Annotated in this window: 57 protein-coding genes (2 of these 57 only partly in view); 36 read left to right on the top strand and 21 right to left on the bottom strand. The window is 33.1% G+C overall.

Going from position 1 to position 57,671, the window contains the following annotated elements:
* From AAFU52_RS01000 to AAFU52_RS00990, 3 genes are all read left to right on the top strand, one after another.
* Nucleotides 1–873: the 3' portion of an OmpA family protein gene (locus tag AAFU52_RS01000; protein WP_084050528.1), read on the top strand. Its footprint begins 213 nt before the window's first position; only the last 873 of its 1,086 coding nucleotides appear in the window; the start codon falls outside the window, past its left edge; its stop codon occupies nt 871–873.
* A 74-nt stretch (nt 874–947) separates the two neighbouring features.
* Nucleotides 948–1,175: a hypothetical protein gene (locus AAFU52_RS00995; RefSeq protein ID WP_024772165.1), complete on the top strand. Its 228-nt coding sequence runs from the start codon at nt 948–950 to the stop codon at nt 1,173–1,175.
* Nucleotides 1,176–1,198: 23 nt separating this feature from the next.
* The gene (locus tag AAFU52_RS00990) at nt 1,199–1,771 is read left to right on the top strand and encodes a phosphatase PAP2 family protein (RefSeq protein WP_024772166.1); all 573 of its coding nucleotides are present in this window, start codon (nt 1,199–1,201) and stop codon (nt 1,769–1,771) included.
* A gap of 24 nt (nt 1,772–1,795) precedes the next feature.
* Here the strand turns inward: AAFU52_RS00990 and AAFU52_RS00985 are convergent, their stop codons facing one another.
* Nucleotides 1,796–4,000, bottom strand: a complete 2,205-nt coding sequence (locus tag AAFU52_RS00985) for a transglycosylase domain-containing protein (protein ID WP_438424784.1) — start codon at nt 3,998–4,000, stop codon at nt 1,796–1,798.
* A gap of 754 nt (nt 4,001–4,754) precedes the next feature.
* Between AAFU52_RS00985 and AAFU52_RS00980 the strand changes: the two genes are divergently transcribed.
* Nucleotides 4,755–5,051, top strand: a complete 297-nt coding sequence (locus AAFU52_RS00980; protein ID WP_024772168.1) for a hypothetical protein — start codon at nt 4,755–4,757, stop codon at nt 5,049–5,051.
* 3 nt (nt 5,052–5,054) lie between these two features.
* On the opposite strand, the gene AAFU52_RS00975 is transcribed toward AAFU52_RS00980, so the two are convergent.
* Nucleotides 5,055–5,966 carry an AraC family transcriptional regulator gene (locus AAFU52_RS00975; protein ID WP_024772169.1) on the bottom strand — a complete coding sequence of 304 codons (912 nt, stop codon included), beginning with the start codon at nt 5,964–5,966 and terminating at the stop codon, nt 5,055–5,057.
* Nucleotides 5,967–6,090: 124 nt separating this feature from the next.
* Here AAFU52_RS00975 and hpaH point away from each other — a divergent pair, with 124 nt between their 5' ends.
* The 12 genes from hpaH to AAFU52_RS00915 all read left to right on the top strand — a co-directional run bounded on the left by hpaH (nt 6,091) and on the right by AAFU52_RS00915 (nt 18,660).
* Nucleotides 6,091–6,894 (top strand): 2-oxo-hept-4-ene-1,7-dioate hydratase, encoded by an 804-nt coding sequence (gene hpaH, locus AAFU52_RS00970; RefSeq protein WP_438424781.1) that lies wholly within the window; start codon nt 6,091–6,093, stop codon nt 6,892–6,894.
* Between the two features lie 4 nt (nt 6,895–6,898).
* Nucleotides 6,899–7,699 (top strand): aldolase/citrate lyase family protein, encoded by an 801-nt coding sequence (locus AAFU52_RS00965; RefSeq protein ID WP_024772171.1) that lies wholly within the window; start codon nt 6,899–6,901, stop codon nt 7,697–7,699.
* A 60-nt stretch (nt 7,700–7,759) separates the two neighbouring features.
* A complete protein-coding gene (locus AAFU52_RS00960; protein WP_438424777.1) occupies nt 7,760–8,503 on the top strand; it encodes a fumarylacetoacetate hydrolase family protein in 744 nt (247 codons plus the stop codon).
* Complete coding sequence (gene hpaE / locus AAFU52_RS00955) at nt 8,503–10,017, top strand: 5-carboxymethyl-2-hydroxymuconate semialdehyde dehydrogenase (protein WP_438424775.1); 1,515 nt, start codon at nt 8,503–8,505, stop codon at nt 10,015–10,017. Before AAFU52_RS00960 ends, hpaE begins: the two co-directional genes overlap by 1 nt.
* 10 nt (nt 10,018–10,027) lie before the next feature.
* Nucleotides 10,028–10,882 carry a 3,4-dihydroxyphenylacetate 2,3-dioxygenase gene (gene hpaD / locus AAFU52_RS00950; RefSeq protein ID WP_438424773.1) on the top strand — a complete coding sequence of 285 codons (855 nt, stop codon included), beginning with the start codon at nt 10,028–10,030 and terminating at the stop codon, nt 10,880–10,882.
* Between the two features lie 42 nt (nt 10,883–10,924).
* Nucleotides 10,925–11,287: a 5-carboxymethyl-2-hydroxymuconate Delta-isomerase gene (locus AAFU52_RS00945; protein ID WP_024772175.1), complete on the top strand. Its 363-nt coding sequence runs from the start codon at nt 10,925–10,927 to the stop codon at nt 11,285–11,287.
* Nucleotides 11,288–12,793, top strand: a complete 1,506-nt coding sequence (locus AAFU52_RS00940) for an aldehyde dehydrogenase family protein (protein ID WP_438424771.1) — start codon at nt 11,288–11,290, stop codon at nt 12,791–12,793.
* Nucleotides 12,794–12,796: 3 nt separating this feature from the next.
* Complete coding sequence (locus AAFU52_RS00935) at nt 12,797–14,431, top strand: thiamine pyrophosphate-dependent enzyme (RefSeq protein WP_438424770.1); 1,635 nt, start codon at nt 12,797–12,799, stop codon at nt 14,429–14,431.
* A gap of 19 nt (nt 14,432–14,450) precedes the next feature.
* Nucleotides 14,451–15,044, top strand: coding sequence for a metallophosphoesterase (locus AAFU52_RS00930; RefSeq protein WP_438424768.1), 594 nt, complete (start codon nt 14,451–14,453; stop codon nt 15,042–15,044).
* A 94-nt stretch (nt 15,045–15,138) separates the two neighbouring features.
* A complete protein-coding gene (hisC, locus tag AAFU52_RS00925; protein ID WP_438424766.1) occupies nt 15,139–16,230 on the top strand; it encodes a histidinol-phosphate transaminase in 1,092 nt (363 codons plus the stop codon).
* 18 nt (nt 16,231–16,248) lie between these two features.
* On the top strand, nt 16,249–17,118 hold the full coding sequence (locus tag AAFU52_RS00920; RefSeq protein ID WP_438424764.1) for a hypothetical protein: 870 nt from the start codon (nt 16,249–16,251) through the stop codon (nt 17,116–17,118).
* 273 nt (nt 17,119–17,391) lie between these two features.
* Nucleotides 17,392–18,660, top strand: coding sequence for an acyloxyacyl hydrolase (locus AAFU52_RS00915; protein WP_084050532.1), 1,269 nt, complete (start codon nt 17,392–17,394; stop codon nt 18,658–18,660).
* A gap of 12 nt (nt 18,661–18,672) precedes the next feature.
* Here AAFU52_RS00915 and meaB read toward each other — a convergent pair whose 3' ends face one another.
* Nucleotides 18,673–19,731, bottom strand: a complete 1,059-nt coding sequence (meaB, locus tag AAFU52_RS00910; RefSeq protein WP_024772182.1) for a methylmalonyl Co-A mutase-associated GTPase MeaB — start codon at nt 19,729–19,731, stop codon at nt 18,673–18,675.
* A gap of 131 nt (nt 19,732–19,862) precedes the next feature.
* Entirely contained in the window at nt 19,863–20,417 is a 555-nt protein-coding gene (locus AAFU52_RS00905) for a DUF2911 domain-containing protein (protein WP_438424762.1), read from the bottom strand.
* Nucleotides 20,418–20,788: 371 nt separating this feature from the next.
* Here AAFU52_RS00905 and AAFU52_RS00900 point away from each other — a divergent pair, with 371 nt between their 5' ends.
* The 4 genes from AAFU52_RS00900 (at nt 20,789) to AAFU52_RS00885 (ending at nt 24,358) form a co-directional block, all read left to right on the top strand.
* Nucleotides 20,789–21,280 (top strand): RNA polymerase sigma factor, encoded by a 492-nt coding sequence (locus AAFU52_RS00900; protein ID WP_051473846.1) that lies wholly within the window; start codon nt 20,789–20,791, stop codon nt 21,278–21,280.
* Nucleotides 21,264–21,875: a hypothetical protein gene (locus AAFU52_RS00895; protein WP_438424760.1), complete on the top strand. Its 612-nt coding sequence runs from the start codon at nt 21,264–21,266 to the stop codon at nt 21,873–21,875. Before AAFU52_RS00900 ends, AAFU52_RS00895 begins: the two co-directional genes overlap by 17 nt.
* On the top strand, nt 21,859–23,211 hold the full coding sequence (locus AAFU52_RS00890) for a hypothetical protein (protein WP_024772186.1): 1,353 nt from the start codon (nt 21,859–21,861) through the stop codon (nt 23,209–23,211). Before AAFU52_RS00895 ends, AAFU52_RS00890 begins: the two co-directional genes overlap by 17 nt.
* A gap of 505 nt (nt 23,212–23,716) precedes the next feature.
* Entirely contained in the window at nt 23,717–24,358 is a 642-nt protein-coding gene (locus tag AAFU52_RS00885; protein ID WP_152538643.1) for a hypothetical protein, read from the top strand.
* A 313-nt stretch (nt 24,359–24,671) separates the two neighbouring features.
* Here the strand turns inward: AAFU52_RS00885 and AAFU52_RS00880 are convergent, their stop codons facing one another.
* A complete protein-coding gene (locus AAFU52_RS00880) occupies nt 24,672–25,019 on the bottom strand; it encodes a DUF6249 domain-containing protein (RefSeq protein ID WP_024772188.1) in 348 nt (115 codons plus the stop codon).
* A 151-nt stretch (nt 25,020–25,170) separates the two neighbouring features.
* On the opposite strand from AAFU52_RS00880, the gene AAFU52_RS00875 reads away from it, so the two are divergent.
* Nucleotides 25,171–25,758, top strand: coding sequence for an RNA polymerase sigma factor (locus tag AAFU52_RS00875; RefSeq protein ID WP_024772189.1), 588 nt, complete (start codon nt 25,171–25,173; stop codon nt 25,756–25,758).
* On the top strand, nt 25,742–26,137 hold the full coding sequence (locus AAFU52_RS00870) for a hypothetical protein (protein WP_438424755.1): 396 nt from the start codon (nt 25,742–25,744) through the stop codon (nt 26,135–26,137). The genes AAFU52_RS00875 and AAFU52_RS00870 overlap by 17 nt, the downstream gene beginning before the upstream one ends.
* A 135-nt stretch (nt 26,138–26,272) precedes the next feature.
* Here AAFU52_RS00870 and AAFU52_RS00865 read toward each other — a convergent pair whose 3' ends face one another.
* Nucleotides 26,273–30,175 (bottom strand): M43 family zinc metalloprotease, encoded by a 3,903-nt coding sequence (locus AAFU52_RS00865; RefSeq protein ID WP_438424752.1) that lies wholly within the window; start codon nt 30,173–30,175, stop codon nt 26,273–26,275.
* Nucleotides 30,176–30,749: 574 nt separating this feature from the next.
* Between AAFU52_RS00865 and AAFU52_RS00860 the strand changes: the two genes are divergently transcribed.
* The gene (locus tag AAFU52_RS00860) at nt 30,750–31,622 is read left to right on the top strand and encodes a hypothetical protein (RefSeq protein WP_438424751.1); all 873 of its coding nucleotides are present in this window, start codon (nt 30,750–30,752) and stop codon (nt 31,620–31,622) included.
* Nucleotides 31,623–31,727: 105 nt separating this feature from the next.
* Here the strand turns inward: AAFU52_RS00860 and secA are convergent, their stop codons facing one another.
* From secA to AAFU52_RS00835, 5 genes are all read right to left on the bottom strand, one after another.
* Nucleotides 31,728–35,084: a preprotein translocase subunit SecA gene (gene secA, locus AAFU52_RS00855; protein WP_024771314.1), complete on the bottom strand. Its 3,357-nt coding sequence runs from the start codon at nt 35,082–35,084 to the stop codon at nt 31,728–31,730.
* Between the two features lie 227 nt (nt 35,085–35,311).
* A complete protein-coding gene (locus AAFU52_RS00850) occupies nt 35,312–35,533 on the bottom strand; it encodes a DUF2795 domain-containing protein (protein ID WP_008272287.1) in 222 nt (73 codons plus the stop codon).
* A gap of 138 nt (nt 35,534–35,671) precedes the next feature.
* Complete coding sequence (locus tag AAFU52_RS00845; RefSeq protein WP_024771313.1) at nt 35,672–36,247, bottom strand: cob(I)yrinic acid a,c-diamide adenosyltransferase; 576 nt, start codon at nt 36,245–36,247, stop codon at nt 35,672–35,674.
* 31 nt (nt 36,248–36,278) lie between these two features.
* On the bottom strand, nt 36,279–36,713 hold the full coding sequence (locus AAFU52_RS00840; protein WP_024771312.1) for a GNAT family N-acetyltransferase: 435 nt from the start codon (nt 36,711–36,713) through the stop codon (nt 36,279–36,281).
* 13 nt (nt 36,714–36,726) lie between these two features.
* Nucleotides 36,727–36,894, bottom strand: a complete 168-nt coding sequence (locus AAFU52_RS00835) for a hypothetical protein (protein WP_167549788.1) — start codon at nt 36,892–36,894, stop codon at nt 36,727–36,729.
* A gap of 265 nt (nt 36,895–37,159) precedes the next feature.
* Between AAFU52_RS00835 and recR the strand changes: the two genes are divergently transcribed.
* The 3 genes from recR (at nt 37,160) to AAFU52_RS00820 (ending at nt 40,089) form a co-directional block, all read left to right on the top strand.
* On the top strand, nt 37,160–37,780 hold the full coding sequence (gene recR / locus AAFU52_RS00830; RefSeq protein WP_024771311.1) for a recombination mediator RecR: 621 nt from the start codon (nt 37,160–37,162) through the stop codon (nt 37,778–37,780).
* A 138-nt stretch (nt 37,781–37,918) separates the two neighbouring features.
* Complete coding sequence (locus AAFU52_RS00825) at nt 37,919–39,262, top strand: dihydrolipoamide acetyltransferase family protein (RefSeq protein ID WP_024771310.1); 1,344 nt, start codon at nt 37,919–37,921, stop codon at nt 39,260–39,262.
* A gap of 170 nt (nt 39,263–39,432) precedes the next feature.
* A complete protein-coding gene (locus AAFU52_RS00820; RefSeq protein WP_438424744.1) occupies nt 39,433–40,089 on the top strand; it encodes a porin family protein in 657 nt (218 codons plus the stop codon).
* A 97-nt stretch (nt 40,090–40,186) separates the two neighbouring features.
* On the opposite strand, the gene AAFU52_RS00815 is transcribed toward AAFU52_RS00820, so the two are convergent.
* The 10 genes from AAFU52_RS00815 to AAFU52_RS00770 form a co-directional block, all read right to left on the bottom strand.
* Complete coding sequence (locus AAFU52_RS00815; protein WP_438424742.1) at nt 40,187–41,473, bottom strand: MFS transporter; 1,287 nt, start codon at nt 41,471–41,473, stop codon at nt 40,187–40,189.
* Between the two features lie 179 nt (nt 41,474–41,652).
* Complete coding sequence (locus AAFU52_RS00810; protein WP_438424740.1) at nt 41,653–42,027, bottom strand: hypothetical protein; 375 nt, start codon at nt 42,025–42,027, stop codon at nt 41,653–41,655.
* 29 nt (nt 42,028–42,056) lie between these two features.
* Nucleotides 42,057–43,217, bottom strand: a complete 1,161-nt coding sequence (locus AAFU52_RS00805) for a metal ABC transporter permease (protein WP_024771307.1) — start codon at nt 43,215–43,217, stop codon at nt 42,057–42,059.
* Nucleotides 43,210–44,340, bottom strand: coding sequence for a metal ABC transporter permease (locus AAFU52_RS00800; protein WP_438424738.1), 1,131 nt, complete (start codon nt 44,338–44,340; stop codon nt 43,210–43,212). The genes AAFU52_RS00805 and AAFU52_RS00800 overlap by 8 nt, the downstream gene beginning before the upstream one ends.
* 80 nt (nt 44,341–44,420) lie before the next feature.
* On the bottom strand, nt 44,421–45,161 hold the full coding sequence (locus AAFU52_RS00795) for a metal ABC transporter ATP-binding protein (protein ID WP_438424735.1): 741 nt from the start codon (nt 45,159–45,161) through the stop codon (nt 44,421–44,423).
* A gap of 26 nt (nt 45,162–45,187) precedes the next feature.
* Nucleotides 45,188–45,592 carry a hypothetical protein gene (locus AAFU52_RS00790; RefSeq protein WP_438424732.1) on the bottom strand — a complete coding sequence of 135 codons (405 nt, stop codon included), beginning with the start codon at nt 45,590–45,592 and terminating at the stop codon, nt 45,188–45,190.
* A 57-nt stretch (nt 45,593–45,649) separates the two neighbouring features.
* Nucleotides 45,650–46,936, bottom strand: a complete 1,287-nt coding sequence (locus tag AAFU52_RS00785; protein WP_438424730.1) for a DKNYY domain-containing protein — start codon at nt 46,934–46,936, stop codon at nt 45,650–45,652.
* Between the two features lie 7 nt (nt 46,937–46,943).
* Nucleotides 46,944–47,861, bottom strand: coding sequence for a metal ABC transporter solute-binding protein, Zn/Mn family (locus AAFU52_RS00780; protein ID WP_438424728.1), 918 nt, complete (start codon nt 47,859–47,861; stop codon nt 46,944–46,946).
* The gene (locus AAFU52_RS00775) at nt 47,851–48,330 is read right to left on the bottom strand and encodes a thioredoxin family protein (protein WP_438424726.1); all 480 of its coding nucleotides are present in this window, start codon (nt 48,328–48,330) and stop codon (nt 47,851–47,853) included. The genes AAFU52_RS00780 and AAFU52_RS00775 overlap by 11 nt, the downstream gene beginning before the upstream one ends.
* A 12-nt stretch (nt 48,331–48,342) precedes the next feature.
* Nucleotides 48,343–50,568: a TonB-dependent receptor gene (locus AAFU52_RS00770; RefSeq protein ID WP_438424725.1), complete on the bottom strand. Its 2,226-nt coding sequence runs from the start codon at nt 50,566–50,568 to the stop codon at nt 48,343–48,345.
* Between the two features lie 51 nt (nt 50,569–50,619).
* Between AAFU52_RS00770 and AAFU52_RS00765 the strand changes: the two genes are divergently transcribed.
* From AAFU52_RS00765 to AAFU52_RS00720, 10 genes are all read left to right on the top strand, one after another.
* Nucleotides 50,620–51,306: a metal-dependent transcriptional regulator gene (locus tag AAFU52_RS00765; protein WP_024771301.1), complete on the top strand. Its 687-nt coding sequence runs from the start codon at nt 50,620–50,622 to the stop codon at nt 51,304–51,306.
* Nucleotides 51,307–51,387: 81 nt separating this feature from the next.
* Complete coding sequence (locus tag AAFU52_RS00760; protein ID WP_024771300.1) at nt 51,388–52,167, top strand: 3'-5' exonuclease; 780 nt, start codon at nt 51,388–51,390, stop codon at nt 52,165–52,167.
* 24 nt (nt 52,168–52,191) lie between these two features.
* The gene (locus tag AAFU52_RS00755; RefSeq protein WP_024771299.1) at nt 52,192–52,803 is read left to right on the top strand and encodes a fumarylacetoacetate hydrolase family protein; all 612 of its coding nucleotides are present in this window, start codon (nt 52,192–52,194) and stop codon (nt 52,801–52,803) included.
* A complete protein-coding gene (locus AAFU52_RS00750) occupies nt 52,804–53,142 on the top strand; it encodes an Hpt domain-containing protein (RefSeq protein ID WP_024771298.1) in 339 nt (112 codons plus the stop codon).
* 2 nt (nt 53,143–53,144) lie between these two features.
* Nucleotides 53,145–54,386: a CinA family nicotinamide mononucleotide deamidase-related protein gene (locus tag AAFU52_RS00745; RefSeq protein WP_438424719.1), complete on the top strand. Its 1,242-nt coding sequence runs from the start codon at nt 53,145–53,147 to the stop codon at nt 54,384–54,386.
* A 722-nt stretch (nt 54,387–55,108) separates the two neighbouring features.
* Nucleotides 55,109–55,348, top strand: coding sequence for a 50S ribosomal protein L28 (rpmB, locus tag AAFU52_RS00740; protein ID WP_024771296.1), 240 nt, complete (start codon nt 55,109–55,111; stop codon nt 55,346–55,348).
* Between the two features lie 26 nt (nt 55,349–55,374).
* Nucleotides 55,375–55,557, top strand: a complete 183-nt coding sequence (gene rpmG, locus AAFU52_RS00735) for a 50S ribosomal protein L33 (protein ID WP_024771295.1) — start codon at nt 55,375–55,377, stop codon at nt 55,555–55,557.
* Between the two features lie 6 nt (nt 55,558–55,563).
* Nucleotides 55,564–55,716 (top strand): DUF4295 domain-containing protein, encoded by a 153-nt coding sequence (locus AAFU52_RS00730; protein ID WP_084050429.1) that lies wholly within the window; start codon nt 55,564–55,566, stop codon nt 55,714–55,716.
* Between the two features lie 124 nt (nt 55,717–55,840).
* On the top strand, nt 55,841–56,794 hold the full coding sequence (ftsY, locus tag AAFU52_RS00725; RefSeq protein ID WP_024771294.1) for a signal recognition particle-docking protein FtsY: 954 nt from the start codon (nt 55,841–55,843) through the stop codon (nt 56,792–56,794).
* A 109-nt stretch (nt 56,795–56,903) separates the two neighbouring features.
* A protein-coding gene (locus AAFU52_RS00720) for an amidase family protein (protein ID WP_438424716.1) crosses the window boundary here: on the top strand, nt 56,904–57,671 show its 5' end (the start). The gene runs 906 nt beyond the window's last position; the window shows 768 of its 1,674 coding nt (coding positions 1–768); its start codon is at nt 56,904–56,906; the stop codon falls past the right edge of the window.

Below are 57,671 nucleotides of genomic sequence, written 5' to 3'. Positions count from 1 at the left end.
CCGGATGCTTATCACCCAAGATTAGAGGATATTAGATTTATCCATAAAGCACCTAACTTTTTAAAGCAGTTTGGAGCACAAGAACCCAGAACAGGAGAAGGCAAAGTAGGAATGTATATTGCTGGAGGTCCTTATAAAGAAGGAGTGACGGCCAAATTAAAACAACCATTATCCAAGGGTAAATATTACTATTTTCATATGTATGTTTCTTTAGGAGAAGGAATCTCGAATTCCTGTACTTCATCTATTGGATCATATTTTACTGCCAGGAGACCAAAAATAACCACCACCTCTAGATTTCCTCTAAATATAGAATCTTCAAAAATGGTATGTAATACCAAAGGATGGACTAAAGTTTGTGGTGTATATAGAGCAAAAGGAACAGAAAAATATATTTCGTTGGGATATTTCTCAGATAGCCCAAAAGGAAAATCTGTAAAAGGAGGAGGATTTGATACAGCTTACTATTTTGTAGACGATGTTTTACTAATGGAAATGAGAGATACCAAAAACCTTACATCAAGCCAGGTGTGTGATATGGCTCTTGATTTTTCGCCTGTAGAATTTTTGGTAGGTGAAAGTGAAGCATATAAAGAAATTCAAAAGGCATTGGATTCTTATATCCAATATGTTACTATTTTTAAAGTAAGCACAGTTAAAATTATTGGTCATGCAGATGATGCTGGTTCATCTTTTGAGAATGAAATCATGTCTGCAATGAGAGCAAGTAATGTGAAAAAATATTTTGTTGAACAAGGTATAGACGAATCTTTAATCGAAATAGTAGCGGCTGGAGATACTATGCCTGTTGTTACTGCAGGTTCTAATTTGGATCCAGAATCAAACAATAGAATAGAAATTAAAATTGAATAGTAGTTCCCTAATAATTTTCTGATTTCCTTAAAAAAGATAGTACCTTTGAAACTTTGTAATTTTAAGTATTCATTATGGACTTTCCAAAATTCTTATTAGGCGATAATACTGATTATCCAGATGCCATTTTTGTAATTCATACCGAGTTTCCCAGGTTTATTGTCAACCTGGAGAATGATGAAGTAGAATGGCTTGAAGAGTTTGATAAAGATGATGAAAAAGAATTGTTAGAGGAAGCAGAAAACCTTTTTGTAGCTGCTAACGATTTTTATGATCGTGAAATAGAACGTTACGACGAATAAAAAATAAATAAACAACCATAACAATGGAAGACCTCATACAATTAGATAAAGATCTTTTTTTATATCTCAATAATCTGGGCTCATCTGCATGGGATGGATTTTGGTTATTTATGACAGAGAAGTTATACCAAATTCCTTTGTATTTAGTATTACTGATTTTTTTCTATAAATATTTTGGAATTAGAGGTACCATCATCACTTTGATAGTAGTAGCGTTATTAATTACAGCTACTGATCAGTTATCTAACCTGTTTAAGAATGTGTTGTTTATGCGACCAAGGCCATGTAGAGCAGATGGAGTATCTGAGTTTACACGTTTTATTGCAGAACGCTGTGGGCGTCATGGGTATTTTTCAGGTCATGCAGCAAGTTCTATGGCATTAGCCTTTTTTACTGGATTAGCCCTGAGAAAACACCTAAAATATATTTTCCCATTTATGGTGGTATGGTCAATTGTTGTTAGTTATAGTAGAATTTATATAGGAGTGCATTATCCCGGTGATATCGTTACTGGTATGGCAATAGGTATTTTATTAGGAGTAGGTGCTTTTAAACTACATACATTTCTGGTAAAGAAATATGGAGAAGTTGTATAATAAGTAATGTAGAATTATATTAATCTAAAACTTCTTCTTTTTCTTCTTTTTACCAAAAAGACGCTTAAGGAAATTATCTCTTTTTTCGGGTCTACAATCCAAGTCTTTTAAAACTTCCTTGGAGCTTTCTTCGAATTTACTTTTTGTAATAGGGTCAAATGTACTATCCAGATTCATCTTTTGGTATAATTTGGCAAAAATTGGTAATGCCGTATTGGCTCCTTGCCCTAAAGCGGTAGTTTTAAAACCAATATTATAATTATCATTTCCTACCCAGGTGATCGTTACTAAATTCGGAGTGATCCCTACAAACCAACCGTCCTTATTGTCTTGGGTGGTTCCTGTTTTTCCTGCAATATCGTTTTTGAGGTTATAGGTGGCTCTAAGCCTGGTTGCAGTACCTTGCTCTACAGTAGATTTCATCATTTCTAAAAGTACCTGCCTGGTGTAATCACTATAAGCAGGAGCCTTAGCTATTTCAGGCTCGAAAGAAGCAATTAAACGACCGTTTTTATCCTCAATTCTCGAAATATAAAATGGCTTAACACTTTTACCTTCATTTACATAACTTGCATAAGCACCTGCTAATTCTTTTAATTTAATACCATCTGTACCCAATGCCATTGCAGGCTCTTCAGAAAGTACAGCCGTGACTCCTAGTTTTTTTACCTGATCTACAACTTTTGGGATACCAACCTCATTAAGCACCTTTACGGCAATAGTATTAACAGAGTTGCTTAGTGCTTTTTCTAGCGTAAAATTAAGATAAGGATCATTTTGTTCTGATGCATTTTTAGGCGTCCAGTTATCCAAATTTGTATAGGTAATCTCTTTTGTCGAAAAATAAGAACAAGGCTTCATGCCATTTTCTATAGCAGTAGTATAAACAAAAGGTTTAAAAGTAGATCCAACCTGCCTTTCGCTTTGCGAAACATGGTCATATTTAAAATAACGATAATCAATACCTCCCAGATATGCTTGTACCGCACCCGTTGTTGGTTCGATAGCAATCATTCCTGTATTAAGAAACTTCAGGTAATGTTGTATACTATCCAGAGAAGATATTTTTTTAGTAATGTTACCATTCCATTCGAACAGTTCTATGTCTTTCTTTGCAGAAAGAGAATCTTCAATTTGTGCTTCTGTCAGTCCTTGTTCTTTGTAAATAGTATAAATTTTGAGGTTTTTGACAGCATTATTAACAAGGTCTTTATTGTTTTTCCAGGGGGCAGCACTGCCAAAAGATTTTTCATAATCGTTTTGTAAAACTTGCATATGTTCTTTCATGGCTTCTTCTGCCAAAACCTGCATTTTATAATCTAGCGTAGTATGTATAATCAAACCATCATTATAGATGTCATAAACAGTGCTATCTGGCTTTTTATGTTTTTCTAAGATGTTGATCAATTCTTTTTTTACTTCTTCTCTGAAATAAGGTGCCAATCCAAGATCGTGATTAAAATATTGATAATCCATGATGATAGGCTGACTCATTGTTTGATTTGATCGATGAGCACTTAGGTACTCATATTTAGCCATTTGTTGAAGTACAACATCCCTTCTTAACTGACTTCTTTCTGGAAAAAGTCTTGGGTTATAACTATGATTGGCTTTTAATGTTCCTATAAGTGTGGCTGCTTCTGATAGTGTTAATTGATGAGTGGATTTATTAAAGAATTTCTGGGCGGCACTTTCTATTCCGTAGGTATTGTCTGGAAACGGAACAGTATTGAAGTATAGTGTAAGAATCTCTTTTTTTGAATAAATATCTTCTATTCTTTTGGCAACAAAAGATTCTTTCAATTTATTGATTACTGTACTAAACAATTTGTGTTTTTTTCTTCCGAAGAGGTTTTTTGCCAATTGTAAAGTTATGGTACTTCCTCCTCCCGAAGATTTATCTCTAAGCAAAATGGTTTTAAAAAACACGCGTAATAAGCTTGTGTTATCTACACCATCATGTTCATAGAAGCGTACATCCTCTGTAGCTACTAGTGCATCAATAAGGTGCTGAGGTAAATCTTCGTAAGATATAGGTTGTCTGTCATAGATGTAATATTTACCAATCATATGACCATCTTTATCGAGTACTTGAGTGGCCTCGGCCTGTTTTAAAGAGCTTAATTCTTCTTTGTCAGGTAATTTACCCCAAAAGCCAAAATAGATACTAGCATAAAAGCAAATGCTGAAGAAAATGAACCCACCAATGGTATATAATAACCATTTCACCCATTTTTTTTTAAATGTCGTCTTTATCATAATCATAATACCGACATACATAACGTCGAAAATGCCATATTATTAGGAGATATGGGTTTCTTGTTTTTTTCTGAAACCTCTAATAAATAATACAATCATTATTGTTATAAACAATGAAAAAAGTAGCGAAGTAAAAATAAAGAGTTTTTGTATTGCAATTAAAACATTAATATCTACTAAAATATATAAGAGTAAAACATAAAGTAATCCCAGTTAGAAAAACCTACCAAATCGCCTGCAAATATATCGAGAATGACTCTATACTCTCATAGGGTTCCAAAGTGAAAGCATATAAAAAGATTAAAATTCTCAGAGAAATATATAGTACCCCATTTTTCTTAAAATCAAGTTTTATATAATACCTAGTGTCTTTTTTCCTTTTGGATTTGAGCTTTGATATAAAAAGTGACCCGTTGTAAATATAAATTTCCTAAAGAGTTTTGAAAATACATTACGGTCATAGAAAAAAATCAAATTTTTAACAAGTAAAAATTTGAAAAAAATAATTGATTTTTAAAGTTGATTTCTTAAAAGTTTCATTTTTTTTATTTAGACTTGTAGTAACAAATTACTCAGTGAAATAATATACGCTCAATTGAAAATTACTTGGAGTAACTTAATAAAAACTACTCCAAGATTTATAGTCGAGATAATAACATTTAGCAAAAAAAATGTTATTTGAAATATATAAAGTATAGAATTAATTCTTAAAACCTTGAGTCCTATGAAAAGAGTAATTGTTGACTACAAAAAGCTTAATAAAAATATTTTAAACCTACTTGTAGAAAAGTTTCCCGATGGCTATGCCGATAAAGATATTGTTCATTTTAGAAATCAGCATAATGAAGCAATAGAAGCTGTAGAGGTAAGAACAGAAGAGACTATCTATTTGGTTAAAATTAGCAAACGTCTTGCAGATACTATGCAAAGTTTTGAAGAGGAAGAAGAAACTGTAAGCACTACAAGTGATATTCCTGAAGAAGTGCGTGAAGATCAAGTAGCAGATATTGATGATAAATAATCATCATCTTTTTTCGAAATATGCATTTTCTTTGCTTTTGATATTTTTTTTATATGAATTTGGGGATTCTCCAGTTTTGTTTTTAAAAAGCCTGCTAAAATATGAAGGGCTTTCAAATCCCAATATAAAAGAAATTTCTTTCGAACTGATTTGGCTATAGAGTAATAATCGTTTTGCTTCAATAATGATACGATCAATAATAATTTTTTTGCTTGAAGATCCATTGACAAACATTGTGATCTCGGTTAATTTTCTGTTTGATAAACCGAGTTCATGAGCATAAAAATCACATTCGTGATAACTAGAAAAATTAAGTTCTAGCAATTCTAGAAACTTATAATACATCTTTTTTTCATAAGATTGATTTAAATTTTGCTCATCACTATTGATTTCATTACATTTTCGTTGCAATTTTACCAATAAAGTAAGTAATAGAAAAACGATTGTATTTCTTCTCCCATATGAATATAAAGGAGATAGATATTCATAATGAAGCTGGTTTAAAATTGCTTCAAATTGTGATACATCTTCCTTACCTAAAATAATTGTATTTACCTTAGATATGTTATGAATTATGGATAAAAAAGAGATGTTATCGATTGTTTTTTGAAAAGGAATAAGCTCACTATCAAAACGAATTAGAAAACCCTGCATGTTTTTTCCTTTAATGAAATCATGTACCTGTCCTCGCTCTATTAAATAAAAAGTATTCGGAGTTTTCAGGTTTATAATTTCATCGTCTATGTTCTGAAGTGCTTCACCGGATTTAAAATAAATAATCTCATGATATGTATGACGATGCGGGTCTCTTTTTTTTCTATCTCTGTTTTTTTCATGAAGTAAGGGACGCATAAAAAAGGGCAAATCTTTTTTATCCGAAAATTTATCTAATCGAATCAAATCTTTATCTTTCATACATCAAAAATAATCCATTATACATATAAATAGTAGCAGAACAACAAAAAGTGAAACAATTATAGCACTTTTATGAATCAACTTTGTTTTTAAATAAACGAGATTGCAACTAATAAATTATACTATGTTAACTTCATCACAAATAAAAGAGGAAGCAAATCGATTACATGATTCAGAAAAAAATAAAAAACAGGTTGTAGCCACAACAAATTATTTTCCTGAGATGGATATTAATGATGCCTATCAAATTCAGAAAGAGTGGGTTAATATCAAAAAGCAAGAAGGTAGAAAAGTAGTTGGATATAAAATTGGTCTTACTTCTAAGGTTATGCAGGTCGCTATGAATATTAATGAACCTGATTATGGAACACTACTAGACGATATGGTTTATGAAAATGGTTGTGAGATAAAAACTTCCGATTTTTTGGATCCAAGGATAGAGGTAGAATTAGCTTTTGTGTTGAAAAAACCACTTTTCGGAGATACTCTTACAATAGAAGATGTATTGGATGCAACAGATTATGTAGTGCCTGTACTAGAACTTATTGCAGCGCGTACTTTCCGGGTTGATCCCAATACAAATTATAGTAGAACTGTTAAAGACACGATTTCTGATAATGCAGCTAATGCAGGGATCATTTTGGGTAATACCAGAATTAATCCTCGAGATATAGATTTAAGATGGGTAGGTGCATTATTATACAAAAATGGAACTATCGAAGAGTCTGGTGTTGCTGCAGCTGTGCTTGATCACCCTGCCAAAGGTGTTATATGGTTAGCAAAAAAATATGCAAAACACAATATAACGTTAGACGCAGGACAAATCATTTTGGCAGGTTCTTTTACACGCCCGATTATTGTAAAGGCCGGAGATACTATTACTGTTGATTATAATTCACTGGGGAAAATAACTTGTAATTTTATGTAATAACATGAATATTTCTAAAAACTCATTCAAAGAAGCAGTACATAATCGTGAAACCATTTATGGTATATGGAATGGTATTGTAGATACCATTACAGCAGAGATTTTGGCAGGATCTGGATTTGATTGGATTGTAATTGATGGAGAACATGCTCCATTTGATTTACGAACTATTCAGACGCAATTGCAAGTAATGGCAGCATATGATGTGCAGGTTATTGTTCGCCCACCTGTTGGGGATTCTGTACTTATAAAACAGCTTATGGATATCGGTGTGCAAAGCTTGTTAGTTCCGATGGTCGAAAGTGCATCACAGGCAGAAGAACTTGTAAAGGCAATGCGTTATCCCCCAGAAGGCTTTAGAGGCATAGGTACAGCATTGGCAAGAGCATCAAAATGGAATAGAACTAATGATTACTTCCTGGATGCTAATAATGAAATGTGTTTGATCTGTCAGGTGGAATCTGTTGAAGGAATTAATCATTTAGAAGAAATCTTAGCAGTAAATGGGGTAGATGGTGTATTTATAGGACCAGCAGATTTAGCAGGATCAATGGGGTATTTAGGGCAACCCAATCATCCAAAAGTAAAAGAAGTAATAGTAAAAGCCATCCATCGTATTAAGGCGAAAGGAAAAACAGCAGGCTTCCTGTCTACATCAAAAGAAATTGTTAACTATTACAGTGAGCAAGGTGCTAATATGATTGGAGTCGGGATTGATACTCTTCTACTTTCAAAAACAGCAAAAGAATTAGCAGAACACTATAAACCAGAACAAAAAGATAATACGTCAAATACACGTTACTGATTTGTGAAAAGCAAAAAGATTATAGTAGTGAGAATTTGATTCGGCAATAAATATAAATGTATGAAACACGTAAGGTTTGCGTATAATGGAGGAATCCATCAAGGGATTTATGAAAATGATGTTATTCTAAAAGGTACACAAGAATTTAATCCTGATGATGTTATGTTTCTTCCACCCCTTGACCCGCAAGGAGTCGGTAAAGCAATTGGTGTAGCATTAGCGTATGCAGATCATGCTAAGGAATTAAAGTTAGAGATTCCAGAATATCCCATATTGTTTCACAAAATGCCCCACACGATGATTGGGCATAAATCCAATATTATTGTTCCGTCGGGAATAGATTATATGCACTACGAATGTGAACTTGTAGCTGTAATAGGTCGTTCGTGCAGAAAAGTTAAAGCAGCTGATGCATTAGATTATGTTGGATATTATATGGTAGGCAATGAAATTACAGTTCGTGATTTTGTGGTTAATTATTACAGACCACCACTTAAGGCAAAAGGATTTGATACCTGGGGTCCTTGTGGTCCGTGGATGGTAGATGCCAAAGATATAAACCCTAATAATGTTTCCCTTAAAACCTGGGTGAATGGGGAACTAAGACAAGAAGGTAATACCAAAAATATTAGACATAACATTGCAGAATTGATAGAGTATATGTCAGATTTTATGACACTTAATCCCGGCGATATGATTTGGTCAGGAACTCCAGAAGGAGTATCACACATTTATCCGGGAGATACAGTAGTATGTGAAGTATCGGGTATTGGAAAATTAGAAAATTACTTAATAGCAGAATAATGTTAGACGAGAATTTAGAATTATTACATCGGTTTTTACCTCAATTGAAAGAAAGAGGTATCAAGAATCTTATCAATGGAAAAACTGTTGAAGCGATTTCAGGAAAAACATTTGAGAATACAACACCTGTAGATGGAAGTTTTATAACTAATGTAGTAGAAAGTGATAAAGAAGATATTGATAATGCAGCTCGGGCTGCAATGAATGCTTTTACAGGGTGGAAAGCGATGTCTCATAAAAATAGACGAGATATTTTATATGCTATAGCAGAAAAAATAGAAGAACATGCAGATGAAATTGCAGTACTAGAAAGCTATGATACAGGGCAACCTATCCGTTTTATGAAAAAAGCCGCGATTAGAGGTGCTGCAAACTTTAAGTATTTTGCAGATAAAGCCATTGATGCACAAAATGGGTTATCTACACCAGATACCCATCATGCAAATTATACCATGCGTCAACCCATCGGGCCAGTAGGTATCATTACTCCCTGGAATACTCCATTTATGCTAAGTACATGGAAGATAGCACCAGCTCTGGCAGCAGGTTGTACTGTCGTTCATAAACCTGCCGAATTTAGCCCCGTAACAGCAGCTAGACTTGCAGAACTAGCACATGAAGCAGGATTGCCAAAAGGAGTATGGAATGTGGTACATGGTTTTGGAGAAACAGCAGGAAAATCATTGACAGAACATGAACACATAAAGGCAGTTGCATTTATTGGAGAAACTACAACAGGTAGCCGCATTATGAAACAAGGAGCACCAACGTTAAAAAGAGTGCATTTAGAATTAGGAGGACAAAACCCTATTATTGTTTTTAATGATGCTGATGTAGAGAGAGCTCTAGATGCTGCAATTTTTATGAAATACAGCCTTAATGGAGAGCGGTGTACATCAAGTAGTCGATTATTATTACAAAAAGATATCTATTCGGATTTTGTTGAAAAATTAAAAAAGAGAGTCGGTAATATAAAAGTGGGGCATCCATTAGATCCGGTAACAGAAATTGGCCCTATGATTCATCCTTCGCATCAGGAGAAAGTATTGAGCTATGGTGAAATAGGAAAAGGTGAAGGAGCGATTCTGGCAGTAGGTGGTGGTAAACCGGATGGATTAGAAAAAGGATGTTACGTAAACCCAACATTATTTATAGATGCATCAAAAGATATGCGTATTGCTCAGGAAGAAGTTTTTGGACCATTTCTAACCGTAATTCCATTTGAAACTGAAGATGAAGCCATCGAAATAGCTAATGCCGTAAAATATGGATTAACAGCTTATATCTGGACGAAAGATGTAGGTCGTGCACATCGCATAGCACATGAAGTAGAAGCAGGAATGGTATGGATAAATTCGCAAAATGTAAGACACTTACCCACACCTTTTGGAGGAGTTAAATATAGTGGTATAGGCAGAGATGGAGGAGAGTATAGTTTTGACTTTTATATGGAAACCAAAAATATTTCTGTAGCACTAGGAGATCATGAAATCCCAAAATTGGGGATTGAATAAAATTAACATTATGGGAAGAATAGTATTAGCAGCCAAAATAACACATGTTCCAACAATGTTGCTATCCGAGAGACCAGGAAAATTATATGGCTGTAGACAACAAGCTATTGATGGTCATAAAGAAATAGCTCGTCGAGGTCGTGCTAATAAAGCAGATACTATAATTGTTTTAGATACACATTGGCTCGTAAATGCAGGATACCATATCAATGCCGGTAGTTATTTTAAAGGCACATATACAAGTCATGAATTCCCTCAATTTATTCAAAATATGGATTATGAATATTGCGGAAATTCTGATTTAGGAAATGCTATAGCTAGAAAAGCCATGGAAAAAGGAGTGCATACAGAATCTCATAATATTGAATCTCTTACACTTGAGTATGGCACTCTGGTTCCTATGCACTATATGAATCCTGAAAGAGATTTGAAAGTAGTATCTATTGCAGCTATGTGTACGGTTCATAGTCATGAATCTTCTCGCAAGTTAGGAGAAGCTATTGCCGAAGCAGTTGAAGAAAGTGATAATAATGTAATGTTATTGGCATCAGGTTCTCTTTCTCATAAAATGTGGGCAAATGAAGATTATGAAGCAAATAATGGGACTTTTACAATATCAAGCGAGTTTAACCGACAGATGGATCTTCATGTACTTGACTTGTGGAAAAAAGGAGAACATAAAACGTTCTTGAAGCTTTTACCAGAATATGCCGAGAGATGCTCTGGTGAAGGAAATATGCATGATACAGCGATGCTATATGGAGCAATCGGTTGGGATAAATATAAAAATAGATGTGAACAAATAGGAGAATATTTTCCGAGTTCGGGTACAGGACAGGTAAATGTGGTTTTTCCTGTTTCATGAAGTGTATTAATAGTAATACAAATAACCTAATATACTAAGGTAATGCCGCACATAACATTAGAATGTTCAGATAATATAGAAGCAGATTTTAAAGCTATTTTTCAAACTTTAACTAATGAATTTGTAGCTACTGGACATATTCCTCAATTGGGAGTAAAATGTAGAGTTGTACAATCTAGTGATTATTTCATAATTGATGGAAATCCTGATTATAAAATGATAAATCTATTGATTCGTTTACGCGAAGGTCGTTCTCTCGAAGTTCGAAAAGAATTGTCTGAGATAGGTATGAAAGTGTTACAAAAATATTTTGAGAGTGAAATCAATGCGAAAGAGATTATCCTTTCTACAGAGATAAAAGAATTGATAAAGGGACTAGACTTAACCAAAAATGCTGTTAGATAAATGAAATCAATCCAAGAACTTTCGTTACACCCAAAGACTACATCTTTTTTTAGTGATCTGTCTAAGAAAAATTTTATAAATAATGATTGGGTTTTAGCAAATGGTGATGAGGTTGGCCAGGTGATTAATCCTGCTAATGAAGAGGTGATAGCTACCATTCCTATTTCTTCACCAGAAGATGTAAACAAAGCAGTGAGTGCAGCTAAAAAAGCCTTTTATACCCATGAATGGCGAAAAATGCTCCCTGCAGACCGAGAGCGATTACTCTATAAATTAAGTGATTTAATTGAAGAAAATGCAGATCATATCGCCGAAGTAATCACTTTAGAAAATGGAAAACCCTTTGCCGAAGCCAGAAAATCTGAAGTATTAGGCGCAGCCAAAACGTTTAGATACTATGCTGGATGGTGTAGTAAAATTGAAGGAGAAACCTTTAATATTTCTATTCCGCAACCTCATAATAAACAAAATTTTGCTTTTACACGTAGAGAACCTATAGGAGTAGTGGCAGCAGTTATACCCTGGAATACCCCGTTCTCTATTGCAGCCTGGAAACTGGCACCTGCTCTGGCAGCAGGTTGTACAGTAGTATTAAAACCATCGGGAGAAACACCTCTAAATTCTTTGGTGTTAGCAGAACTTATAGCAGAAGCCGGTTTTCCGGCAGGTGTAGTTAATATTATATTAGGTAATGGTAGCACTACGGGAAATGCTTTAGTATCACATCCAGATATTGATAAAGTAACTTTTACAGGATCTACGACTACCGGAAAATCTATAGGAAAAGCAGCTATCGATTCTATTACAGGAATATCATTAGAACTGGGAGGAAAATCTCCTGCAATTGTTTTTGAAGATGCAGATTTGGATTGGGCGTCCCAATGTGTATCACAAGGTATTTTTAGAAATATGGGACAAATTTGTGTTTCAGGTTCCAGAGTGTATATTCAGGAAAAGGTTTATGATAAAGTCATGACTGATATTATGCACAGCGCTCAAAAAATGAAAATTGGACATGGGTTTGAGGATAATGTGACTTTAGGACCTTTGGTGTGTAAATCACATTTAGATACAGTTATCGATTATATAAAATTAGGTAACGAAGAGGGAGCTACCTTGATTTCGGGTGGAAAAAAAATAAAAGATAAAGGGTATTTTTTAGAGCCTGCTATTTTCTCAGCTACAGATAATAACCTTAGAGTACTACAGGAAGAGATTTTTGGTCCTGTACTAGTTGGTGTACCTTTTAAAACTGTTGACGAGGCTATTAAATTAGCTAATCAGACTAATTACGGACTTTCTTCTACTGTTTTCACTAAGGATATTTCTAAATCTATGCGAATGGTAGACGAGCTAGAAGCTGGCTGGGTATGGGTAAACTCTAATGCTCGATCAGATCCTCATTTCCCTTTAGGTGGATTTAAACAATCGGGGATAGGAAAAGAATTAGGAAAAGAGGGATTATATGCTTTTACAAAAACAAAAGCAGTAAATATAGTATACTAAACTATGACAAAATTAACGGGGGGACAGGTCGTTGTACAATCATTGATAAAACAAGGGGTTAAAATAGTCTTTGGTTTACCGGGAGTACAAAACGATTGGTTGTACAATGCATTTTATGATTATCAGGATGAAATATCGGTAATACATACGCGCCATGAGCAAGGAGTAGGGTACATGGCATTAGGATATCACCTGGCATCTGGTGAAACGGCAGTCTATAATGTAGTTCCTGGACCAGGATTCCTTAATAGTTCGGCAGCTTTGTTAACAGCCTATGGATTGAATGCAAAAGTACTAGCATTAGTTGGTCAAACTCCTTTAAAAACTCAAGGAAAAGGTTGGGGTGTATTACATGAGTCTAACGACCAATTGGGGATAATGAAACGCCTTACCAAATATTCGGATAAGGTGAATGATATTAAAGAAATACCACATAAAATACAGAAATCCTTTCAGGAAATGGAAACTGGAAGACCACAGCCAGTGGGATTAGAAATTTCTATGGACTTGTTAATGAGTTCTGATGAAATGGAATTTCCCGCTTTCGCGAAAGCAAAACAAAAAGAAGAAATAGATACATCTATAATTAGCAACATAGCAGAAGCTTTGATCCATGCAAAAAAACCATTAATTTTTGTAGGAAGTGGAGCTATGGATGCCAGTGAAGAAATTACAGCACTGGCTAATTATATGCAAATTCCGGTATTTGCATATCGAACAGGAAAAGGTGTCGTCTCTTCTAGAAATTATCTGAGTCATCCAGTACCGGCTGCGTATGAATTATGGAAAGAAGCAGATGTGGTTGTGGGGATAGGAAGTCATGTACGTATGCCTATATTAAAATGGGGGATTGATGAACACCTGTCATTTATTAGTATTAATATAGATACTAATGATCATGATAAAATTACAACACCAGATATTGCCTTAACAGCTAATGCGGGACAAGCATCAAAAGCAATCTTAGAGGTACTTAAAAACAAAATCCCTCAAAGAGCTAGTAGAGAAAAAGAAATGCAGGCATTAAAAGCTAGTTGGAAAGAAAAAACAGCGTATTTAGAACCTCAAGCTACATATTTGAGAATTATTAGAGAAGAATTACCAGACAATGGGATCTTTGTAGATGAGCTAACACAGGTTGGTTTTGCCAGCAGAATGCTATGGGAAGCCTATGCTCCCAGAACCTATTTATCTACAGGATATATGGGCACTTTAGGATGGGGGTTTCCTACTGCACTTGGAGCAAAAATAGCAAAACCAGAATTACCTGTAGTTACAGTTTGCGGTGACGGTGGGTTTATGTTTGCTGTACAAGAATTAGCTACAGCTGTACATCACAAGATAGGCGTAATCATTTGCTTGTTTAATAATAATGCCTTTGGGAATGTGCAGAATATGCAGATCAATAACTATGGAAATAAGGTGATAGCTAGTGATTTGACGAACCCAGACTTTATCTCAATGGCAAAATCATATGGTGCTAATGCAGAAAAAGTAACAGATTTTGATAGTTTTAGACAAGCAATACAAAAAGCAAAAGAACAAGAATTGCCAACACTAATAGAAATAGGAGTTGGCATTGATATGCCTTCTACAGATCAATTTAAATCAATGCCTAAACTGAGAGGTGTAAAATAATCTATAAAGATGTATACAGATGAAAATAGCTATAATATCAGATATTCATGAAAATTTCCATAATCTTATTCTTGCATTAGAGGAAATTGAAAGACAGAATTGTAAGCACATACTTTGCTTGGGAGATTTAATGAATGCTGGTATAGCAAAAGTATTGTCGTGTTCTACGATTCCTGTATTTACGATTTGGGGAAATAATGATGGCGAAAAAGTAGAAATTACTAAAGTAGCCCATTATCAGAATAGCAATCTTAGTGTAAGCCTGAATACGTATGACTTTTTAGAAATAGATAATCGCAAAATTTTTATTTCTCATTACGATGATCTTGCCATTCCAATGGCAACTTCTAGATTGTATGATGCAGTTTTTTTTGGACATACCCACATATCTTCAATTCAAAAAGAAAATGAAACATGGATTGTAAACCCAGGAGAGATTTCTGCTCATAAAACAGGAATAGCCTCTTTGGCTATTTATGATACAGATACTAATGACGTAAAAATCTTAGAGCTTGAGAATAGTAAAACATTAAAAACAGGATTAGTAACAGAATTTTTTAAGAAAAATAAAGAAGTATTGCAGCTTCGCTCTGAAAAAGCTTTCAATATGTGAAGTAAAACAAAAAGTGCTATAATAATGACACTTTAATTCATTCTGTTTCAAAAACTAATTTTTACTTTTCTAGAGTCCATACCAAAATAATCAAATGATATACAAGAAACATATATTAGACACTAATCCATATAAAGTAGGTGCGACAAAAGCTGAACATGAAAACAAAAGTGAACGCCAAAAAATATACAAGCTTTCTTCGAATGAGAACTTTTTAGGGCCTTCGCCAAAAGCGTTAGAAGCTATACAAGAATCGTTAAATGAACTGTCTGAATATCACCATAGAGATGATTCTTTGTTGAAAAAGGCATTAGCCGATCATTATGACAATGGTGTTAAAGCAAATCAGTATATAACTGCAAATAGTGGTGTAGAAATTATTGATATCATATGTAGAGGATTTTTGGATGCCGATAGTGAAGTAATCGTTTCTTCTCCAACATTTAAAGCTTATGGTAATTTTGCGAGTATAGAAAATGCTACAGTAATTGATATTCCTTTAAAAATACCGGATTTTAGCTTAGATGTAGAAGGAATTATTGATGCGGTTAATGAGAACACACGATTGATATTTTTGACTACTCCCAATAATCCTACGGGAACTATAATTCCTAAAAAAGATGTGGATTATTTATTAGATAATATCCCAGATACTGTTATTGTAATTTATGATGAAGTATATTTTCATTTTGTAGAAGACCCAGATTTTTGTAATGCTGCATATTATATCAAAAAAAATAAAAATGTAATTGCTATTCACAGTTTTTCAAAAGCATATGGATTAGCAGGGATGCGTATTGGTTATGCATTTTCAACCCCTAAAATTGCTTCGTATCTACAGAAAATAAGCAGGCCTTTTATGATTAATGTGTTAAGCACTGCCGCTGCAGTTGCGGCTTTAACAGATGATGAACATATAGAAAACACTCAAAAATTAATTAGCGAACAAAAGAAGTGGATGTATACACAATTTGAGAAGATGGGTATTACATACTGGAAAAGTGAAGCTAATTTTATTTTATTTAGATCTCCAATAGACGAAGAAAAAATAACAAATTCTTTTCTGAAAGCAGGTATTATGGTAAGACCATGTAGTAAGTTTGGAGTTAAAGACCATATTAGAGTAACAGTGGCAACACCGATTATAAATACTATGTTTTTCGAAGTATTAAAAACATTGCTATAAAATTAAACAAACTCTACTATGGATTACTCATCATATATTGTTTTACCCAAAAAAGGAGAATTATATTCGATACTGGATACAGTTGCTTCAAAAGCTAAAATTGTATGTTTTGCAGGATTACCTGGAGTTGGGAAAAGCTTATATGTACAGCAATTTGCCTATATGGCATTACAGAAGAATAGAAAGATCTCTATATTGCAATGGGATGATGCTCGCCAAGGTTTTGAAACAGAAGAGGTGTTGAAAATTTATCCTGAAATCAATGGAGTTACTCATGCAGGTATCCGGAAATCTTGTGGATTATGGTCTAGAAAAGCGGTTTATGATTGGTATCAATTACATAAAAATGATAATGAAATATTAATCCTTGAAGCTCCTTTGGTAGGGAATAGGTTAATAGAATTAGGGAAAAAGATAGAAGATGAACTAGAGCCTATATTATCAAGTGATAATACTCAATTTATACTACCTGTGCCTTCTGATGAACTTAGAAAATTAATAATAAGTAAGCGAGTAAAGACCACAGAGAATCCTAATCATGAAATGGAGAAAGCAGATGCTCAGCCTCATGTACTTATGGCATTATATCGTGAAATATGTGAGGTGGGTAAAAAGTTGGGAATGAAGAAACAATTAAACGAAGACCTTGAATATGATAAATCTTTTTATGAATCACTTTATAGAAGAGTACTTCAAGCAAGGCACGTAAAAACATTATTTGTAGATGAAGCTTTCGAGGTTAATTCGGTATATGATGTTCGTCAAAAATTTTCTAAACTAGCACCTTCAATAGCAGAAGTCTCTTATTTTACATCACAGGTGCAAGAAAAATATCCGACAGATAAACAATTAGAAGTAGAAGTAAATAGTTGGTACGTAGCAAGATAAAATTGAATTGAAAAACTCTTATCTTCTTTAAGTGATGATGGAAATTTGTTTAGATTCTTATAATGGGTTAACAAAACGAAAAACTGATCATAAAGCTCTATTTGGTATTAAATGTAATGATTATGTAGTTGTTCTGGCCAAATACAAACATATATAGATTTAATTATTATGTTTCCAGTATTTATATAGATTGTGTTCTTTTATTTTAAAAACCCTATTTTGCATCATGGGGATGAAGGGGAAATCATTCCAAATACTTAAAAAAAGATGTAAATGAGGAAAACAGAATATTATCTGCTCCTATTTCTTATTGGAACACAATTAAAGGGGCAAACATTGGATAATGAAAACAAAAATTCATTTTTTATTTCGCCAGAAGTAATATTTGGAAAAACGACAGAACCTAATACTGGTTTTCCTAAAACTAAAATGCTTAAATCTATTTTTGTTAGTATAGGAAGTTACAACAAAAAGGTAGATGCACAATGGAGCTCTAGACTGGGATATCCAAAAACCGGACTTGCATTAGGAATTACCGATTTCGGAAATATTGAAAAAGTAGGTAAAGCCTATATTGTAATGCCTTTTGTTGAAATTGGATTGTTTCAAAAAAAAACAAATAGGTGGCATCTTAATATGGGGTTTGGCGCATCCTATATTGATGCAAAGTATGACCCAGAAACAAACCCTTTTAATAAGGCGGTAACAACAAGTCTTAATTGGTCATACAAAACTTTTTTGTATTATGATGTTTTAATAAGTAAATCAACGCAATGGCGTTTAGGACTTGGATATGGCCATTATTCTAACGGACACACAAGATTACCTAACCAGGGACTTAACTCTTTTTTGGTAAGTGCTTCTTCATCTTTTGGAGAACCTCAAACTATTCTTGAGGAAGATGTAACAGCGTTAAGAAAAGAACGAGTCAAATCCTCACAGAACTATTTTTCATTTCGCAGTGGCATAGGTCAAAATGTACTCTCTGAAGAATTTAACGATAAAAAAGAAGTGTATTCTGTTGCATTATCCATGGGTAAAGTTGTTAACAAGATTTTTAAGATTGGAGTTGGTTTTTATGGTAGGTTCTATGAACACTATTATGATTATATCAAAAATGATGAAATGCTAATACAGGAGCAAGTTCCTTTTTTTAAAGAAAAACCTGTTGCATACGCAAGTAATTATGGTTTTTTTTCTAGTACAGAAGTTTTTATAGGACATATTGGTGTAGAATTTGAACTTGGACTTAATATATATAAACCATTTTATAAAATTGAATGGCAGCTGAGTCAGGGAGAAACACGTGGGGATCAATATGTTTTGGGAGAGTTGGATTGGTATTATGAAATAAAACGAACGATTTCTAGTAGGTTAGGAGTGAAATACTATTTGTTTAATACACATACCTCACCCAAAAACAATATTTTTTTTGGAGCAAATATTAATGCAAATTTAGGCCAGGCTGATTTTTCTGAACTTAGTTTAGGATATGTATACCGTTTTGATTTGAAAGAAAGAAAAAAAGAGTATTCAAACTAGTACATTTTTTTGCTACTTATTTAAACCTAACAAATACCTAGCAGCAGCAAAGGGTGTCATTTTGTGTTGTTGCACGGCTTCAATTTTTGAATCTAAAGCAGCTTTAACTTTGGGATTGTTATAAAAAGAGTTTTTTAATTGTTCTTCAATAGTTTGTAGTAGCCAGAACTTATTTTGTTGGATTCTGTTTTTTTCAAAAAATCCATTTTCAGAAGTAATTTTCAGGTATTTTAGGATCATTTTCCAAATATCATCAATACCAGTACCTTCTATAGCACTACAGGTTAGTACTTCTGGAGACCAGCTGTTTTGTGTAAGAGGGTATAAGTGAAGTGCTTTTCTAAATTGATTTTTAGCTTTACGGGCACGTATCAGGTTATCACCATCGGCCTTATTAATTACAAGAGCATCTGCCATCTCTATAATACCACGTTTGATACCTTGTAATTCGTCTCCTGCACCTGCCAATTTTAGTAATAAAAAGAAATCTACCATACTATGCACAGCAGTTTCACTTTGTCCTACACCTACAGTTTCAATAATGATAACATCATACCCTGCAGCTTCACAAAGAATAATAGACTCTCGTGTTTTTTGAGCTACTCCTCCCAGTGAGTTTCCAGATGGAGAAGGACGTATGAAAGCCATAGAGGATCTTACCAAAGATTCCATTCTGGTTTTATCACCTAGTATACTGCCATGTGAAATTGTACTACTAGGGTCTACTGCTAAAACTGCAACTTTTTTCCCTTTTTGTAATAACAAATTACCCAAAGCTTCAATAAAGGTGCTTTTACCTACTCCAGGGACTCCTGTTATACCAATTCTTATAGAATTATTGGCATAAGGAAGACACATCTCGATAAGATCTTGTGCTTTTTCAATATGGTTTTGCTGGGTGCTTTCAATTAATGTAATTCCTTTACTTAAAGCAGCGGTGTCTTGAGCAATGATTGCCTTAAAAATAGGGTCAATTACAACTTCTTTTTGCTGTAATTTTTTAAATCGATCAATTGCTTGACTACTCGTGCTAGAAGGGGCTTTAGTATGTTTGGTAGAATCTTTAGACACAGAATGACTTTATGGCAAAGTTATAAATTCCTTTTGGAAACTTATAATTAATAAATAGACCTTCTGTAATTTTAAGTTTATACTGTATTATGAATCTTATATTGGTACAAACTTATCAAAACAGAATGCATTTATATTTTAATAGGAACCGCAATCGCAGTTCTATCCCATGCAAGATATAATATGGTAAAATCATTTGCATTTTCAAAATAGATAGAAAATTGTTCTATTACATTTAATAAGGGTTGTACAGGCACTTCTACAGTGAGCACGTCGTATGAAACATCTCGTTTTGCAGTACCATCCATATGTACTCCCCAATCATATTCTTTACTATTAAAAATTACTTTCCAAGATTTGGGATTTGGTATGGTCCATAGTGTATAGGTTCCTGCTTTAAGTACAGTGCCATCAACCAGAAGGTCTTTATCTGTTGTAAATGTAGTGGCTTCATTGGCTCCTGTTCTCCATACTTCATTATATGGAACCAGATTACCAAAAATTTCTCTATCCTTTTTGTATGGTCTGTTGTAAAAAACAGTGAAAGTAGCATCTTTTGCTGTATGAGTAACGATTTCTTCAGGACTATGTTTTTTGGTACTTTGCTTCATGAAATACATTCCTGCAAATCCAATCAATACTAATCCTAATAAAATAAGTATTGCTCGTTTTAAAAGTTTTGGCATAACGTTTTTTTAATCCTAAATATACCTCTTTTACAACTTATGTCTATGTTTAAATATTCATAAAAAATAGAAAGTTATAGTAGTTAATTAGATAGAAGAGTACTATTTATACCATTTATACTACAAATACGAATGGGATACAGAAATCATGAGTATATATTATTTTTATTAATTGTTTGATATACAGTATATTGTTGGGGTGATATGATTTTTATGCATAATTTTGCAACATAGAATATATGTTTTCGTCTATATAGATGAGTACGATTTAAAACAGTTTTAAATAATAATCACTAACCATATAAAGTTAAGAAAGTTTGTTACAAAGCGAGCTAATAGAACAATGTAGGATTAACGATCGTAGAGCGCAGATGAAACTCTATAATAAATACTGTGATGGTATGTATTATGTAGCGTTGCGTTTTCTTAAAGATCCATTTGAGGCGGAGGAAGCTATGCAGGAATCTTTCATCAAAGCTTTTACGCGACTTCATCAATTTACAGGAGATGTTACTTTTGGTGCTTGGCTTAAACGAATTGTTATAAATAAGAGCATAGATATGCTAAAAGCTAAGAAAATGAATATGGTTGCGATTAATGAACAGGTTATGACTAGTGTAGAAGAACAGAACGATTGGTCAGTGTCAGATTCTGTTACTGTAGATGAGGTGAAAAAAGCAATCGAAAAATTACCAGAAAAATATAAATATGCCGTCATGCTATTTTTGATAGAAGGGTATGATCATAATGAAATTAGTGAAGTACTGGATATTACACCGGTTTCTTCAAGAACATTGGTACATAGGGGAAAAAAGCAGCTACAGGAAGAATTAAAACATTTGAGACATGGCACAGGATATTAGAGAACTATTAAAGCAGGATAAACAGATTCCTGTTGAGCAAATAAGAAAAGGGCATCAACAAAGGTTTATGTCTAGAATGGAGAATGAACTGCCTAAAAAGATCAGAAGGTTTGATTATAAATGGCTTAATATTGCTGCTAGTATTGTTGTTATTTTTTCGGTTTCTTTACTTACGTATAATCAACTTGGGAGTAGTGGTGCCGAAGGACCTGATATAGTAGATTTAGATACTGCTCCTGTAAAAAATTCCTCTGTAATATTAGCAAAACAATCTTCCCCTTTGGCAGAAATATCTCCCGAGTATCAAGAAGTAGAAAATAGTATACTTACCAGTATAAAATTTCAATTATCACAGATTACAATCGATGATACTAATAGAGAATTGGTAGAAAGTTTTATGTCCAGATTGGATAATCTTGATAAAGAATACCAAAAACTTAATAAAGAATTAATAGAGGTTGGACCCAATGTTCAAAGTGTAGAGGCTATGATGGAGAATTTGACAATAAGATTATCTCTTTTAAATAGACTAAAAGACAAACTAAAAGAATTAGAGCGAATTGAAAACGAAAATTACAATGAAGTACAGGCTTAATGTAGCGACTCTTGGTTTATTGTGCTGTGCAGGCTTATTTGCACAAGATAGACAAGATAAATTAAATGAAAAGCTCGCAGTAAATAAAGATGTTACTGTCGTTCTTAATACGAGTCATACTAATATTGTTTTTGAAACTTGGAATAAAAACACAATCGAGGTAGAAGCTTACTTAGAGGGTAATCTTTCTGATGAAAACAGTAAGCACATCCTTGATAGTTGGCAGGTGGATGTATTAGGAGATAGCCAGAAAGTAACTATTAATTCTACTGCTGGAAATTTATGGAGTAGAAAGGTCACTGCTTCCAGTATTACAATGGATAGAAAGAACTTACAGGAATTAAGGATGTTAAGCCCTATGATTACTGATATGTTAGGGCCTCTTATGGAAAACATAGCTAAAAACCCTATGCCAAGTACTCTTTCTCAAAATCAAGCTAACGTTAATTTTAAGAACGGAACAGCCAATAAAGAAAATGATGAAAAATATATTAAGCAATGGGAGAGCCAAATACGTGAAAAATTTATTGATGAACAAAAACAAAAATGGGCTAAACAATTTGAAGCTGACCCTAAAAACAAGATAAAATTAGAAACCTGGGGAGCACAATATGAAAAACAAATGGATGCATGGGCATCTCAATTAATACAAGATATTGGTAAACAGCAAACCGGAACGGCTAATGTTACAGTCTACAGGTATAGCACTAGTAGAATTAATACTAATAGCACAAGTAAAATTATTAAGGTACGTATTCCTAAAGATGCCAAATTAAGACTTAATATTCGTCATGGAGATGTGCAATTAGCAGAAAAAGCTAATAATATTAAAGCTTCTCTATCTCATACTAAGCTCTCTGCTAATGTTATAGATGGTAAACAAACGTTTATTAAAGCTTCTTATTCTCCTGTTTTTGTTCGACAATGGAACGATGGTAGATTAATGATTAATTATGTAAAGAATTGTAGAATACAAAATGCTAAAAACCTTCTTGTTAATGCTGATTCTAGTAATGTTTTTATTCAACAACTTGACGAAAATGGAGCAATCTCAGGAAGTTTTGGAGTAATTACTATAGCTAATCTCGGAGAATCTTTTTCTACTCTGGATCTGGCAGTTCAAAACAGTGATTTTAAATTAAATTTACCCGAAACAGCATTTAACTTATCGTACAGTGGAGCTCAAAGTATAATTTCTTTGCCTAAAACTTTGGAAATAAATACAAGAAAGAATTTTGGTAATGTGTTTGTTAATGGATTCCAAAATACACGTAGTACAGACAAAATGATTACAATTAATGCTAAGTATAGCAAAGTTGTATTAAATAATAAATAAAGTTTTTTCATAGTAATGTAGTGTTAATTATAGAAAAGCTCTATCGGTTTAGACTGGTAGGGCTTTTTTAGTTGTATAACCCTAGATTTTAATTCAAACACATTCAGGTCTTTGCCCTAAAATAGAAATGAATTTAAAAATAGTACTACTAAGTAATTGGTTAGATTTTTAAGTTCATATTAGATCAACTTTAACTTAACATACCATATTTTCTTTCTATTTGATTAGGGGAAAAGCGTAAGTATATTACAGAATAAGTCTTTTAATCTGTTGATTTTTGCTCTTTATCTGATTTTTTAACAATACTCGAAAAATAAAATATTGACAATCAATTAGTTAACGTTAATTAAAGCTTAATTTAACATTTTTTGTGTCATTTATCGAATATCGAAAACATTTGATCTAAAAGTCTGGTTTTTAATTTGTTTAACTATAATTAAGTAATATCATTGTATGGTAAAACCGTAATAAAATAATAACAACCCCCACTATAAAGTTTATAAAGATGAAATCAATAGCGTGTTTTTTTAGCTTATTTTTATTCTTGAGTAGTTATGCAAATGACTTGGACCAAATTCTAGAAGTAGAAATGGAAGGCCTTGTTGTGGTAGTTGTAGATTTTCAGGAAGGGGATAAGATTAAATTATTCGAAGTAGAAAGTGGAGATCATGTTTTATCAAAAACTCATGGGGAGATTGACCTTAGTCAATTACCTATGGGGGCTTACCTATTAGAAAATAGTGAAGGAGAGTCTGTTGTTATAGAACGTTTAGAAGAAGCTATTAATATTACAGGAGCAATAGAGAATGTAGAGACAGATTTTGTTTTAGAAAATGATAGCAAAAGAGCATATGTACCTGCAGAGATTGATGTAGAGCAAGAATTTATTCACTACTATGAAAATGCAGAGACAAATCTTTTAGAAATAACTAGAGATGGAGATTTTGTAACTGTGGTTGGTTTTGAAGAAGGAGATAAAATCAAATTATTTGAAGTAAAAAATACAGTACATATTTTATCAAAAACAACAAATTTTGTAGACCTTAGTCAATTACCAGTTGGGGTTTATGTTTTGGAGAACAACAAAGGAGAATCTGTTGTTGTTGAAAAATTTATAGATAACGACGATCTTGTAGCAGATATGTAATAAAATTTTTTAATACTATATAAAAGCCTTCCAAACTTGGAAGGCTTTTTTTATGCAGTTTATTTAATGGATGTAAAATTTTGGAATTGCTATGGAGAGATTTAAGAAGTTCTTATAGTGTTTTGTTAAATTGATGATCATATACCTTTGATGTCAATAGATAACGTACTTAAATTTGATTATAGCCTCTTTGAATTATGAATAAGATTCTTTTATCAAACCTTTTATTATCTATAGAGTGAATAAAAACAGTACAAAAAAATATCCTGATGGATCAACATCAGGATATTTTTTTGTTAAGTAATGCTTTTGTTTATTTGTCCAGATTCTTCGTCATAGTAAAGCCAGTAAATAAACCAACTCCGGCCATTAAGAAGATTGTACCTGGATACGCAATATCTTCATCTACACCTATAGATAAATGTAGGATACCAGCTATGAAAATTCCGATTCCAATACCCATTAGTAATAAAGATAAATTTAGAATAAGTACTTTCCATACTGGAGTAACTCTTTTTTCTTTGCTGCTATAAAATATAGAAGCATCTGCTCCTTTTTCTATAAGAGCCATACGTTCTTTATTTCTAGCCGAAATAAATAAATAAATAATTCCAAAAAATACTCCTAAGATTGCGGGCATTATAATTACTTCTGATCCCATCATGTTTTTAGTTTAAAAGATTAATACTGTTCGTTTTCTAATTAAGACGAAGAGTAATTCGAAGTGGTTACAAAAAAGGTAAAAAAAATATTTTGTACTTTTTAATAGAAATTATGTAACCGATGATTATAAAGTGTCGTCCTATGAGAAAATGAACCATCAATCAGATCAATATTATATTAATCAAGTGCTAGAAGGGCAGGTAAATGCTTTTTCGGTTCTGGTAGCGCGTTACCAGGGTTTAGTGTATACAGTAGTGTATCGTATGATTAAGAATAAGGAACAGGCAGAAGAAGTTGCTCAGGATTCTTTTATAAAAGCATATAAATCCTTAAGTAACTATAGGGGTGATGCTAAGTTTTCTACCTGGTTATACACTATTGCGTATAGAAAAAGTTTAGATGCAATAAAAGCAAGTAAAAGAATGATAACTTCTGAGCTTATAGAAGAGATAAGCGAAGGAGAAATGGAGCTGGTTGGCGATGCATTGAACTATTTGCAGGTAAAAGAAAGAAAAAAAATTATATCAGATAGTATAATGAGACTTCCTGAAGACGAAGCCGCGATTATTACACTATACTATTTTGAGGAAAAAAGTGTAAAAGAAATTGTAGAAATTGTAAATTTAACAGCAGATAATGTGAAAATAAAATTATATCGTAGTAGAAAAAAACTATATTCGATATTAAAGCATCACATTTCTCCAGAAATTAGTAGTAAAAATGGAAGAGCAATATAAAGACATTAAACATTTAGTCAAAGAAGCTGGATTAGAGACTCCTTCAGTAGATTTTTTAAAGAATGTTATGGAGCGAGTTGAGCTTTCAACTGTTGAGATGTCGTCGGCATACAAACCTTTAATTTCTAAGAAAGTTTGGTTTGTTATTGCAGTAGTTACTGCTGTATTGCTATGTGCCACACCGTTTTTATCAGATAGTAAAGAATCGATTTTAAGTTCTATTGATTTTTCTTTTTTTAATAAGATAAGTATCAAAAATCCATTTTCCGACTTTACATTTCATAAAACTACGATATACGGTATTTTATTTCTTGCCCTTCTGTTTCTTATACAAATAACTATTTTAAAACGAAGGATTGATAGACGATTTTCTTTATAATTGTTTAGTAAGTTTTGACTCTCGAAAAATAAAAATTTAAAAGACACAAAAAAACTACCTAAACAATGAATTAAAGTAGGGGATACTCTATATACATTTTTTAGGTAGTCTATAAAACCAACTAAGTTTATTGGGTTATTTTTTTACAATTGTGTGTATCTCTGAAATTCCTTTTGATGTTATTTTTACAAAATAATTTCCTTTTTCGGTTATTGCTCCTCCAAAAGGAAGTACTCCAGGATTTCTGTCATAGTTTTTATGGTAAATACGTCTTCCTAAAAGATCGTATACACTCATAGTAAACCTTTCTTTACCTAATTTTGTCAGGTCAATATTTGTAGCCTCGGTAAATGAATTAGGGTATACCTTAACCAAATTCTCTGCTTTTTCTGGACCTGCTGCTGCTGGCCTTTTAGTTGTAAGTCCTTGACCTGCATTAGTGTTATATGCATAATCCAATATAGTATACGATAACCCATCATTTGCTACAGTAGCATAAAACCATCCATAATGTGTATTGCCGCTAATTTTAAAAGTAAATCCTATGTAGCCTGATTTACCATTCCAACTCGTATATGAAGAAGAGCTTACTACATAACTATTAGATTCTGCAACAAAATTACTAGAAGCTCCTACTTGTACTCCTTCACCAATCATGGTTACATTTCTGCTACTACCTTCGCATACTACATCTTTATTATAAGTTACTAGTCGTACCGAATTGCTAGAAAACCATGCACCAAACCCATTATCGTCTCCTACTTCTATTCTGAAGAAATTCCAGGTACTTGATGAGTTTACAGCGATATCTTCATTATTTACATAGATAACTCCATCGTTAGTAGCACAAGGGGTACACGATCCACTACAATCTACTCCTGTTTCATCTCCGTTCTGAATACCATCTGTACAGGTAGGATTAGATCCTCCTGTTCCTATGGTTACTGTGTAGTCTTCTACCTCTCCGTAGCTAAAAGATTCGCATGCCGTTGGGATACCATTGTATTTCATAGATACTCTGATTCTGGTGTTTCCATTTATGGCACCAGACGGAACAGTAAAACTACCACTTACTGGGGTATCTTTTGAAGGTGCTTTACTCCATACCTGCTCGTCTGCATCAGCAAAATCCCCATCTTGATTATAATCAATCCATACACTATACCCTTCTGAGTATACTGTTCCTGACCAAGTTGGAGTAATAGTAATAGTATTAGGAGACCCTTTAGATAATGTAGTAGAAACAGAAGTGTAATCTCCATACCCTCCAGTAGAACCGGTAGATGTATTATCAATTGTTCCTAACTGCACTCTACCGATATATTCGTCTGATACACTTTTTCCATTAGAATCGCATGCGGTTGGCGTACTACATGGTGTACACGATCCTCCACAGTCTACCCCTGTTTCATCCCCATTCTGGATCCCATCATTACAAGTTGATATTGCTTCAGAAACTATAATTCCATAATCAGCCGTATTTCCACTATCATATGAACCGCAAGCAGAATCTCCATCTGTACCATCTACAAAGTGACCAATTACCCTTAATCCTACTTTTTTACCTATTGCAGCATTGTTTGGTACAGTAATATTGGCTGTAAAAGAATACTCATCATTGGTATAATCTGCATGGTTTACGACTTGGGTGAACACTAGTTCATTATCTGAAAACATACTGTCAAAATTCCAATCTGCCCATACGCGTACTCTATTTACATCACTAGTTCCACCATTACCACGCTCTGTTTTAATGGTAATAGGGTAAGTTTTTCCAGTTTCTAAAGTAGTAAATACGGTGTCATAGTAATCACCAGCTCTACTTTTAAGAGGGGCGTGATCTATTGTAGCTAAAGTAACGTGATTTACATTGAAATAACCTCCGAATTTTGGCTCGCTATCGCAGTAGTTTAATGCTGAAGTTATGTAATCCGTTTTAGTAAGCGTTTTATTTATTCCATTGGCTGTTGTCACTTTTAGAGTTACATCATAAGTTCCTCCTTCGGGAAATATGATATTAGAAGGACTCTTATCTGTAGAAGTAGCAGGTTGCCCTCCTTCAAATGTCCATAACCAGGAAGTAATAGAATCCCCATTATCGGTTACAGTAAGATCAGAGAATGCTACACCTTGTGAGAAATTAACTGTGGTAGGAGCTCCCGAAAATTCCATAGAAAAAGTAGCATTTTGATCTAGGATATTTAGTCCATAATCTTCAGATTCACCACTGTCAATACTGCTACATGCTGTATCACCATCGTTATTTTGTACATAGTGTGCCAGAATTCTAAAAGCTGTGTTCCCTAAAACAGCATCTGCAGGGATAGTAATATTGGTAGTGTATTTGTAATCGCCATTGGCATCAACACTACTGTTGGCGTATGCATGGGAGATTATTAGTTCATTATCCTCATAGATAAAATTATTATTCCAGTCAAACCATCCTTGAATTCTTAAATTATCACCAGCACCACCATTACCTTTGTTGGTTGTAATTGTTAAAGGATAGGTTTTTCCTTGTTTAGCTGGGTATATAAGACTTTTTGTGTAATTGGAAACTCCATTATATCCTGATGGATTTGTTCTACCATCAAATTCAATATTAGTGATGTGTGCATATACAGCATATGATATATTTACATTACAGTATTCTGTATATACATCGTTAAAGTCTACTTTCAGATTATCTATGCTATTTTTATATAGTTGTGTTACTCCACCAGTTACTATCGGGTTAAGGAAAGTAAAAGAAAGATTAGCTACAGAATTGGCAAGATTATGACTAGAAGCAGTATTATCCAGATGTATGGTTGCAGAAGTAGCACTGTTTATTACAATTCTGGGGGTTAAACCAGCAGGTAGATTGGTTACGGTATAATCGGTATTAAGCACCATATCTCCAGAGTTTTTTGTAAAAGTACAGTCCTCACAAGTAATATCAATAGTACTTTCTATAAGGCCATCATTTAGATAACGTTCCTCAAATATTGCTCCAGAGGTAGCGATACGAGCACCCAAATCAGAAGCCAAACCGGTAGCAGTTAGATTGGTGTTTGTCCACAATGTATTTCTGGTAGATGAATTATCAATAGCATTAACCATTCGGGTAACTTGCCCTTGTGTAAACATTTTATAACAATCTGTATAATCCATGAAATTCTCACTATTGATTTCCTGATTCAGACAATTTTTTAGAACGGTACAATTGGTTTTTGAAGAATTTTTTTTGTGAGAAGGAGTATCTGCAACACCATCTCCATCATTAGGATCATTATTACATACTCCTTTATCAAAGGTATGAGGTAGATCAAAGTAGTGCCCGAATTCGTGAGTTAGTACTGATCTGAAATTCTCATTAGTATTATTTCCTAAATAACTTCCGTTGTATACTACTCGAGCAATATTGGCAGCAGACATGGTGGTATTAGGATACCATGCTACTCCTGAATTATAGAAATCTCCGTCATCGTATAAATCTCTGGTGATGTATATATTGCAGTATTTGTAATTATCCCAGGCAACTTTGGCTACTACAGGAGAGTTATAGTTCCCCATTCCTGAAGCTTCATCATAGAATATAACTCCTGTTGTGGGATTACCATTAGGATCAAGTTGTGCAAGTTTAAATGTCACATCCAGAGGTTGTTTGATAGCATCGAAAGGAGCATCAATAGTGCTGTAATCTGCATTAAGCCCTTGAAAATCTTCATTGGTTTTTTGTAAAGCGTCTTCAATAATAGTTTTGGTAACAGTAGATCCGCTATTAAACTCGGTGCCAAATACATGAAATACAACTGGTATTACATACGATTTTGGGTTTTGATTGCTTTTCATTCTAACAGCACTTTGTCTTAACGCCTTAATTTCTGTTTTTGCAAAAGGATCTGCCTGATACAGTTTTTGCATTTGTTCTTCCATTTTACATATGTTGGGCTCAGTGTTTTGAGCATTAGTTAGCCAACAGGAGAATAATAAAAACCATAAGACCAAATGCCTTATGCTTAGGTAGTTTCTTTTAAAATGAGTTTGTGTTTTCATGATTAATTTATATTTATTAATTAGTTATGGTGTTAAAAGTATGGTAATAGGAATGAGAATATAAGTGCCACCCTACCAGTATTTTATAGAAACCCGAACACTTATTTTATGGGTAATCAATATTCTTATAGGTGTATACTCTTTAATTTCTTTGAGATAATTAAGTGATTAAAGGAGGGTGGGCGGTGTATAAATACATGCTATTTAGCCTCTATCTAAGAGAAATAGTTTTGCATTAATATTTGTAATATAAATTCACTTTGATAGATATAAAAACCATTTTTCACTCTACTTGTAGTTAGATACTCTTAAAAAGGGTTTCATGGAAATATAAAATTGCATTTTGAACAAAAATAAAACTCAAAATTATTGCTGTTTTACAGTTGATTTGACGCTTGTATATCTATTTAGAAGTATTTATGTACTGATAAAAATCATATTTCTGGAACATAGTCTGAAATATTTTTGCGCCGTAAATCAATAAGAAAACCCCAAAAAAATGAAGATAAAATTTACTTCTTATAATTTGTTTGAGAATTGTAAACTAAATAACAAAACCTTAAAGCCAATACCGATGAAAAACAAAACAAAAGCCCCCAGATCAATATTAATTTTATTTGTGATAGGATTAGTGTATACCAGTTCATTGAGCCTTCATGCACAACTAAATGATAAATATGGATCATTGTCATTTAACAACGCTATTAATGTTTCGGGTAAGCAACGTATGCTTACTCAAAAAATGTCTAAAGCATATTTATATTTACTTAAGAATGCTAATGATGTGAAAGTGAAGAGAGATTTATTATCGAGTAAGATTATTTTTGAAGAACAAAACCGAGTTCTTTTACAGAACACCCAATTTAAGGGAACTATTGAAAAGTTAACTAGAGTTAATGAAATATGGAAAGAATTTAAAATACTCATTGAAACTCAACCGAGTTATGATAATGCAAAAAAAGTAATAGAAACAAATACAGATCTCCTTAAAGCTGCAGATGCAGTGGTGTCTTCTATTATTATAGAGTCTAAAAACTCTTTTCAAAGCATTAAAGATGATATAAATGAGTCTTATTTAGTCGAAGACAGATTAGAATTAGAAGGAATCATAAATATATCAGGAAGACAACGAATGCTTTCACAACGATTGGCATTTTATTATTATGCGAATCAAATGGAATTGAAAAATAAAAACTCTTATCAAATGCTTAATAACGCTTTTCATGAATTGGATGGAGCAATTAATAAATTTTTGATTTGTAAGTTTAATACTCCTGAAATTGATGAAAAAATAGGGTTGACTTTTTCTCAATGGAATATGATCAAAAAAAATAGAGATAAATTGAATAATCAAAAATTTACGGATGAGGAAATCTATAAAATGAGTAATGAACTTACTCGATTATTCAATGATATAACATATTTGTATGAGAAAGTAAAAATATAAAATGAGAGTAAGTAGCTCTATGATGAATATGAAGTGAAATAAAAATTATAAATACAAAAGCCGGAAGTTTATTCTTCCGGCTTTCGTGTTTACATAAGAAATGATTTATTCATTCACAAGTACCCATTCTCCTTTTTCGATCAGTGGGATTGCTTGTTTGTATTTTACTGTTTTATTTTCACCACTCATCACATGTTTGATAGTTACTCTATCATTACGCCCGATTTTTGGTTGTTCTCGTACAATAGTTTCAGTGACCTGTGGTCTCCCTTGTGTTTGTCCTGCAGCTTTATTTTGTGCCGCACGCTCATCCATATTAGGAATTTCTTCTTTAGAAGTTTCTAGGTTTTCTTTTCTTCGCACCTGGCGAGCTTCAGAAATGTCTTGAGTATTACCTGTTGGTAATTCTCCTTTAAATAAAAATGAAATCACATCTTTATTTACCTCTTCAATCATGGCTTTAAACAACTCAAAAGCTTCAAACTTATAGATTAATAACGGATCTTTTTGCTCATGAACAGCTAATTGTACACTTTGTTTTAACTCGTCCATTTTACGAAGATGTGTTTTCCAGGCATCATCAATAATAGCAAGTGTAATATTTTTTTCAAAATCGGTAATAAGTTGTTTTCCTTCAGACTCATATGCTTTTTGCAAATCAGTAGCAACATTTATACTTTTTACTCCATCTGTAAATGGTACTAAGATTCTTTCATACTTACTGGCAGGATCTTCGTATACTTGTTTGATTACAGGATATGCGGCATCTGCATTACGTTTCATTTTATCCTGATAATGCTCATATGCAACTTTATAAACTTCTCCTGCAATTTTTAGAGGATCCATTTTTTCGAATTCTTCTGCAGAAATCGGACTACTCATAGAGAAATATCTGATCAATTCGAATTCGAAATTTTTAAAGTCCTGAGCAGCTTTATTTCCTTCTGTGATCACTTCTACAGTGTCATAGATCATATTGGCAATATCAACACGAAGACGTTCTCCAAATAAAGCATGATAACGACGTTTATATACAACTTCACGTTGTGCATTCATTACATCATCATATTCTAATAATCGTTTACGAACACCGAAATTATTTTCTTCTACTTTTTTCTGGGCTCTTTCTATGGATTTAGAAATCATAGAATGTTGGATTACTTCTCCTTCTTTTAGTCCCATTCTATCCATCATTTTGGCAATACGTTCAGAACCAAATAAACGCATCAGGTTATCTTCTAGAGATACATAGAACTGAGAACTACCTGGATCTCCTTGTCGACCGGCACGACCACGTAACTGTCTGTCTACACGACGAGAATCATGACGTTCTGTACCAACGATTGCAAGTCCACCTGCAGCTTTTACTTCATCAGATAATTTGATATCTGTACCACGACCAGCCATATTGGTAGCAATAGTAACTACACCTGCATTACCAGCTTCGGCAACAATATCGGCTTCTTTTTTATGAAGCTTCGCATTCAATACATTATGCGGTACTTTACGAATCGTAAGCATTCGTCCTAATAATTCTGAAATTTCTACAGAAGTGGTACCAATTAATACTGGTCTTCCTGCTCGGGATAACTCTGTAACTTGTTCTATTACGGCATTATATTTTTCACGTTTGGTCTTGTATACCAAATCTTCCATATCTTTTCTGGCAATCGGTCTGTTGGTTGGTATTTCTATAACATCCAGTTTATAGATTTCCCAAAGCTCTCCTGCTTCTGTTACTGCAGTACCTGTCATACCAGACAACTTACCGTACATACGGAAATAGTTCTGAAGTGTCACCGTAGCAAAAGTCTGTGTTGCATCTTCAATCTTTACATTTTCTTTGGCTTCAATAGCCTGGTGCAATCCATCACTGTATCGACGCCCATCCATAATACGACCTGTCTGCTCATCAACAATTTTTACTTTATTATCCATTACTACATATTCTACATCTTTCTCGAATAAGGAATATGCTTTTAATAGTTGACGTAAAGTGTGAATACGTTCACTTTTTACACTATAATCTCTAAAAAGATCTTCTTTCTTTTCTGCTTCTTCTTCTTTTGATAATTCAAAGCCTTCGATTTTAGCGATTTCCATACCAATTTGTGGTAGTACAAAGAAGTCCGGATCATCTTTTCCCGAAAGATATTCTACACCTTTATCGGTAAGATCTATTTGATTGTTTTTCTCTTCTATTACGTAATACAGATCTGCATCAATCTTATGCATTTCTCTGTTATTATCCTGCATATAGAAGTTTTCTGTTTTTTGAAGTAGCATTTTTACGCCATCCTCACTTAAAAACTTAATTAAGGCCTTATTTTTAGGAATCCCTCGGTATACTTGTAGTAATTTAAAACCTCCTTCTTTGGCGTCACCTTCTTTAATTAATTTTTTGGCTTCAGCTAAAACGGTAGTAAGGTATTTTTGTTGTACTGAAACGATATCAGCAATCTTAGGCTTTAACTCATCAAATTCATGGATATCTCCTTTTGGTATTGGTCCAGAAATAATTAATGGTGTACGGGCATCATCAATTAATACAGAATCTACTTCATCTATAATTGCATAATTATGAGGACGTTGTACCAGATCTTCTGGAGCATGAGACATATTATCACGTAGATAATCAAAACCAAATTCATTATTGGTTCCGTAAGTAATATCTGCATTATAGGCTGCTCTACGTTCTGCAGAGTTAGGTCTGTGGTTATCAACACAATCTACAGTAAGCCCATGAAACTGAAAAATTGGAGCCATCCACTCGCTATCACGACGAGCAAGGTAGTCATTTACAGTTACTAGATGAACACCATTACCAGATAGTGCATTAAGGTATACAGGGAGTGTTGCAACCAGGGTTTTTCCTTCTCCTGTCTGCATCTCTGCTACGTTTCCTTCGTGTAGTGTAATACCACCAACAAGCTGTACATCGTAATGGACCATATCCCACTTTACTTCTTTACCAGCAGCATCCCAACTTGTTGCCCAAATGGCTTGTTCACCATCAAGAGTAATGTGATCTCTGGTGCCAGAGAGTTCTCGGTCATAAGCAGAAGCCGTAACTTCGATGCTTTCATTATTAGTAAAACGTTTTGCAGTTTCTTTTATAACGGCAAAGGCTTCGGGAAGAATATCGTTTAGCGCTTTTTCTGTGATTTCATACGCTTCTTCCTTTAATTTATCGATTTCACCATAGATATCTTCTTTTCTATCAATATCTTCTGTGTTATTAGCTTCCTCGGTAAGTGTTTCTATTTTGGTATTGATTTCTGTGCGAGCTTCATTTATTCTATTTTTAAAATCAACAGTTTTAGCACGCAGTTCATCATGAGAAAGGCCTTCAAGAGCCGTTTCTGCTTGTTTTATCAATTCGACCTTTGGTTGAATTTCTTTAATATCTTTTTTGGATTTATCTCCAACAAATACTTTTAATACAGAATCTAAAATTCCCATAATTTTATGGTTGTGTGTTTAATGAGATTTTAATTTCAAAACGAAACTAATTGGTTTCCTATAATAAAGGAACATTCAAATTTGACCTCAATATCTGAAGTCTATCACTATCTCAGGACCTAAGTGGTCATATTATACAATACTCTTGAGCTGTAAATAGCCATAAAGTGGCATAATTTACGCAAAAAAAAAGCCTCTTGCGAGACTTTTAATACTATTTCATTTTTTTAATATTCATCCTCATTCCAAAGATAATCTTCGTCGGTAGGATAATCAGGCCATATTTCCTCTATAGAGTCATACGAATCTCCTTCATCTTCAATTGCTTGTAGATTTTCTACAACCTCCAGAGGTGCTCCAGTACGAATTGCATAATCTATTAGCTCGTCTTTTGTAGCTGGCCAAGGTGCATCACTTAAATAAGATGCTAATTCTAAAGTCCAATACATATGTTTACTGGTTTAATTTTTTGCAAAAATAATTTTTTAGTTTAAAAAGTCAAGTAAAAAATCAATTATTTAAACAATAATTATAAGAACGTGAATTTTTAGGGGGCTTCCCTTACTAATTTTAACAGATATTAAATTTTAAGAATTCTTTTTAGGAATCCACTCAATTTCTTCTGCCTTAAGATCGAAGGACAACTTTCGTGCCAGTACAAAAAGATAGTCAGATAGTCGGTTTAAGTAGTGTAATGTTGTTTCTTCAAAAGGAGCTATTTCATACAGTGCCGTTGCTAAACGCTCTGCTCTTCGGCATACACAGCGAGCAATGTGACAGAATGACACAGTTTGATGCCCTCCAGGCAATACAAAATGTGTCATTGGTGGCAAAGATTCGTTCATTCTATCGATTTCTTTTTCTAACAACTCGATATCTTCTGTAGAAATTGTAGGTATATTTAGCCGTTTTTGCCCACTTTTTAATATAGCTTTTTCAGGATCAGTCGCTAAAACAGCTCCAACTGTAAAGAGTTTATCCTGTATATTAATTAATATTTTTTTGCTGAGTTCATCAATTTTTTGATCTCTGATAAGCCCGATATGTGAATTAAGTTCATCAACAGTACCATAACTGTCAATACGAATATGGTGTTTAGGTACCCTGGTGCCACCAAAAAGGGCTGTGGTTCCTTTATCACCTGTTTTAGTATATATTTTCATTGAATTGCAAGTTTGTTTTAATGGATGATAACTACTTAACTAATAAAAGTACATCCTTAGTATAGTTTTGATTACACCATTTGTGTTTAGCATATATTTTATCCGGAATTTTATAATCGTGTGTTTTTTGATCTAGAAAACCAAACCTATTATAAAAGCTTTGAAGATGTTCAAAAGGAAGACACCATATTTTTTTATGTTGCTCATGATTTTTTAATAAATGCAGGATGATTTTCTCTGCAATTCCCATTCCTCGAAATTGATCTAATACATACATTCCTCCTAATTCTAAGTTGTTTTCATCAATATTGACAACTCTTCCCAGCCCACATTTTACATCTTCAATTTCTGCTAAAGCAATATATTCGGTATTAAAATCTGATGCTACAAAATCTATGTTTTGATAGGTGTTATTTATCCATTCTATATCTTTTGATGTAGCCTTTCTAACATATGTTTTTTTCATGTTACAGCTATAGTTATTTCTTCTTTTTCTTTTTTTGATAATTCTGTCTAAAATTACGTTTATCACGATCATACAGTTTATTTTTATTTCGTTTGGTATTCCAGGATACTGCTACGAATAAGATAGCAATGACTATGATCATTAAAATAAGCTGCGTTTCTTCAGAAAGAGTATCTAACATTACTTTTACTTTTGCAGTAAAAGTAACAAAAAGGCCTTAATTGTATAGTTAAGATTATCATAGTTTATATCTCAAAATTAAATTTAAGTCGAGTTTTCCTAATCGTTATAAAACTTTCATTTTACCCTCTGTAATTATCTTTTATGATTAGCTACTAAGGTTATAGGGATAAAAAATGTCATTATGATATAAAAACATAATTTTTTGTTTAAAGAGTGGAACTCTGGGCGGAGTTCACCATTAAAAACGCTAAATTTGTCGAGCTATGGAATTTTCTTCAAAATTATTAGAGAACGCAGTTTATGAAATGTCTCAATTGCCAGGGATAGGAAAACGTACAGCACTTCGATTAGTATTACATTTACTTAGACAGCCAGAAACCCAGACCCAACATTTAACAAAAGCTTTGGGGACATTACGAGAGGATATTAAATTTTGCTCTACATGTCATAGTATTAGTGATACGGATATTTGTGATATCTGTAGTAATCCAGGTAGAAACCGTGAAATCATTTGTGTTGTAGAAGATATACGGGATGTAATGGCTATAGAGAGTACAGGTCAATTTAGAGGATTATATCACGTTTTAGGAGGTAAGATAAGCCCATTAGATGGTATCGGTCCACAAGAATTAAATATTAGTTCTTTGATTGAGAAAGTTAAATCTGGAGAAGTAAAAGAATTAATATTTGCATTAAGTGCAACGATGGAGGGGGATACTACTAACTTCTATATGTATAAACAATTGGAAGGAATACCTGTAAAAACCTCTACTATTGCCCGGGGAATTGGTGTTAATGATGAGCTGGAGTATGCAGATGAAGTTACTTTGGGAAGAAGTATACTTAATCGAATTCCTTTTGAGAATGCATTAAAGAGTCCTTGATTTGCATATATTTAGAAGTATCTGTAAACTTGAAGATATAGATATTAAGTAAATTTTAATACGAAAAAAATAATTTTTAAGCTGAATTTTAATTAAATTCGCAAAAAACATAACTTATAAACACTTTTGATTAAGAATATGGCAAAATTTGAGCTGAAACTTCCAAAAATGGGTGAGAGTGTTGCAGAGGCAACAATAACAACTTGGTTAAAAGAGGTTGGAGATACTATTGAATTAGATGATGCAGTTGTTGAAATAGCGACTGATAAGGTAGATAGTGAGGTACCTAGTGAGGTAGAAGGTGTACTGGTAGAAAAACTTTTTGATGTTGATGATGTAGTACAGGTAGGCCAAGTTATAGCTGTAATAGAAACTGAAGGTGAAGGAGCTGTAGATTCGACTCCACAAGAAACTACTGCTAAAGTTGAGGGAACTCCAAAAGAAGCGGTAGTATTAGAAACGCAAATGACAGAAACAGCAGTAGCAGGAAATGCAACTGATTTTTCTGGAAGTAGTAAGTTTTATTCTCCATTAGTAAAGAATATTGCTGCAACAGAAAATGTTTCATTGAATGAATTAGAAGCTATTTCTGGAACAGGTAAAGATGGTCGCGTTACCAAAAATGATATTTTACAATTTGTAGACGACCGCAAAAATGGAAAAATAAAAACACAACCAGCAATACAGCCTGCAAAAGAAGAAGCACAAGCAAAACCAGCTGCTCCTGCTAAAAAGCAAGAAATTTCAAAAGCAGCACCGGTAGTAGCATCAGGAGAAGATGAGATTATAGAAATGACCAGAATGGGTAAGCTTATTGCACATCATATGGTCGAATCTGTACAGACTTCAGCTCATGTACAGTCATTTATAGAAGCCGATGTAACCAATATCTGGAACTGGAGAAAGAAAGTAAAAGGAGATTTCATGAAGAGAGAAGGAGAGAACCTTACGTTTACTCCTATTTTTATGGAAGCAGTTGCTAAAGCTATTAAAGATTTTCCAATGATGAATATCTCTATCTCTGGAGATACAATTATCAAAAAGAAAAATATTAACCTGGGTATGGCTGCGGCTTTATCTGATGGTAATTTGATTGTACCGGTAATTAAGAACGCAGATCAATTGAATTTGGTAGGAATGACTAAAGCGGTTAACGATCTTGCAAATAGAGCACGTAATAATGCTTTAAAACCGGATGATATACAAGGTGGTACGTATACAGTAACTAATGTAGGTACATTTGGAAGTATTATGGGTACGCCAATTATCAATCAACCACAAGTAGGTATTTTGGCTCTGGGAGCAATCAGAAAGGTTCCTGCTGTTATTGAAACGCCAGAAGGAGACTTTATCGGTATTCGATATAAAATGTTCTTATCACACTCTTATGATCACAGAGTTGTTAATGGTGCACTAGGAGGACAGTTTGTACAACGAGTAAAAGACTACCTGGAAGCCTGGGATATGAATAGAGAATTTTAAGAAGCATTATTTCTAAAATAGTAAACCACGACAATAGCTGTCGTGGTTTTTTTATTACCATGCCTAACAACTATATACATTTGTACACTATAAAATATCTTAATAGGAGTAACATTTTTGTTACTTAAGATATATACCTATTAGATAAGATTAAAATAATAAAATAGAAAATGGGAAAAAGGAATTTATTACTAGTATTAGTGCTTGCATTATGGATAGTTTCTGTTAATGGACAAGAAGTTAATTCAAAATTTGGATTGAAAGGAGGGGCGAATTATGCAAAATATACTCCTGATGTGATTATTGCAGGAATTAATGTTGCTGAATATAGAAGAAAATTTGGATTCTACTTTGGAGGGTTTATAAACATAAACATCCATAAAAAAATAAAAATACAACCTGAGGTGCTTTTTGCAATGCAAGGATCCAAATTTTTGGCAAAAGGTTTTGAGATTAGAGGAGGGGCTAATGAAGTACCTATAGCTTCAGATTTTAAGGTCAATATAAATGAGTCTACAGTTATAGTACCTATTATAGTACAATATTCATTTACGAATGATTTTTATATGGAAATGGGACCTCAATTTGGGTATATAATTGACCGTAAACAAAAAATTAAAGAAGACCCCTTTGAACAGTTTCAAGATATTAATGTTTTACCTTTTTCATCAGAATATGATAAATTTGATTTAGGTTTAACTGTAGGGGCAGGTTATAGATTATCCAATCATTTTGGGATTAATGGTAGATTTTTCTTTAGTTTAATTGAAAGGGACAATTCTATAAAAACATCAGTTTTTAACTTAGGGATTGAGTACACGCTATAAGAACGTTTGATACACATAGCTGTAGTTAATATGGGTTTTGTGATTAATGGGTGAGTATCAATTTGTGCTTTTTGATTCGAGAGAAAAAAAACAGTAATTAATTTTTTGAGACCTCCTTATACTTACTTTTTTGTGTGCTATATAGTTTGTGATAATACCAGGCAGCTATGCCACCAATAAAAGAAAATAGAGCTAACATCCAAAACACATGTTGATGCCCTTCTGGCCCAGGTGAATTTTCTAGAAGATATCCCATTGCAGGTCCCGCAAATATATCAGGAGTATAGCCTATAAGAGAAATAATCCCAACAGCAGTTCCTGTAAGAACCAATGGAATTTTCCCTCTCTGCATTACTGCAAAGTATAAAGAACGAGCCGCATACACTCCCGTTGCTACCACTAAAATTGATATAAAAAATAAAGCTGTTGCAGAATCTGAAATTATGCCTGAGGCAAACAATAATGCTCCGAAAAGTGAAACTACAAAACTAATAAGTAACCAAAAGGTGGTTTGTGAGCGGTCGGCTAATATTCCAATTAAAACTCCAATAATGGGTCGGATAAATAACAAAAATGTACCCACTTGAGCTGATTGTACTTGATCATATAACATAACATCTTGAGCATATAGTGAAAATACATCGGTAATTTTATAGCCTACATAAGCGCATAGGATAATAATCATGAGTAGCCAAACAGAAGGTAAACGCAGTACTTCTTGCACTTGCGATATTGTGATCTTCTCTAATATAATTTGTTTTTCTAATGTATGGTCCATTTTCATAAATAGCCAAACCAATACTCCTACAATGCCAACAATGCCAGAGGATACTAAGATTACATATTTAAAAGCAGCTCTGCTTTCAGAAGTAGTCACCTCAGAGATTTCTGAACTAATAAATAGTGAAAAAATAAATACTCCCAAGACTCCGAATAGAGCACCAACCAATCCTCGACCACCGTCTAAAAACCCAAATGCTTTACCTTGAGAAGTGGTGCCACCCCAGACGCGAGTAGCCTTGATCATAGGAGCCCAGAATAAAAATATAGTAGTAAACCCCCAATAACCATAAAGCACTTTTAATACTGTATAGTTAGGGAAACTAGCATATATTAATCCTCCCAAGGCAGTCATCCATAGTGCCGTTGCGATCAATTTTCTTGGAGGAAACTTATCAGCCAATGCACCTCCAAAAAGATAAGATATTAGAGCTACAATTCCATAAATAGAGAAACATATACCTAACTGAACATTGTCTAAGTTAAATACCTCAAGTACCGTTGGTCTAAATACTCGTGAAAGAACAAATGGAAGAATAAAAACAGATTCCCCGGCTAAAATAACCAGAAGAAGAAAGTACCATGGGGGTTTTGTTTGATTCATAGAGTTTAGTGTCGATTAGATTTTTTAAGCCTAAATATATAGATTTCTATGTTAAATCAGTTTTATAATTATTTTCGCTTACAAAAGCTAAATAATGACAGATGGAGATTCATTTTTTTTATACTCTTTCTAACCTTAGAGTTCGTATATATAAATCAAACTTTTTAGGTGGTTATAACTCAAATGCTATCCTTCTTTTTTAAACTTTTACCATGCTTTACATCTATAGATTCTAATTCTTCATTTATAACCAGATTATATGTATAATGAGATTCAATATTTGTTAATGGAATAAGGATGAGCATTTGTATTTTACCTTTGGCAGGGATATTTTTAATAATAGGTCGTTGCGCACTCCTGCGATATCCAGTCGGATTTACTTTTAAAAATACACTCTTATCTGTATCCGTATCATTTTGGACATATATGATTGTTCTTTTTTTCTGTTTCTCTTCTACTAAACGAACAGGTTTTTCCTGAGCATAGGAAGTACAACTGATTAAAATAATAATAATGGATAGTGGTATAAAATTCTTTTTTAAAGATGAGAACATTTCCCTTTTTTCCTTTAAATATACAGGTTTTAACCTCTAAATAGAAAAAACCGATCCTTCATGTTTTCGATTTCAGAATTTTTATTAGTTACAATATAATCAATTGCTTCTGTTGTGAAATTTTTCCCTTTTTTAGTTAAAGAAACAATATCATTATTAATTGTGATCATATTGTTTTTAAGTGCCAGATTCAAAACAGATTTTGATTGTACCTTCTGCCAGTTAATATGTTCATTTAAGTGTTTTACATGCCGTTCTTCCTCTTCATGGTGGTTCCCCAAGTGAAGAAGAAAGGTGAGTAAGGAAACCTCGATACGTTGTTGTTTTTGTCTATACAACACAGAAAACAAACCTTTGTTGGGAGCAAATAAGTATACGAATAAGAAAACTAATCCTAATACTGTAGTCATTGATCCAGAAATAGATGTATCTAATGCATGTGCTACCCAATATCCTATAATGGCACTACTAACTCCAAATATAACAGATAACAGAAGCATTTTTTTTAAGTCATTTGTTAGTAGATAAGCAGTAGCGGCAGGAGCAATCATTAATGCAATGACCAAAATAGCACCAACTGCGTCAAAAGCACCTACCGTAGTGATTGATGAAACAGTCATTAGTCCATAATGCATAACTACAGGTGATAATCCAAGAGCAGAAGCTAAACCTGCATCGAATGTACTTACTTTTAGTTCCTTAAAAAATGCAAATAATAGACCTAGTGTAATCAATAATATAGTACCTATGATCCATAAAGATTTAGGACCTACATCTGTGCCTCCTATAATTAATCGATCAAAGGGGGCAAAGGCAAGTTCTCCTAATAATACAGCATCAACATCTAGGTGTACATCATTTGCATTCTGTGCAATAAGTATGATCCCAATACTAAACAAGGCAGGAAAAACGAGACCTATTGCAGTATCTTCTTTTACTAAGCCTGTCTTTTGGATAAACTCTACCAATATTACAGTAATGACACCGCTTGCAGCAGCAAGAATAATCAATAAAGGTGATGATAAGTCATGAGTAATAAAAAAACCAATCACAATACCTGGCAAGATTGAATGACTAATTGCATCAGTGATTAATGCCATTTTTCGTAATACTAAAAAAGTTCCTGGGATAGCGCAAGCTATTGCTACCAGGCTGGCAATTAGTTGTATTTCTATCTGTGCGTTACTCATTCTCTTCTTTTGTTAATTGATCATATAAATTGGAAGCAGTTTTATATCCAGACTCGGTTAGGGACCACATACTGCCCTCAATTTTGACATAATCTTTATCTTCTAGTTTTTGAAGTGATTTTCTGGTGAAACCCTGAAAGTTATTTAAGATTTTAATTGCATGTGGATGAGCAATATTTTCGTGTGTACTGGCAATATTATACATAAAAGATAATGTTTTATGTAATTGAAGATCACTTCTGTTTTTTCTAAATCGGATTTCTCTAAATAGTAGTCCACGGCCAGGAGAAAATATAAAAGAAAATAATACAAAAACACCAGCAACTAATACAATTACGGGTCCTGTAGATAAGTTATTGTGACTGGCGCTGATAGCAGTCCCGAAGACTCCGGAGAATGCGCCAAAAATTGCTGCCAAAATAACCATTACGGATAGATTGTTTGTCCATTGTCTTGCCGCTGCCGCAGGAGCCAATAACATGGCACTCATTAATACGACCCCTACAGTTTGTAACCCTAATACGATAGCAATTACAATAAATGTAGTGATAAGAATGTCTAAGAATCTAGTGTTAAACCCCAATGTTTTAGTGTAATCAGCATCGAATAATAATATTTTGAGTTCTTTCCAGAATAATAATAAAACGACCAAGCTGATTCCAGTAACGATGATCATAAGCCATACATCACTTTCTAGAAGTGTGGCTGCCTGCCCAAAAAGATAACTTTCTAAACCGGCCTGATTAGCATTTGGCATTTTCTGGATATAGGTTAGTAGTAGCATTCCAAATCCAAAAAATAACGATAATATGAGACCTAAAGCTGTATCAGATTTAAGATGCGTTTTACTGGTTATACCACGGATCCAAAAAGTACCAATTAAACCACTAATTAATGCTCCTAATAGAAATGCAGAACTATTTTTTGTGCCAATAATTAGAAAAGCGATAGCAATACCGGGTAATGCGGCATGAGAAATTGCATCACCTAATAAGCTTTGCTTACGCAATACAGCAAAACTACCTAACATACCACATATGGCACCAAGTACTGCAGTTCCTAATGTAATAGTACGTAAGGTATAATCTGTAAAGACAAGTTCTATGTATTCTTTTATATCCATGTTATTAGGTTGATTATTGTTGGTGTATAGTTGATGTTCGATAGGGTATCTATTACCGATCAACTATAAGCTATCAACTTTTACTGTTGTACACTAACCTTGTAATTAATCCCGTAGGTTTTGGTTAAGTTATCATCATTAAAAATGTCTTTTACCGGTCCGGTAGCGATCTTTTTTACATTAAGGAAAGTAACCCAATCAAAATATTCGGGTACTGTTTGCAAGTCATGATGTACTACAATTACTGTTTTTCCGGCTTTTCTAAGTTCTTTTAAGATGTTAATAATTGCCTTTTCTGTGGTAGCATCGACTCCTTGAAAGGGTTCATCCATAAAATAGATAGATGCATTTTGAACTAAAGCCCTTGCTAAAAAGATACGTTGTTGTTGTCCTCCGGATAGCTGACTAATCTGTCTGCTTTTAAAAGAAAGCATGCCTACTTTTTCTAATGCTTCAAGAGCAGCTTTTTTCTGTTTTTGCCCTGGTCTTTTGATCCACCCTAAACTCCCATAGGTTCCCATCATTACTACATCTAGAGCAGTGGTAGGAAAATCCCAATCTACACTTCCTTTTTGAGGAACATAAGCTACCAGAGAGCGTTGTTTTTTATAGGGCTTTCCATAGATTTGAATACTTCCTGCAATGGGTTTAATGATATCTAAAATCGATTTTATCAAGGTAGATTTTCCTGCCCCATTTGGACCCACAATAGCCATAAGTACCCCTTCTGGTATAGCAAGGTCAATATCCCATAGTACAGGCTTATAATTGTAAGCTACAGTTAAATCATCTATTTGAACTGCGATTTTTTGTTCTTTCATTTAGGATGGAATTTAATAATATACTTTTAGTTTATTTGTTCTTCTAACACATCTACTTCTGTGATTTTCCATTTTCCATTAATTATAGACCAATTATAAATTCCTTTTCGTGAGACTTTCCACTTTTTTCTAAAGAAAATAAAAATACGAATAGTAACTTCGGCTTCCTGAATTAAAGTTTCAGAAAATTTATAAGCTTCAAGTTTAGAATCAATACGTTTGTAACTGCTTTTAGTAGATGAAATTCTTGAAAAGTATTTTTTTGTATCTTTAGTTAATTGTTTTTTGCCAATGATTTTTCCATCAAGTTGTTTATATAACAGTTCATCTGCAAATACAGACATGTATCCCGAAAGATTTTTTTGATTCGCTGATTCAATAGCTAATGAATGTATATTATCAATCTCTTTTAAGGTTGTATTTGTATTCATCAGGTTTTAATTTTTAGCTGTACATAATAAAATTATACAATATGATTCTTCTTATTACTAGTCTAATTTCTCGATTTCTGTATCTTGATTATGTTTGATTTCGTATTTGTATTTTCCGTGTTTGTCGACTAATACAAATGGTCCCAAAAAAACATTTGTTTCAGATTCGTATGATATTACCTCAAATGTATTTGCATCCAGATCGATTTTTTTTTGATAGTGATAGATGTTTTTATTATCATAGATAAAACCATTTTTGTTTAATTTATAGTGTTGAATATCTATATCAATAATCTGATCTTGGAAATACACATGATTTTTATCTTTTCCATAAGCAAAATCTAAGTATTCAAAAGTTTCTATATCGGCAGATTCTAGTTTTCGTAAGTCAGAACCGCAAAAAATATAATTTTTATCTTTCCAATATGTTGCTTCTCTAGAATGTTGTTTCTTGAGGTGTGTAAAAGTAGCTCCGTCAATTCCATCAATAATAATGTATTCAAATTTTATTTCATTCCAATTTCTTATATCAAAAGGTTCGACCATATTAATTGCGGAGTATTTAAAAATATGATTTTTATCGACAAAAAAAGGTCCAATTTCTCTAAAAGTAAGAGGGTCGGCATTTTCTATTTTTGTTTCATTTTCAAAAACAAAACCATCATAGGTATAAAATGAACCGAAAAGATAATAAGGATGCTCTTTGGTCGCTTTTTTAATTTTTGATGGTTTTTCTATTTCTTCTATTTCTTTCTTTAATTTTTTATAGGCATTTCTTAATGGTTTATAGTAATAATTTCTTTTTCTTAGTGCTGCTTCTGGTTCACAATAAAAATTATCTTTCCCATTAAAACTCCAAAACTGATCAAGGTATGTTTGAGCTATATTTTTATCAATTTTATCAGATGCTTTATACTTAATATTCTCTTGTTTTAAAGAAAAAGAACTATAGATGTCAGGAGGGCCTGGGGCTACTATAAATGCATAAGCGTCATATGCGGGTTCTATATAGTTTGCCAACTGCCTACATGTAGTTAATAAGGATTTTTCGTATCTATAATACTCGTAATTTAGAATAAAAGAAAAGAAAAACTCTTGTTTTTCGGTGTCGTAATGAAATAGAAAAACATTGTCAGAGCTATTATTACAAGAATATAAAAGCTCTGCAAAAAAAGAAATTATTTTTTTGCTTTTATTAGCCCCACGTTCTTCTGTATTATATTCTTTTTTTATGGCAGTATCCCAATCAAAATCTTCAAATGATTTTTGTTTTTCATTTAAAAATTTCTGTAATGATTTTTCGTTAATTTTTGCTTTAACAATTATTCCTGTTGGATCTGCCATATTATTTTTACTTCAGTGCGTTTATAATAGTATTGACATTATATTCAAACATTCCAATATAAGTACCTTCTTTTGTACCTGCATTACCTAAAGCATCAGAGAATAATGTTCCACCTATTGCTACTTCATGATTCTTTGATTTTACTGCAGCTTGTAAAGCTTCAATAGTTCGTTTAGGAACAGAGCTTTCTACAAAAATAGCTTTTACTTTCTTCTCAATAATAAACTTAGCTAATTTTTGAACATCTTGCACTCCAGCTTCAGTAGCGGTAGATAACCCCTGTAAACCAACTACATTAAAATCATATGCTTTCCCAAAATAACTAAAAGCATCATGTGCAGTAACCAGAATTCGCTTCTCTTTTGGTAAGGTAGCTATGGTGTTTTTTAATGTGGTCTCTAATTCATTAAGTTTAGCTAAATATGCTTTTCCATTAATTTTAAAAGCTTCAGCATTTTTTGGATCTATCTCAGTAAGTTTATGTATAACAAAAGATGTTATGATTTTCCAATTTTCAACACTAAACCATATATGCGGATCGTAATTAGAAGCAAAATAATCAGAGCCTATTAAAGTGTTTTTGTCTAAACTTTCTCCAATAGCTATGGTATTAATATCCTGATACTTCATTTTTTCAAATACTTCTACTAGTTTTCCTTCTAGATGCAAGCCATTATAAAAGATTACATCGGCATTCACTAATTTAGATACATCACCTTCACTGGCTTTGTATAAATGAGGATCGACACCACTTCCCATTAATCCCTGAACGTCAATTAAATCTCCACCTATGTTTTTAACCATATCGGTAATCATAGAAGTGGTGGTTACGACCTGTAATTTTTGATTTTTGTCTTTCACTTCTTTTTTACAAGAAAAAAATGTAAAAACAAGAAGCAGTAGCAATAATTTTTTATAAATCATTTTTAGAAAGTTTGTTTAATATTTTTATAAATTCTTTAGCACTTATGAAAGATTGTTGCTGAAATATGATTTCATACTTATCGTTCAATATTGCTAATGTTGGATAACCAATTTGGTTATTTACTGTAGCAAGTTCTCTGGCTAATTGATGTACTCCGGTTTTATTTCCGTTAGGCTGAAAACGAAAAGAGTTGTCTAGAAAATGTATAGTTTCACGACTTTCACCATTTAGTGAAGTGAAATAGAAGTTTTCGTTTAACTGTTGTATAATATCATTATTCTTAAAAGTTGTATTCTCCATGTTTTTGCAATACATACACCAATCTGTATGAATAAATACAACTAAAGGTTTTGGAGCAATAGTCATTTTATCTTCTATAGACTCAAAAGAGTGAACTTGTAACTGTGCCGTTATATTTTGGTGCAGAAGAAATAATATAAAGAATGATATGATATAAAAAGCTTTCATTTTGTATTGAATTTACAAGGAATAACGAACACCTAGAAAACCTCGTATTCCTTGATTAGAGGCATATATGTAAGTAGTATCAAAATCTGGTCCAAATGGATCATCAGCTCCGGCTATTAAAAAAGGATTTCCTTGACTCGGTGTCCAGTCTAATAAATTTTTGACACCTCCATAAATTTCTATATTGTTTTTGGTTTTGTGAGAGAATTGTATGTTTTGTATACTCCACCACGGTGATTTGTCTCTTCGGGGATCATCGGGGCCTTGAGTTGCTAATCGCATAGGTCCGTATAGGTTTCCTGTATAGTCTAGTGTTAGGTTAAGAGATTGTATTTTATAAGTAACACCCCAGGTTCCGGTAAAACTTTCTGTAAGTATTTGGCGTGTAGTTACTCCATTCTCTGTATTTGAAACATTAAGCCCACTCATTCCCAATGTAAATTTTAAGCCATTAGAAAAGTTAATATTGGTATTAAGACTTATACCAGTAGATACTGCATGACCGTCTAAATTGCCATATCGTATTTCTGAAGAATTTGTTTCATAATCAGGGATAATGGCATTTGTAAAGTATGTATACCATGCAGAAGCATCTAAACCTACAAAGGTTCCGTTGTCAAAAAATATTTTTTTAATGTAATTTAGATTTATATTATAAGATTCTTCGGGATCGAGATCTTCTTCGATAATCACCTCGCGAGAACCTGTAAGAGCCGCATGATCTTCTGTAAAAAGATTAACTACTCTAAACCCTGTGCCTGCATTAAATCTAAAAATATTTTTATCATTAATACTCCATTTATAGGCAAGTCTTGGGGTAAAAATAGTTCTGTGTCGGTTATGATAATCTAATCTTGCCCCTAATAATAGTTTATGTTTGGAGGCCAGTGTGATTTCGTCTTGTAAAAATATACCTGGAGTGCTTGTTTCTTCGGGATTGTTGAGGTTATTTGTCGCTGTTGCTGGTGTATTGTCATCGTAATATTGATATCTATATGCAGCTCCGAATAAAAGATCGTGTGATTTTAGTTTTTTATCCCAGGTTAATTGAGTGAAACCAATGCGTTGTTTTGCTTGGTAGGACACGATTCCATAATATGAATCTTGATCGTGATCTGTATATGAAAAAGAGAGTGTTAAAGGTTCTTTTACTGGTAATTCATAATTGCCAAGTATTTCATAACGTGCTGTATATATACTCTCCCCATATATTTGATCGTTTCCTCTAAAATTCGAATTCCATTCATTTTCTCCTCCCCATCTATCTTCATAATAAAACCTACCAGCAAGCGTAAAGTTTTTTCCACTTTTACGTTTGAAATTCCATTTGTTAAAAATAGATATACGGTCTTGCAATGTAAGATCGGTAAACCCGTCATCGTTGTTGTCTATGACTTGATCATAATAAAAATAATTTGCGCCAAATAATGCTGTGGCATTACCTAATTTGGTTTTAAAACCAAAATCTATATTGGTTTCACCCCAGCTGGTTGCAAAAACATCGGTACTCACTTCGGGAGCATCATTAGGGTTTTTTGTAATAACATTGATGAGACCTCCAACAGCTTCACTTCCATATAGAGATGAAGCAGGTCCTTTTACTACTTCAATTCTATCGATTAATGAATTAGGTATTCCTGATAATCCATAAACGGTTGATAATCCACTTACAATAGGCATTCCGTCAATCATTACCAATGTGTAAGGTCCTTCTAAACCATTAATGTGTATATCTCCAGTGTTACAAATACTACAGTTAAGTTGTGGTCTTACTCCGTTTACGTTTTGTAAAGATTCAAACAAATTAGGTGTTGGGTTTTTTTTGAAAAATGTAGGAGAGTAGATTTCTACAGGAACGGGACTTTCTGATCGGCTTACGGCTTTCAAAGTTCCTGTGATTACCACTTCATCGAGAGATGATCCTTCTGACATAACAAGGTTTATTTTGTTTTCTCCAGCTGTAATAGAAACCTTTTTTTTAATAGGGGTGTAGCCTGTAAATGAGGCAACCACTTTATAACTTCCTGTTGGTATGTTTTCTATAATAAATACTCCATTCTCATCACTCGAACTTCCTAAAGATGTTCCTTCTATATAAATATTAGCAAAAGGAAGTACTCCGCTATCATCGTATATCACTCCTTTTAGTGTATTGGTAGAATTGAGCTCTTGGGAGTATAATGAGTTGCAAGTCAGGCAGTTTGTAAAAGTAAGTAAGATTATTATACGTAATTGCATTAGGTTTAGTAATTTTGTTTTATTATTTCGACAAAACTAAAAAAGTTAGCCATGACTAACAAATTAAATTTGAATAATTTAACAAAAAGTGAAGAAGATTACTTAAAAGCTATATTTCAGCTACTTATTGAGGATGATTCTGTAAAAGTGGGAAATAACCAATTAGCAGATTACCTTAAGGTTTCTCCGGCTTCTACAAATAATATGATTAAGAAGTTGAAAACCAAAGGTTATGTAGTAAGTGAAAAGTATGGTAAATTAGATTTAACAGAAGAAGGTAAGTCAATTGCAGTACGATTGATTCGTAAACACAGGTTATGGGAGACTTTTTTATGTAACTATCTTAATTTTACCTGGGATGAAGTTCATGATGTAGCAGAACAATTAGAGCATATTAAATCTCGTAAGTTGATTGATGAATTGGATCGGTTTATGGATTTTCCTAAAAAGGACCCTCATGGTGAGATGATTCCTAATGCAAATGGAGAATATTCGATTATACCAAAAATTATGCTTTCTTCTTTATCAGAAGGGGATGTTTGTCAACTTGTTGCTGTAAATGATGGATCTGTTCATTTTTTAAAATATGTATCAGAAATCGGATTGGCATTAAGTAGTGAAATAAAAATTCTTGAAGTTCGGGAATTTGATAAATCAATTCGTATTAAATTTGATAATATAATAGAAACGGTTACAAGAAAATTTGCGGATAATGTATTCGTTAAGAAGGTTGTATAGTTTTTGCAAATGTTAAAATAGAGCTAGTCTATAAGAATGTTAAAGAATAGCTGTTATCTTTGAGTATCACACAATCAATTTATGGAGCTTAATTTAAAAAGACCGATATGTTTTTTTGATCTTGAAACTACCGGCATAAATATTTCTAAAGATCGAATTGTAGAAATCTCTATTCTAAAAATATTTCCGAATGGTACCCAGGAAAGTAAAACCTGGTTGGTTAATCCTGAAATGCCAATACCTGCAGAAACTACAGCAGTGCACGGTATCGATGACGCTAAAGTAGCTAATGAACCTATTTTTAAGAAGTTAGCTGGTAAAGTTAGTGAAATGATAAAAGGCTGCGATTTGGGAGGTTTTAATTCTAATCGGTTTGATATACCATTATTGGCTGAAGAATTATTACGAGCGGGATTAGATTTTGATATGAAAAGTACAGTTGCAATCGATGTTCAAACCATTTATCATAAAATGGAAAAGAGAACATTATCTGCTGCATATAAATTTTATTGTGATAAAGATTTAACAGATGCGCATTCTGCTGAAGCCGATACACTCGCTACCTATGAAGTGCTAAAAGCGCAGTTAGATCGTTACCCAGAATTAGAAAACGATGCTAAATTTTTGTCAGAATTTAGTTCTAGAAAACAGTTTGCAGATTTTGCCGGTTTTATTGCTTATGATGATAACAAGAAGGAAGTTTTTTCTTTTGGTAAACACAAAGGTAAATTGGTAGAACAAGTGATGGAAGAAGAGCCAGGATATTTTGGATGGATACAAAATGCAGATTTTCCTTTATATACCAAAAAAGTACTTACAGCTGTTCGACTTCGTAAGTTGAATAATAGCCTGAATTTATAATCATTTCTCTTATTATTTTATATCATGAAACTTATTTGCATAGGTCGCAATTATACAGATCATATTGAAGAATTGGAGAATGAAAGGCCAGAAAATCCAGTGGTTTTTATGAAACCAGACACTTCTATTTTGTTAAAAAAACAACCCTTTTTTATTCCGGATTTCTCAGATGATATTCACCATGAAGTTGAGGTATTGATAAAAATAAACAAAGTAGGTAAGCATATTGATAAAAAATTTGCTCATAAATATTATGATGAAATAAGCCTTGGGATAGATTTTACGGCACGAGATTTGCAAGCTAAACTCAAAGCAAAAGGCCTTCCTTGGGAGAAAGCTAAGGCCTTTGATGGAGCGGCAGTAATAGGAGCATGGGTGTCTAAAGATAAATATGACGATATCGATTCTATTGATTTTCGATTAGAGAAAAATGGTAATATCGCACAGCAAGGGAATACAAGACTTATGTTGTGGAAGATCAATGAATTAATAGAATATGTGTCAAAATATTTTACTTTAAAGATAGGAGATATTATATTTACAGGTACACCAGCGGGTGTTGGAGCGGTAAAACCGAACGATACTTTGACTGGATATATAAACAACCAACAATTTTTTTCAATAAAAGTAAAATAAATGAGCAAAGGATATAGTTTAAAACATGTAAATGAATTATCAGGAGGCGATAACGAATTTATAGCTGTCCTGGTACAGACTTTTCTAGAAGAAATACCACCAGATCTCGATAGTATGGTTCAAGCTGTAAATTCTGATAATCCACAGATGGCATATCAATATGCTCATAAGATGAAACCTAATCTTCAATTATTTGATATTGATCTTTTAACGCAAATTAAACAGATTGAAGCTTGGTCTAAAACGAAGAAAGCAAAAGAAGAGATTATACCTATTCTGGATCATATTGTATCTACAGTGAATGGGGCTCTCGAAAACCTGAAAGCAGATTTTAACTAAGTATGCTTGCAGAAATTATTACTATAGGAGACGAAATTCTGATTGGACAAATCATTGACTCTAACTCTGCATTTATTGGTAAAGAGCTTAATAAAATTGGGATAGACGTGCATCAAATCTCATCTATAAAAGATGATAAGCAACATATTCTCGATGCAATAGCAGAAGCTAATAATAGAGTAGATGTTGTATTGATAACAGGAGGTCTTGGCCCTACAAAAGATGACATTACAAAACATACCATTTGCGAATATTTTGAAGATACATTGGTAGAAAACAAGGATGTGCTTGCACATGTCGAAAGATTATTTGCTAAATATATTTCCACACCAATTTCTGAAGTAAACAGACAGCAAGCACTTGTACCTAGTAAATCAACCGTTTTGATGAACCTCTATGGTACAGCTCCCGGGATGTGGTTAGAAAAAGAAAACAAAGTTTTTATATCTATGCCCGGAGTTCCTTATGAAATGAAAGGGTTGATGAAAGATGAGGTGCTGCCTAGGTTGCAAAAAAGATTTAACAGGCCATATATCATTCATAAAACAATACTTACCTATGGTATGGGGGAAAGTGCAGTGGCAGAAAAAATTGAAGACTGGGAGAATGATTTACCTCCATTTATCAAATTAGCATATTTACCCAATTTAGGAAGAGTAAGACTTCGTCTTTCGGCAAGAGGGAGCGATAAAAAACTCCTCGAGGATACTATAGAGAATAAGATATCAGCATTAAATCTTATAATAGGAGATATTATTGTAGGATATGAAGAAGATGAAACTATAGAGGCAAGAATTGGCCAACTATTGATTAAGCAAGGTAAAACACTTTCGGTTGCAGAAAGTTGTACAGGTGGTAAAATAGCCCAATCATTTACAGCCAATGCGGGTGCTTCTGCTTATTTTAATGGCGGAGCTGTTACCTATGCTACACAATCCAAAATAGATATATTAGGTATAGATCCTGAGATTATTAAAAAATATACAGTGACCAGTATCGAGGTTGCAGAAGCCATGGCTATAGCAGCAAAAGAAAAATTTAAATCAGATTATGCTATTGGTACTACAGGTAATGCTGGACCTACAAAAGGTGATGGAGATGTCGAGGTAGGAACAGTTTTTATTGCAATAGCCTCTCCAAAAGGTGTTTTTTCAGAGAAATATGTTTTTAGTAATCTTAGAGAGCGAACCATTGGCAAAGCTGTAAATAAATCTTTCGAACTATTACTTAATGCATTACTTTAAAATCATTACCACCTAACCTATAACTCAGGTATTCTTTACTCTAATTTACAATATCAATAGTGCTTATCGATATGTTTTTGCAATTCATCGACAAAAAAGCGCGATTGAACTGTAAAACGTGTTTTTAAATAATATACAGAAGTAGTTTTACAGTAATCAAAGCAATATTGATAACTATGAAAACTTTATTTCTTTCTTCTAAAATGATACTTTCTTCACTAATAGGAATGTTAGTGTGATTAACCATAACAAGAAAAGCAAATAACAATATGTTTGGTTCAGAAATGGAAACTTTTAAATATGTAAATGAATTAAATGATTCTATGAAACAGATAGAAAATAATATACGGAGTCAAAATGTTGAATACACCGATCAAGGTTTATAAAAAAAGTTTTTGTCATAATTAGGTTAGTTAGGTTTTATTGGTGTTTAGTATGTGTTTATATTATAAAACACAACAAAAAAAGTGGGTCATTTTTTAATGACCCACTTTCGTTTACTACTTAATTACCCCATATTAAGTAGTTAGTTACAATTGTAAAACTAACTGATGTAAAGATAGATGTAATGTCGTATTTTTGAAATACGTAAAAATACCTGTTTTTTGATTTTTCTAAAGCAGTAAAAAAAAGAAGAAAAATTACCAAACTATTATTGGTGGTTCGGTAAATAATTCGTTAATTTGCACCCTGTTTTGAAATAATACCAAAATTAAGAAGAGATGTCAAGAGTTTGCGAGCTTACAGGTAAAAAAGCAATGGTTGGAAACAATGTTTCCCACGCGATGAATAAAACAAAACGTAAATTCAATGCGAATTTAATTAAAAAGCGTTTTTATATTCCAGAAGAAGATCGTTGGGTAACACTTAAAGTGTCAACCGCTGCATTAAAAAATATAAATAAGAACGGAATCTCAGCTGTTTTAAAAGAAGCAAGAGCAAAAGGTTTCTTAAATAAATAATCTCTTTATTTTAAAAGATACTTATAATGGCAAAGAAAGGTAATAGAGTACAGGTAATCTTAGAATGTACAGAGCATAAAGCTTCTGGTAAACCGGGTACATCAAGGTATATTACAACCAAAAATAAAAAGAACACTCCAGACAGAATAGAATTAAAGAAATTTAATCCTATCTTGAAGAAAATGACTGTTCATAAAGAAATAAAATAATAAGAGATGGCAAAGAAATCAGTAGCATCATTACAAACAGGATCAAAGAGATTAACTAAAGCCATTAAAATGGTAAAATCTCCAAAAACTGGAGCCTATACTTTTGTAGAATCAATTATGGCACCAGAGGCGGTAAGCGATTTTTTAAAGAAAAAGTAATTCCGTACAAAATATTTTAAAAAGAAGCCGTTTCAATTGTATTGAAATGGCTCTTTCTTTTTATATTTAAGCAATATAACTAAATGTTTTAGTTTTTTAATTTCTAGCATATTGAATAGTACAAATGGGGCTTTTTAAAAATATATTTTCTTCAGAGAAAAAAGAAACACTAGATAAAGGATTAGAGAAATCAAAAACAAACTTTTTCTCTAAATTAAGTAAGGCAGTAGCCGGTAAATCTAAAGTAGATGATGATGTTTTAGATGATCTGGAAGAAATATTGGTTACAAGTGATGTCGGAGTTAAGACTACCATTAAGATTATTGAGCGTATAGAGAATCGGGTAGCAAAGGATAAATATCTTGGAACAGATGAGTTAAATCAAATCCTTCGCGAAGAAATCGCTGGTTTACTTTCTGAAACTAATGTGGGAGAAGCTACTGATTTTGAAATTCCAAAAGATAAAAAACCATATGTAATAATGGTGGTTGGGGTAAATGGAGTAGGAAAAACCACTACAATAGGAAAACTAGCCTATCAATTAAAGAACAAAGGATTAAAAGTGGTATTGGGTGCTGCAGATACATTTAGAGCAGCTGCAATCGATCAACTACAAGTATGGGCAGATCGTGTAGATATTCCAATCATAAAACAAGACATGGGAAGCGACCCTGCTTCTGTGGCTTTTGATACGCTACAATCTGGAGTAAATCAAGATGCCGATGTTATCATTATAGACACAGCAGGTAGATTACATAATAAGGTCAATTTAATGAATGAGTTGACAAAAGTAAAACGAGTGATGCAAAAAGTTATAGGAGATGCTCCTCATGATGTATTATTGGTTTTAGATGGTTCTACAGGTCAAAACGCATTTGAGCAAGCAAAACAATTTACAGCAGCTACAGAAGTTACTTCATTGGCTGTAACCAAACTTGATGGAACCGCCAAAGGCGGAGTTGTAATAGGAATAAGCGATCAGTTTAAGATTCCGGTAAAGTATATAGGCGTAGGAGAAGGGATAAAAGATCTTCAGGTGTTTAATAAATACGAATTTGTAGATTCTTTCTTCAAATAATATTTGTTACAAAAAGGTTAAAAAAGGCGATGAGAAACATTCTCACCGCCTTTTTTTATATTTTAAAGAATTGTAGCATTTAAAAATGACCTTTACACAACATATCACAATGAGAAAGATAGTATTTGTTTTAATTTCAATTTTTGTTTTTATTTCTTGTAAAAAGCAAGATAAGACAGAAACACAATTAGAAAAAGAACCAAGGGTAGTTTGGGAACCATATGATGAAGCTGCAGATTTGGCGGCTACAGAAATGTTGGAACAGACAAGGATGCATTTAAAATTAATAAATTCTAAAGTGCTGGATAAAAATGATATCTGGAAAACTTTGGAATCTGAGTTAGATTTCTTTTCTGAAAAAAAATATAATGATTTAAAAAAGTTTATTCTCGAAAAAAATATTCCCACTATTCAACAACAAATAAAAGATGGCAAACTTACCTATGAAGAGTTAACACTTTTCTATATCTATCGTATCAGAAAGTACGAAAGTGATAATGCATTATCTTTAAATTCGGTAATTTCCCTTAATCCAAAAGTAGTAGAGCAAGCTAGAGATTTGGATAAAATGGATAAAAAGAATATTGATATTAATTCTATTTTCGGAATGCCGATTTTGTTAAAAGATAATATAGGAACAAAAGATATGGTAACTACAGCGGGAGCCGTAGCGTTACAAAATAATAAAAGTAAAAGTGCATTTATCACAGAACGATTATTAGATAAAAAAGCATTAATTCTTGGTAAGGCTAACTTAAGCGAATGGGCATATTTTTTATGTTCGGGATGCCCTGTTGGATATAGCGCTATAGGAGGACAGACACTTAACCCTTATGGTAGAATGGTTTTTGAGACTGGTGGTTCCAGTTCGGGGAGT

Origin of the sequence: Aquimarina macrocephali (assembly GCF_051627225.1) — a bacterium.
GTDB lineage: Bacteria > Bacteroidota > Bacteroidia > Flavobacteriales > Flavobacteriaceae > Aquimarina > Aquimarina macrocephali.
Note: the sequence above shows the minus strand (reverse complement) of the source record. Positions and strands in the feature narration are given on the sequence as shown.

Coding starts and splice junctions, on each gene's coding strand:
- AAFU52_RS00850 (WP_008272287.1), bottom strand. CDS start 35,533: ATGTATTGGACTTTAGAATTAGCATCTTATTTAAGTGATGCACCTTGG.
- AAFU52_RS00980 (WP_024772168.1), top strand. CDS start 4,755: ATGAAAAGAGTAATTGTTGACTACAAAAAGCTTAATAAAAATATTTTA.
- hpaD (WP_438424773.1), top strand. CDS start 10,028: ATGGGAAGAATAGTATTAGCAGCCAAAATAACACATGTTCCAACAATG.
- recR (WP_024771311.1), top strand. CDS start 37,160: ATGGAATTTTCTTCAAAATTATTAGAGAACGCAGTTTATGAAATGTCT.
- AAFU52_RS00935 (WP_438424770.1), top strand. CDS start 12,797: ATGACAAAATTAACGGGGGGACAGGTCGTTGTACAATCATTGATAAAA.
- hisC (WP_438424766.1), top strand. CDS start 15,139: ATGATATACAAGAAACATATATTAGACACTAATCCATATAAAGTAGGT.
- AAFU52_RS00810 (WP_438424740.1), bottom strand. CDS start 42,027: ATGTTCTCATCTTTAAAAAAGAATTTTATACCACTATCCATTATTATT.
- AAFU52_RS00880 (WP_024772188.1), bottom strand. CDS start 25,019: ATGGGATCAGAAGTAATTATAATGCCCGCAATCTTAGGAGTATTTTTT.
- ftsY (WP_024771294.1), top strand. CDS start 55,841: ATGGGGCTTTTTAAAAATATATTTTCTTCAGAGAAAAAAGAAACACTA.
- AAFU52_RS00730 (WP_084050429.1), top strand. CDS start 55,564: ATGGCAAAGAAATCAGTAGCATCATTACAAACAGGATCAAAGAGATTA.
- AAFU52_RS00860 (WP_438424751.1), top strand. CDS start 30,750: ATGAAAAACAAAACAAAAGCCCCCAGATCAATATTAATTTTATTTGTG.
- AAFU52_RS00840 (WP_024771312.1), bottom strand. CDS start 36,713: ATGAAAAAAACATATGTTAGAAAGGCTACATCAAAAGATATAGAATGG.
- AAFU52_RS00790 (WP_438424732.1), bottom strand. CDS start 45,592: ATGAATACAAATACAACCTTAAAAGAGATTGATAATATACATTCATTA.
- hpaE (WP_438424775.1), top strand. CDS start 8,503: ATGTTAGACGAGAATTTAGAATTATTACATCGGTTTTTACCTCAATTG.
- AAFU52_RS00900 (WP_051473846.1), top strand. CDS start 20,789: ATGAAACTCTATAATAAATACTGTGATGGTATGTATTATGTAGCGTTG.
- AAFU52_RS00870 (WP_438424755.1), top strand. CDS start 25,742: ATGGAAGAGCAATATAAAGACATTAAACATTTAGTCAAAGAAGCTGGA.
- AAFU52_RS00780 (WP_438424728.1), bottom strand. CDS start 47,861: ATGATTTATAAAAAATTATTGCTACTGCTTCTTGTTTTTACATTTTTT.
- AAFU52_RS00755 (WP_024771299.1), top strand. CDS start 52,192: ATGAAACTTATTTGCATAGGTCGCAATTATACAGATCATATTGAAGAA.
- AAFU52_RS00960 (WP_438424777.1), top strand. CDS start 7,760: ATGAAACACGTAAGGTTTGCGTATAATGGAGGAATCCATCAAGGGATT.
- AAFU52_RS00775 (WP_438424726.1), bottom strand. CDS start 48,330: ATGAAAGCTTTTTATATCATATCATTCTTTATATTATTTCTTCTGCAC.
- AAFU52_RS00995 (WP_024772165.1), top strand. CDS start 948: ATGGACTTTCCAAAATTCTTATTAGGCGATAATACTGATTATCCAGAT.
- AAFU52_RS00920 (WP_438424764.1), top strand. CDS start 16,249: ATGGATTACTCATCATATATTGTTTTACCCAAAAAAGGAGAATTATAT.
- secA (WP_024771314.1), bottom strand. CDS start 35,084: ATGGGAATTTTAGATTCTGTATTAAAAGTATTTGTTGGAGATAAATCC.
- AAFU52_RS00800 (WP_438424738.1), bottom strand. CDS start 44,340: ATGGATATAAAAGAATACATAGAACTTGTCTTTACAGATTATACCTTA.
- AAFU52_RS00940 (WP_438424771.1), top strand. CDS start 11,288: ATGAAATCAATCCAAGAACTTTCGTTACACCCAAAGACTACATCTTTT.
- AAFU52_RS00975 (WP_024772169.1), bottom strand. CDS start 5,966: ATGAAAGATAAAGATTTGATTCGATTAGATAAATTTTCGGATAAAAAA.
- AAFU52_RS00915 (WP_084050532.1), top strand. CDS start 17,392: ATGAGGAAAACAGAATATTATCTGCTCCTATTTCTTATTGGAACACAA.
- AAFU52_RS00930 (WP_438424768.1), top strand. CDS start 14,451: ATGAAAATAGCTATAATATCAGATATTCATGAAAATTTCCATAATCTT.
- AAFU52_RS00875 (WP_024772189.1), top strand. CDS start 25,171: ATGAACCATCAATCAGATCAATATTATATTAATCAAGTGCTAGAAGGG.
- AAFU52_RS00795 (WP_438424735.1), bottom strand. CDS start 45,161: ATGAAAGAACAAAAAATCGCAGTTCAAATAGATGATTTAACTGTAGCT.
- AAFU52_RS00865 (WP_438424752.1), bottom strand. CDS start 30,175: ATGAAAACACAAACTCATTTTAAAAGAAACTACCTAAGCATAAGGCAT.
- AAFU52_RS00990 (WP_024772166.1), top strand. CDS start 1,199: ATGGAAGACCTCATACAATTAGATAAAGATCTTTTTTTATATCTCAAT.
- AAFU52_RS00760 (WP_024771300.1), top strand. CDS start 51,388: ATGGAGCTTAATTTAAAAAGACCGATATGTTTTTTTGATCTTGAAACT.
- AAFU52_RS00815 (WP_438424742.1), bottom strand. CDS start 41,473: ATGAATCAAACAAAACCCCCATGGTACTTTCTTCTTCTGGTTATTTTA.
- AAFU52_RS00820 (WP_438424744.1), top strand. CDS start 39,433: ATGGGAAAAAGGAATTTATTACTAGTATTAGTGCTTGCATTATGGATA.
- hpaH (WP_438424781.1), top strand. CDS start 6,091: ATGTTAACTTCATCACAAATAAAAGAGGAAGCAAATCGATTACATGAT.
- AAFU52_RS00750 (WP_024771298.1), top strand. CDS start 52,804: ATGAGCAAAGGATATAGTTTAAAACATGTAAATGAATTATCAGGAGGC.
- AAFU52_RS00785 (WP_438424730.1), bottom strand. CDS start 46,936: ATGGCAGATCCAACAGGAATAATTGTTAAAGCAAAAATTAACGAAAAA.
- rpmB (WP_024771296.1), top strand. CDS start 55,109: ATGTCAAGAGTTTGCGAGCTTACAGGTAAAAAAGCAATGGTTGGAAAC.
- AAFU52_RS00745 (WP_438424719.1), top strand. CDS start 53,145: ATGCTTGCAGAAATTATTACTATAGGAGACGAAATTCTGATTGGACAA.
- AAFU52_RS00905 (WP_438424762.1), bottom strand. CDS start 20,417: ATGCCAAAACTTTTAAAACGAGCAATACTTATTTTATTAGGATTAGTA.
- AAFU52_RS00945 (WP_024772175.1), top strand. CDS start 10,925: ATGCCGCACATAACATTAGAATGTTCAGATAATATAGAAGCAGATTTT.
- AAFU52_RS00805 (WP_024771307.1), bottom strand. CDS start 43,217: ATGAGTAACGCACAGATAGAAATACAACTAATTGCCAGCCTGGTAGCA.
- AAFU52_RS00765 (WP_024771301.1), top strand. CDS start 50,620: ATGACTAACAAATTAAATTTGAATAATTTAACAAAAAGTGAAGAAGAT.
- AAFU52_RS00890 (WP_024772186.1), top strand. CDS start 21,859: ATGAAGTACAGGCTTAATGTAGCGACTCTTGGTTTATTGTGCTGTGCA.
- AAFU52_RS00845 (WP_024771313.1), bottom strand. CDS start 36,247: ATGAAAATATATACTAAAACAGGTGATAAAGGAACCACAGCCCTTTTT.
- AAFU52_RS00965 (WP_024772171.1), top strand. CDS start 6,899: ATGAATATTTCTAAAAACTCATTCAAAGAAGCAGTACATAATCGTGAA.
- AAFU52_RS00825 (WP_024771310.1), top strand. CDS start 37,919: ATGGCAAAATTTGAGCTGAAACTTCCAAAAATGGGTGAGAGTGTTGCA.
- AAFU52_RS00885 (WP_152538643.1), top strand. CDS start 23,717: ATGAAATCAATAGCGTGTTTTTTTAGCTTATTTTTATTCTTGAGTAGT.
- rpmG (WP_024771295.1), top strand. CDS start 55,375: ATGGCAAAGAAAGGTAATAGAGTACAGGTAATCTTAGAATGTACAGAG.
- AAFU52_RS00895 (WP_438424760.1), top strand. CDS start 21,264: ATGGCACAGGATATTAGAGAACTATTAAAGCAGGATAAACAGATTCCT.
- AAFU52_RS00770 (WP_438424725.1), bottom strand. CDS start 50,568: ATGCAATTACGTATAATAATCTTACTTACTTTTACAAACTGCCTGACT.
- AAFU52_RS00835 (WP_167549788.1), bottom strand. CDS start 36,894: ATGTTAGATACTCTTTCTGAAGAAACGCAGCTTATTTTAATGATCATA.